This window comes from Nonomuraea phyllanthi (assembly GCF_006334985.2).
Taxonomy (GTDB): domain Bacteria; phylum Actinomycetota; class Actinomycetes; order Streptosporangiales; family Streptosporangiaceae; genus Nonomuraea; species Nonomuraea phyllanthi.
Map to the genome: position 1 here is coordinate 115,344 of NZ_VDLX02000024.1, position 45,860 is coordinate 161,203.

Here is a 45,860-nt window from a genome sequence, read left to right on the forward strand (position 1 = left end):
GCTGGAGGTGCTCAGGCGCCTGCGCGCCAAGGTGGGCGACCGCCTCACGCTGGTGTCGGTCGGCGGCGTGGAGGACGTGGACGACGTCTGGGAGCGCCTGCTGGCCGGGGCGACCCTGGTGCAGGGCTACACCGGCTGGATCTACGGCGGCCCGCTGTGGGCCTCGCACATCCACCGCTCGCTGTCGAGGAGGCTGCGCCGCCACGGCATGAAATCCATCACCGAGGCGATCGGCCGCACGGCCTAGTCTAGGACGAATGATCGAAGAAGCACCTCTCTCCGACGGCGTCGTCCTGCGCCCGGCCGCCGAGCAGGACGCCGAGGCCCTGCTGCAGGCCTACCTCCGCAACCGCGACCACCTGAGGCGCTGGGAGCCCCGCAGGCCGGAGGAGTTCTTCACCCTGCAGGGCCAGGCCCTGCGGCTGAAGGACCTGCTGGAGCAGCGGGCCCAGGGCCGCGCGATGCCGTGGCTGCTGGTCGAGGGCGAGAAGGTCGTGGGCCGCATGACGCTCACCGGCATCGTCCGCGGCCCCTGGCTGAGCGCCGACCTCGGCTACTGGGTGGACGGCGACTACACCGGGCGCGGCCTGGCCACCGGGGCCGTGCGCGAGGTGTGCCGCATCGCCGACCAGGTGCTGAAGCTGCACAGGATCGCCGCCGGCACCCTGATCGACAACGCGGCCTCCCAGAACGTCCTGCTCAAGACCGGGTTCGAGCCGTACGGAACGGCCGAGCGCTACCTCGAGATCGACGGCAGGTGGCAGGACCACCGCCTCTTCCAGCGCATACTCAACGACCGCCCGGCCTTCTGAGTCACACGCTGGGCCGGGTCGACTCGGCGTCGTGCGTCATGGCGTCGATGCGGGTCATCACGTCGGAGACGTCGACCACGGCAGGCCGGTGCGGTCGCCGCCGCTGCCACGGGTGCGGCCCCGCGAGGGGCCGGTACTCCACGCCGATCGCGTCCAGCCGCCCGAGGTGGCGCTCCAGCCGCTCGTCGAAGCCGCCGGCCGCCGAGCCCGCCCAGGCCACCTCCGCCAGTGCGCAGGACCTCGGCCACAGCCGGTAGTCGACCGTGCGCGCGTCGGGCACCCGCTCGGTCCACAGCTGCGCCTGCACCCCGATGACCCGGGCGCGCTCCTCCTCCGCCCACTCCTCGGGCGCCGGGCCGAACGCGGCCACGTCGGAGACGGTGATCGCGTCGCCGATGGCCATCGGCTCGTCGGGGGAGGACGCCTCGGCGTAGTCGAAGTACAGCGGGAACACGGGGGTCGCCACCACGTCGTGGCCCGCCGCCGCGGCCCTGCGGCCCACGCCCATGCCGCGCCACGGCATGACCACGGTGTCCGCGCGCAACCGGCCGCTGACGAACGCCTCGTCCCACACCACGGCCCGCGCGCCCCGCTCGGCCAGCGCGTCGGCCAGCCGCCGCAGGAACCACGCCTGCAGGTCGTTGGCGGAGGCCAGCCCCAGCGAGTCGCGGTACGCGGCGATCTCCGCCGACTCGGCCCAGCGGTCCAGCACGACCTCGTCACCGCCGATGTGCACGTAGGGCGTCTCGCCCAGCGCCCCGATCAGCTCGTCGAAGATCGTGGTGAGGAACTCGACGGTCGGCGGCAGCGGCGACAGGATCGCGCGGGAGATGCCCCAGCGGTCGAGCACGTCGTGCGGCTCCCCGGTCGCCCCGAGCGCCGGGTACGCCGCCAGGATCGCCGAGGCGTGCCCCGGCACGTCGATCTCGGGAACGATCGTGACACACCGGGCGCGGGCGTAGGCGCCGATCTCCGCCAGGTCGTCGAGCGTGTAGTAGCCGCCGTGCGGGACGTCGTCGTACGTCGCGGGCTCGCGCCCCGGGTTGGTCGCCGTGCGCGGCCGGTGCGAGGAGATCTCGTGCAGCAGCGGGTACGCCCTGCTCTCCACCCGCCACCCCTGGTCGTCGGCCAGGTGCAGGTGGAGCCGGTTGAGCTTGTGCATCGCCATCAGGTCGACCAGGCGCAGGATCTCGCGCTTGGGGAAGAAGTGGCGCGCCACGTCGAGGTGCAGGCCCCGCCAGGCGAACCGGGGCGCGTCCTCGATCCGCACCCCGGGCACGCTCCACGCGGACCCGGGGGAGAGGCGGTAGGACGCGTCGGGCAGCAACTGGTGCAGCGACTGCGCCGCGTAGAAGGCGCCGGCCCGCCCGCCGGCCACGATCTCCACGCCGCGCGAGCCGACCGTCATCCGGTACGCCTCCTCGCCGAGCCCGGGATCACGCCGTACGTCGATCTCGCCCGAGTCGCCGGGGCGCAGGTCGAGCACGGGGAGCGCGAGGCGTACGGCGTCGAGCAGGTCGCCGGACACGGTCGCGCCCGGCGACAGCTGGAACGAGGCGGAAAGGTCGGTGAGCAGCTCAGGACGAGGGATCATGCTTTCAGATAGTGCTGCAATCCGTTCGCCAGCGCCACCGCGACCTCCTGCCGGAACTTCGGGTTCTTGAACTTGGCGGCGTCACCGGCGTTGCGCATGTTGCCGCACTCGATGAAGATCTTCGGCACCGTCGAGAGGTTGAGCCCGCCCAGGTCGTTGCGGTAGTCGAGGGCCTTGCGGCCGATGTAGTTGGAGTACGGCATGCCGGTGCCCTCGGCGTACGCGTTGCGCACGGCGATGCCGAGGTCGCTGGACCTGCCCACGACGGGGTCCACCGGGCCGTGGATCTTCTTCGGCATGATGATGTGGAAGCCGTGGTTGTCCGGCCCCGCGCCGTCGCCGTGGATGGAGATCGCCGCGTCGGCGTCGGCCTTGTTGCCGATCGCCGCCCGCTCGGTGATGCAGGGGCCGACCCCGTTGTTGCCGTGCCTGGTCAGCTTGACCGTGGCGCCGCGGGATTCGAGGATCTTGGTCAGCCTCCGGGAGACGTCCCACGTGAAGGAGGCCTCGGTGTAGCCGCTGTCGGTCTCCGTGCCGGTCGTGTCGCAGGCCTTCCACTTGGTCAGCACGTTGACCTGGCGGTTGATGGCCGCCGGGGCGCGGTAGTTGCCGCCGTTGTGGCCCGGGTCGATTGCGATGACCTTGCCTTCGAGCGGCTTGGCCGCGCGCGTGCGCGACTCGGCGGGCGACGCCGTGGGCGTCAGCTCGGCGGTCGGCTGGTCGGCGGTCGGCTGGTCGGCCGGGGTCTGCTGCTCCCCGACGTTCACACGAGGGGCCTGATCCGCCGCGGCGTCACCGGAGCTGGTGCCGCCGCACGCGGTGGCGATCAGGCCGCATACGACGAGAACTGAGGCTGGCAGAGCACGCATGGCATCCAACTTACGGCAAACGTCGAGCTCAGGGCCCTGATACGCCGACCACGGCGAATGGAGAGGCCGGTGTGTCCCGTGGTTCGCGGGCTTTACCGGCCGCCGGTCGAGCGAGCCGCCGCCTCTTCACCGCCGGTCCTCACCCCCAGACGTGCTCGCCGACCTCCTGCCGCTCCAGCAGCGCGGCCAGCTCCCGCGCGTCCTCGGCGTCGAGTCCGAGGACCACGCGGGGCCGGCCCCACGGGTGGTCGAGGGAGTGGGCGACGTAGCTGGCGACCGACTCGGCGGCGCCGTCGTTGCCCCGACCCCTGCCGGCCCGCCAGTGCCCCCAGGCACGCTCGAGCTCGGCAGCCGCGCGCTGGGCGCAGGACACCAGTTCCGGATCACGCATGACTGTTCCCCCGGATCAGACCGTGACCGGAGTGAATCCGGCCACAATTAGCATGACCCTGACGAGTAAACAGCCGCGCGGCCACGTCTCCGCGCGGCTTGACCCAGCTTTGATGCTCTCTTAGGCGGGACCCGTGCTGCGCCGCACGATCAGCTCGGGGTGGATCTCGCGCAGGCGCGAGCCCTTGCCGGGATCCCCGATCCGGTCGCTGAGCAGCGCCGCCGCCGACCTGCCCATGGTGCGCCTGGCCTGGTCGATGGAGGTCAGCGAGACGTGATGGGAGGCCGCGAGGTGGGTGTTGTCGTAACCGACCACCGAGAGGTCCTCGGGGACGCGCAGGCCCAGTTCGCCGGCGGCCGCGAGCACGCCGAGCGCCACCACGTCATTGGCGGCGAAGATCGCCGTGGGCCTGGGGTCGCGGGTCAGCAGCGCGAGCGCCGCCTCCTTGCCGCCCTCCTCGGTGGAGTCCGCGGCCTCGACCATGATGTACGGCGCCAGCGAGTGCCTGCGCATCGCCACGAGGTAGCCCTCGCAGCGTGACGACCGGCGGCCCTCGATGTGCGCGATGCGCTTGTGCCCCAGCTCGACCAGGTGGTCGATGGCCAGGCGGGCGCCGAGCCGGTCGTCGTCGACCACGATGTCGACGACGTCGAGCTCGATGTCACGTTCCCCTACGACCACGGTCGGGGTGTAGGCGGTGGCCTCGATCAGCGTCTCGCTGGTCGGGGCGATGCCCAGCAGGACCAGCCCGTCGACCCTGAGCTCCAGGAAGGCCTCCACGGCCTCGTCCTCGAACGCGGGGTCCCACTGGCTGTTCCCGATGAGCATGCGCAGGCCGTCGCCGTGCAGGCTCTCCTGCAGGCCGTCGAGGAACTCGGCGTAGAACGGGTTGTGCAGGTCGGCGACGAGCGCGCCCACCAGATGCGTACGGCCCTCGACCAGGCTCCTCGCGACCGCGTTCGGCCGGTAACCCAGCTCGCGCGCCGCTTGGAGCACGGCCTGGCGCCGGTGCTCGCTCACGTGCGGGGAACCGCGTAGCACGAGAGACACCAGCGATTTCGAGACGCCGGCTCGCTCCGCGACGTTGCGGATGGTCGGTCTGGGCCGAGGCAGCGTGTCTACCTCCCTCAGCTCAGTGATGGTTGAAGTATTGACGGGCGGTCCTGACATGTGTCTCCCCCGCGATGCGGATATGGGCACCTGTCTGACCAAACGATCGAGTCAGCCGCAGGGTACGGCTTCGTCGCCGATTGACTCAGGGGGCGCCGGCATTGACTGGATAGCCACACGTCAGCGGTGGCGCGGCTTCGGCTACTGTGCAGGTGTGACACCCGGGAAGTCAGCCGAGCGGGCGCGGCCGGCCCGGCGCAGGCTCAGCGTCGACCGGCGTCGCGAGGAACTCATGGCGGCGGCGCTGGAGCTTTTCAGCACCCGAGACTCGGAAGACGTGTCGATCGACGACGTGGCGTCCGCGGCGGGCGCTTCGCGGGCCCTCGTCTATCACTACTTCGGCGGCAAGCAGGAACTCTATGTGGCCGCGCTCAGGAGCGCGGCGGAGCAGCTGGAGTCCCGGCTGCGGCCCGTGGGGGGCGGCAGGCCGCTCGAGGAGCTGGCCTCGGGGCTCAGACGTTATTTCGACTTCGTCGAGGAGCACGCGACGGGGTTCGCCGCGTTGCTGCGTGGGGGTCCCGCCAACCGTGCGGGCGAGGTCGGGGAGATCGTCGACGGGGTGCGCCGGCGACTTTACGTGTTCATCCAGAGGCAGATGCGCGTCGAGGAGCCGAGCCCTCTGATGCGCCTGACTCTCCGGTCGTGGATCGCCTCCGTGGAGACGGCCGGTCTCGACTGGCTGGAGCACCGCGACATCGAGCGGCCGACGCTGGAGAAACTGCTCGTCGACCACATGGTCGCGCTGCTGCGCGCGGCCGCCGCGCACGACGGCGAGGTGGCCGGCCTGCTGGAGCGGCTGGGGTAGCGCCGCCCTGTCCGGCGGGCCGGGAAGGGTGGCGCCGGAAGGATGGCGCCGGGCGGGCGGCGCCAACTCTCCCGTGCGACGTTGTCATCACAGTGGTGGACCAGGCCGCCGGCCTGGCTCACCAAACCCCCCTGAGGTTCGTGACGACCCCTCACTCACTCCGAGCGCTGCTGCGGAATGCCCGCGAGCAGTGCCCGGACCTCGGTCTCCCGGTAACGCCGATGACCGCCGAGGGTGCGAATCGACGTCAACTTGCCCGCCTTGGCCCACCGCGTAACGGTCTTGGGGTCGACCCTGAACATGGTCGCGACCTCAGCGGGCGTGAGCAGTGGCTCGGCCTCGGGTGTACGAGCTGACATTTGTGCGGCCTCTCCTCCGTGTGGACCGGCTTAGCGATCCTGTGACTGCCTTTGCGCGTGTCACGGATGTCCCCCTATGGCACAGAGCGTGCGGCTTTTCTGAGCCATATGCGGCATCACCCGATGTGACCATACCGCCACGCAGAGCGATTGGCGAGCCCTTCTTTGACCCAACTGCCCGCCCCCATGGGGATGTCACGCTCGGTGATTCTAGCGACACGGTTCGTGGTATCGCAGTGAAAACGGCAAACTACTCAGTTCGCAGAAGAGAGCAGCCGCGAGACGTGACCTACTCATGCAGGTCAGACGGTCGTATTGAGCCTCAGTTGGCAGATTCCAGCTGTTGCATTGACTTCCACCGGAGGATCACCCTCTGGTACATGGCGTAGGCAAGTTCTTCTTGACCCGTGTCCAGGCCCGTCAGGGCCGCGGAAAGCTCGGCCACCGACTGGTCGGCCTGCAGCGCGTCGTCGTCCATGAGGTGGACGAGACCGCCGTAGTCGAGCTCCACCAGCGAGTGCGGGTGGAACTCCTCCAGCCACCGCGCGATGTCCTCCACGTCGAAGTCGCCGGCCAGGTCGCCCAGGTGCCTGCGCAGCACGCCGAGCGCGCGGGCCGTCCGCCTCCTGGCCTGCGCCATGGAGGTGACGTAGATCAGGTTGCGTTGGGTCGTGGTCGTCACGTCCTGTCCGGGCGCCGTGGGGCCGAGCACCAGCCAGCGCTCGTTCCCATCAAACGGCACGAACCACGATGGCGGCACATGCCACGCCGTGGTGCGAATGTGGGTGCGCAACGCGGACGAACCGGCCTGCCGCTTGAACCGGTCGAAGTCGTCCGCCGTCTGGTCGGCGATGGCCTTGGGCACCAGGCGGTCCATCAGCTTGACCGGAGTGGTGCCACGCAGCCGTGAGAAGGCCAGCCACGAGCGCAGACGGGTCTGCCAGGGGCACACGTAGAGACGGTCCTCAACGCGCCTCAGATAGGCGTTGGGGCTCTCCTGGGCGGGAACGGGTTGAGGGGGCATGCCGAGCAGGCGCATCACCGACTCGCCGTGCTCCGCATTGAGCGCGTTCGCGCGTCGCGGGCGGTCCCGTGAGTCGGCGTAGTCGGCCCACACTTTGCGCTCGGACTCGGCGAACGCGGTCAGTGGCTCATAGACGCGGAGGTAGGCGGCATAGGGCAGCACGGAGGCATCGTGTCACGAAGCGCACCTGCGTGCACCGTCGCGGCTTACTACGCTGTGAGGTGATCTCCGCCGCGAAGGGGCGGCGGACCGGACAGGGAGTCACCACCGTGACCGACGTCTTCGGCACGTCTCACAAAGACGTCCACGAGCAGGTCGTGTTCTGCGCCGACGAGCAGAGCGGCCTGCGTGCCATCATCGCCATCCACAACACGGCGCTGGGCCCGGCCCTCGGGGGCACGCGGTTCTATCCGTACGAGAGCGAGAGCGCGGCCCTGGCCGACGTGCTCAACCTCGCCAAGGGCATGGCCTACAAGAACGCGCTGGCCGGGCTCGACCTGGGAGGGGGCAAGGCGGTCATCATCGGCGACCCGGCGCGCGACAAGAGCGAGGCCCTGCTGCGCGCGTACGGGAGATTCGTGCAGTCGCTCGGCGGCCGCTACATCACGGCCTGCGACGTGGGCACCTACAGCGAGGACATGGACATCATCGCCCGCGAGTCCCGGTTCGTGACCGGGCGCACCCGCGAGCACGGCGGGGCCGGCGACTCGTCCATCCTCACCGCCTTCGGCGTGTTCCAGGGCATGCGGGCCTCGGCCGAGCGCGTCTACGGCACGCCGTCGCTGCACGGCAGGCGGGTCGGCGTCGAGGGGGTCGGCAAGGTCGGCCACCGCCTGGTCGAGCTCCTCCGCGAGGACGGCGCCGAGGTCGTGATCTGCGACGTCGACCCCAAGGCGATCGACCGGGTGCGCCAGCGCAGGCCCGAGGTCGACGTGGTGGCCGGCGCGGCCGAGCTGATGGCGTCCGACATCGACGTGTTCGCGCCGTGCGCGCTGGGCGGCGTGCTCGACGACGACGCGGTCACCAGGCTGCGGGCCAAGATCGTCTGTGGCGCGGCCAACAACCAGCTCGCCCACCCCGGGGTCGAGAAGCAACTCGCCGAGCGGGGCATCCTGTACGCGCCCGACTACGTCGTCAACTCCGGCGGCGTGATCCAGGTGGCCGATGAGATCGAGGGTTTCGACATGGAACGAGCCAGGTCGAAGGCCACCCAGATCTACGACACGACTCTGAAGATCTTCCGAATCGCGGCCGATGAGGGCGTTCCTCCCGCCGTCGCAGCGGATAGGCTGGCCGAGCGCAGAATGTCGGAAGTCGGGCGTATTCGGGCCGTTTGGCTAGGCAGCTGACGCCCCGCGCCCATACGGCGTACCGAGCTGGGCACAAAACAGGTACGGTAATAGGCGAACGATAGGCTGACGCCCGGAGACAGCGGCGTCAGTGTGTGGTGCGTTAGCGACGAGGGGTCGGGATGCGACCCCACACGAGGGGGTCGAGCCAATGGGGCGCGGCCGAGCAAAGGCCAAGCAGGTCAAGGTTGCTCGCCAGCTGAAGTACAACAGCGGTGGCACGGATCTTGACCGTCTTCGGGACGAACTCGGGGTCGGAGACTCCAGCCGCAGTGACGACGCCGACGACCTCAACGATGAGCTGGCGGATCGCTATGCCGATTACGCCGATGACTATGGCGCCGGGGATGACGACGATGGCCGTTCCCCCGGTCGCCGGTAGCCGTTCTTCCGGTTGATGTGGCCGAGGGCCGGTGCCGGGCGCGCCGGATCCTCGGGTCACGCTCGTCGGGCCCCACGGGCAACCGTGGGGCCTTCGTCACGCGGTCACCGTCACGTGTCCGGATTACCGGTAGCGTGCCCTGCCCGCACCTGGGTCCTCGCCGGGGACGACCTCGCCGAGGACCCACGCGGGCAGGCCACGCGCCGCCAGCACCCGCAGTGCCTCGTCAGCGTCGTCGGCCGCCACCACGGCGGCCATGCCGACCCCGAGGTTGAACGTGCGGTCCATGTCCTCCTGCGCGATCCCGCCGTGCTGGGCCAGCACGCCGAAGACCGGCGGCGGCGTCCATGACGAGCGGTCGAGCACGGCGTCGAGGTGGCCCGGCAGCGAGCGCGACAGGTTGCTCTCCACGCCTCCGCCGGTGATGTGCGCGTAGGCGTGCACGTCGACAACCCTGGCCAGCTCCAGGCAGTCGAGCGAGTAGATGCGGGTCGGCTCCAGCAGCTCCTCGCCCAGCGGGCGGCCCAGCTCGGGCAGCACCGCGTCGAGCGAGAGCGAGGCCTCGCGCAGCACGTGGCGCACCAGCGAGTAGCCGTTGGAGTGCACGCCCGAGGAGGCCAGGCCCAGCACCGCGTCGCCGGCCCGCACCCGCGCGGGCCCGAGCATGGCATCGGCCTCCACCACGCCCGTCCCGGCCCCGGCCAGGTCGTATTCGTCGGGGCCCATCGCACCGGGGTGCTCGGCCGTCTCGCCGCCCACCAGCGCGGCGCCGGCCAGCCGGCAGCCCTCGGCCACCCCGCCGACGATCTCGGCGACGCGCTCGGGGACCACCTTCCCGCAGGCGATGTAGTCGGTCATGAACAGCGGCTCGGCCCCGCACACCACGAGGTCGTCGAGGACCATGCCGACCAGGTCGATGCCGATCGTGTCGTGCTTGCCGTACCGCTGGGCGATCATGACCTTGGTGCCCACGCCGTCGGTGGACGACGCCAGCAGCGGCCGCCGGTAGCCCCGCAGGGCCGAGGCGTCGAACAGCCCCGCGAAGCCGCTGGGGTCGTCGACCACCTCGGGCCGGCGCGAGCGCGCGACCTTGTCCTTCATCAGGTCGACGGCGCGCTCGCCGGCCTCGATGTCGACCCCGGCCGCCTCATAGCTGGTCACGCTGCCTCCTTCGGCGCCAGCGTGACCATGGTGCTGCGTCTACTGGTTCGCTCGCTCACGCTGCCTCCTTCGGCGGCAGCGTGAGCATGCTGCTGCGTCTACTGGTTCGCTCGCTTCGCTCGCTCACGCTTTGCTCTCCAACACGAACTTGCCGACGTTGTCCTGGTCGATGGGGATTGGGTAGTTGCCGTCGAAGCAGGCCATGCACAGGCGGTCGGCCGGGATGGTGGTGGCCCTGGTCAGGCCCTCCAGGGAGATGTAGCCGAGTGAGTCGGCGCCCAGCGAGGCCCGGATCTCCTCCACCGTCAGCGAGCCCGCGATCAGCTCCGCCCTCGTGGCGAAGTCGATGCCGTAGAAGCACGGCCATGCCACGGGCGGCGAGGAGATGCGTACGTGCACCTCACGGGCCCCGGCCTCGCGCAGCATGCGGACGATGGCCCGCTGCGTGTTGCCGCGCACGATCGAGTCGTCCACGACCACCAGCCGCTTGCCCTCGACCACCTCGCGCAGCGGGTTGAGCTTCAGCCGGATGCCGAGCTGGCGGATGGTCTGCGAGGGCTGGATGAAGGTGCGCCCCACGTAGGAGTTCTTCACGAGCCCCTGCCCGTACGGGATGCCGCTCTCCTGCGCGTAGCCGACGGCGGCCGGGGTGCCGGACTCGGGGGTGGGGATGACCAGGTCGGCCTCCACCGGGTGCTCGCGGGCCAGCACGCGGCCCACCTCGACCCGGGTGACCTGCACGCCGCGCCCGGCGATGGTGGTGTCGGGGCGGGCGAGGTAGACGTACTCGAACAGGCAGCCCTTCGGCTCGGCCAGGGCGAACCTGCGCGACCTGACGCCGCGCTCGTCGATGGTGAGCAGCTCGCCCGGCTCGATCTCGCGGACGAACGTGGCGCCCACGATGTCGAGCGCGGCCGTCTCGGAGGCCACCACCCAGCCCCGCTCCAGGCGGCCCAGCACCATGGGGCGCACCCCCTGCGGGTCGCGGGCGGCGTAGAGCGTCGTCTCGTCCATGAACACCAGCGAGTAGGCGCCTTTGACCTGCGGCAGCAGCTCGGCCGCCGCGTCCTCGACGGAGCGCGTGCGGTCCTGCGCGAGCAGCGTGGTCAGGACCTCGGTGTCGGTCGTCGCGCGGATGGAGCCGGGAGCCAGGCGCTGGGCCAGCTCCGGGGTGTTGATGAGGTTGCCGTTGTGCGCCAGCGCGAGCCCGCCGACGTCGGTGGAGCTCAGCGTGGGCTGCGCGTTCTCCCACACGCTGGAGCCCGTGGTGGAGTAGCGGCAGTGGCCGATGGCCAGGTGGCCGCGCAGGGTGCTGAGCACCGACTCGTCGAAGACCTGGGCCACCAGGCCCATGTCCTTGTAGACGAGAATGCGGCTGCCCTCGCTGACCGCGATGCCCGCGGACTCCTGGCCGCGGTGCTGCAACGCGTACAGCCCGTAGTAGGTGAGTTTGGAAACTTCCTCGCCCGGAGCCCAGACGCCGAAGACGCCACAGGCGTCTTTGGGAGCGCGGTCATCGGGGTCCAGGTCATGGCCGAGCCGGCCGTCGCCCTTCAGCACATGCCTCAGTCTAGGTCGGCGGCTTCCGTGCTCGCACACCTGGGGGCGATATCAGCGGACGTGAGGGTACGTGTCCGGGTTCGGAGGGGCTTGCGACCCGGCCCTGGAGGGCGGGGTGCTTGGGCGCATGGAGACCCAAATATCGGCGGCCTTTTACCGTGTCGTCGGGTTTAGCGGACGCCCTCCGCGAAAGGGTGAAGTATCCGGCATGCAGACCCGTCGGGAGACGCAGACGTGAGCACATCTGGGGACCCGAACGAGCCCCGCCCGGGGCAGGACCCGCGCGAAGGCCGTCGGGAAGAGGAAGAGCCCGGCCGGCCCCCGCCCGAGCGGGAGGGGGAGCGGCCAGAAGAGGGTGAGGAGCCGATCGCTCCCGCGCCGCCCGTGGTGCCGCCGCCCGACGTGCCGCCGACGCACGAGCCGCGGCCCGGCGGGGAGCCGAGGCACCCCGACCTGCCCACCTCGCCCGAGACCCCACCGCCCACGGGCGGGGAGTCCGGGGGTCCCGGCACGCCGGAGACGCCCTCCGGCGGAGGAGGGGAGCCGGAACGTCCGCCGGAGACGCCGCCCACGGGGCCTGACGCCGAGGAGACCCAGGCGTTCCCGATCCCCGGGGGCACCCCGGCGTACCCGGGGTGGGGAGCCACCCCGGGTGAGGAGGAACAGCCGCCCAGGCCGGCCCCGTCGCGTTACGAGCAGCCTCCGGCTCCGGGACAGGGCGCGCCGGGCCCCTACCAGGGCGGGCCCGGCGACCAGGAGCGCCCCGCCCCAGGCCCGTACCAGGGCCCGCCGGAGCGGCAGCCCGGCCCGTACCAGGGCGGGTACGGCGCGCCGCGCGACCAGGAGCCCACCATCCCGGGCACGACGCCCTCCAGCCCGTACGGCGGCCCGCCCGGCTACGGACCGCCACCCGCCGGCGGCCCCTACGTCGCCCCCTATCAGGCCAGGCCGGGCAGCGGCCTGGCCACCGCGTCGCTGGTGCTCGGCGTGGCCAGCCCGTTCCTGGTGTTCGTCTGCTTCACCGGCCTGATCACCGCGATCCTGTCGATCGTGTTCGGCTGCGTGGCGCTGGCCAAGCGCGTCGGCAAGGGCCGCGCCATCACGGGCATCGTGATCAGCGTGCTCTCGGTGATCCTCTTCGGGATCGTGGCCGCGTGGTTCTGGAACGTGGTCCAGGAGTGCGGCCACCTGCCCGGCCAGCTCGCCGACAGGTGCTTCGAGGAGAGGTTCCCCTGGATGAGCGGCAACCGCTGACGCGGGGCCGCCTGCTGGGCGGCCACCGGCTGGGTGGCCGCTAGAGCGACGCCCCCTGGAGTGGCAGGTGGGCTGACAGGTCGGCGCGCGCCCCGCTGGCGGAGACCAGCCCCTTCGCCATGGCTTCGGCCCAGGTCAGGCGGCCCAGGGCGAGCTCGATCCAGGTGCGCCCGTCCATCTCCACCACGTTCGGCGGGGTGCCGCGGGTGTGGCGGGGGCCTTCGACGGCCTGGACGGCGGCGTACGGCGGCACGCGCACCTCGACGGTCCTGCCGGGAGCGGCGGTGGCCAGCCGGTCGAGCAGGTGGCGCACCGCCAGCCTGGCCGCGTCGCGCTCGGGCCGCCGCCCGCGGTCGTAGGCGGCCAGCACGGCGGCCACGAGCGCGTCGGGCAGGGCGGACGCCGGGCCGTCGTAGGGGGGCTCGTCGAGGGCGACGAGCTGGCCGTCGAGCGCGGATCTCAGTTTTTCCTGGTCCAGTTTGCGTGGTGGCACGCCACCATTGTCTCCCTGGAAGCGTTCATCGAGCCGGAGGGCGTCGTTCACCTGAGGTTTCTACGGCGGCCGTAACCTCCCGGCGGTACAACCGCGCACAAAAATGGAGGATCTGTGGCGAACCCCACCGCGGGCGGGCGGCTACTGCCGTTGCTCTCGACCCCGCACAAAGGCGGTCGCTCTGCGCTGACCTGTCAGTTCCGCTGCGGCAACGCGTGCGCGCATGACGTGGCCAACACCACCGGCAACACCTACTTCGGCGACGTGGTGAAGGAGGCGCTGTCGCGGCGCGGCGTGCTCCGCGCCGGCGCGCTGGGCGCCCTCGTGGCGGGCGCGGGCATCGCGGGGGCCGCACCGGCCCTGGCCGACCAGCCGGCCGCGAAGTCCGCGGGGAAGGGGCACGGCGGCGGCGACCTCCGGTTCACCCCGGTGGCGCCGAACACCGACGACGCCCTGACCATACCCAAGGGCTACCGCTCGTCCGTGGTCGTGCGCTGGGGCGACCCGGTGCTGCCCGACGCGCCCGCCTTCGACTTCGAGGACCAGTCCGCCGAGGCGCAGGCCAAGCAGTTCGGCTACAACTGCGACTACGTCACGCTCCTTCCGATGGGCCGCGACCGCGCGCTGCTCTGGGTGAACCACGAGTACACCGACGAGAGCCTGATGTTCCGCGACTACACCGGCGGCGCGGAGGCCACCGAGGAGCAGATCCAGATCGCGCTGGCCGCGCACGGCGGCTCGGTCGTGGAGATCGAGCGGGCGGGCCACACGGGCGAGTGGAAGCTGGTCACCGAGGGACGCCGCCGCTACAACCGGCGCATCACCGCTCAGACCCCCATGGCCTTCTCGGGTCCGGCCGCGGGCAGCGACCTGCTCAGGACGGCGGCCGACCCCAAGGGCCGCAAGCCCGTCGGCATGCTGAACAACTGCTCGGGCGGCACGACCCCGTGGGGCACGGTGCTGACCGCCGAGGAGAACATCGACCAGTACTTCGTCAACGGCGACAAGGTGCCCGCGGCGCAGAAGCCGTACATCGACCGCTACACGATCACCACCGGCACCCCCGAGGACAACCGCAGGTTCGACCGCGTCGAGGAGCGCTTCGACCTGGCCAAGCACCCGAACGAGGCCAACAGGTTCGGCTGGGTCGTGGAGATCGACCCGTTCGACCCCGACTCCACGCCGGTCAAGCGCACCGCGCTCGGCCGCTTCAAGCACGAGGCCGCCAACACGACGCTGGCCCGCGACGGCCGCGTGGTCGTGTACATGGGGGACGACTCCCGCTTCGAGTACATCTACAAGTTCGTCTCCAAAGACCGCTACAGGCACGGGAACGACCGGCACAACCGCTCGCTGCTGGACGAGGGCACCCTGTACGTGGCCAAGTTCACCGGCGACAGCCCTGACTCCGAGCTCGACGGGAGCGGCAAGCTGCCTTCCGACGGCGAGTTCGACGGCTCGGGCGAGTGGATCCCGCTGGTCTCGGGCAACAGGTCGTACGTGGACGGCATGTCCGCCGACGAGGTCCTCGTCTACACCCGCGTGGCCGCCGACAAGGTGGGCGCGACCAAGATGGACCGCCCCGAGGACATCGAGCGCAACCCGGTCACCGGCGGCGTGTACGTGGCGCTGACCAACAACACCAACCGCACCCCGGCCCAGGTGAACGAGGCCAACCCGCGCCCGTCGAACAAGCACGGCCACGTCCTGGAGATCGTGGAGCGGCGCGACGACGCGGGCTCGAAGACCTTCGCCTGGTCCATCCCGCTGGTCTGCGGCGACCCCAAGGACGCCGCCACCTACTTCGCGGGCTTCGACAAGAGCAAGGTCTCGCCGATCTCGTGCCCGGACAACCTGACGTTCGACAAGGACGGCAACCTGTGGATCTCCACGGACGGCAACGAGCTGGGCAGCAACGACGGCCTGTTCGTGATGCCCGTCCGCGGTAAGGACCGCGGCCACCTGCGCCAGTTCCTCACCGTCCCGGTCGGCGCGGAGACCTGCGGGCCGCTGGTCACCTCCGACCAGCGCAGCGTGTTCGTGGCCGTGCAGCACCCGGGCGAGACCGACGGCGCGAGCCCGGACAAGCCCTCCAGCCACTGGCCCGACGGCGACCAGCCGCGCCCGTCGGTGGCCGTGGTCTGGCACGGCCAGGGCAGGAAGATCGGCGCTTGACCTCAACTTAACTTGAGGCTCTAGGGTTCCATGCCATGAGCATGGAGATGACCGCCCGGCATCAGCTGTATTCGATGAACAACCAGCGCGAGCGTCGCCCTGTCACCAGGGCGACGCTCCGCCGTATCGGGGGGTTCGCCCGGCCGCACCGGCGCAGGCTGGTGGCGTTCCTGCTGCTCAGCGTGGTGATGGCGGGCTTGGCGGTGGGCGCGCCGCTGCTCGCGGGCCGGGTGGTGGACGCGATCTTCAACGCGGAGCCGCTGAGCGTGGTCGTCGTGGTGGCGCTGGCGATCGCGGGCCTGGCGCTCGCGGAGGCGGGGCTCGGACTGCTGAACCGTTGGCTGTCGGCGAGCCTGGGCGAGGATCTGATCCTGGACCTGCGTACGGCCGTCTTCGACCACGTGCAGCGGATGCCGGTCGCGTTCTTCACGCGAACCCGTACGGGCGCGCTGGTCAGCCGCCTGAACAACGACGTGATCGGCGCGCAGCGGGCCTTCACCGACACCCTGTCCGGCGTGGCGGGGAACATCGTGACGCTCGTGCTGACGCTCGTCGCGATGATCGGCATCTCCTGGCAGATCACCCTGCTCGCCCTGCTGCTGCTCCCGGTCTTCCTGCTGCCCGCCCGGCGGATGGGCACGCGGATCGCCCGGCTGCGGCGCGAGGCGGCCGACCACAACGCGGCCATGGGCACGCAGATGACCGAGCGCTTCTCGGCGCCCGGCGCGACGCTGGTGAAGCTGTTCGGCCGGCCGGCGCGCGAGTCGGCCGAGTTCGCGAGCCGGGCCAGGCGGGTGCGTGACATCGGCGTGCGCTCGGCCATGACGCAGTCGGCGTTCGTGACCGCGCTGACGCTGGTCTCCGCGCTGGCCCTGGCCCTGGTGTACGGGCTCGGCGGCTTCTACGCCCTGCGCGACCAGCTCGCGCCCGGCGCGGTCGTGTCGATGGCCATGCTGCTCACCCGCCTCTACGCGCCCCTGACCGCGCTGGCCGGCGCCCGCGTGGACGTGATGAGCGCGGTCGTCAGCTTCGAGCGGGTCTTCGAGGTGCTCGACCTCAAGCCGCTCATCGAGGAGCGGCCCGGCGCCCGCCAGGTGCCCGACGGCCCGGTCTCGGTGGAGTTCGACGACGTGCGCTTCGCCTACCCCTCGGCCGACAAGGTCTCGCTCGCCTCGCTGGAGGAGGTCGCCACGCTCGACTCGCGCGGCGGCGTCGAGGTGCTGCACGGCGTCTCGTTCACGGCCGAGCCGGGCCAGATGGTGGCGCTGGTCGGCTCGTCCGGCGCGGGCAAGTCCACGATCGCGCAGCTCCTGCCGCGGCTCTACGACGTGGACGAGGGCGCGGTACGGCTCGGCGGCGTGGACGTCCGCGACCTGACCGCCGACTCCATCCGCGACACGCTCGGCATGGTCACCCAGGACGGCCACCTCTTCCACGACTCGATCAGGGACAACCTGCTGCTGGCCCGGCCGGAGGCGGGCGAGGACGAGCTGTGGGACGCCCTGACCAGGGCGAGGCTGGCCGACCTGATCGAGTCGCTGCCCGACGGCCTCGACACGGTCGTGGGCGAGCGCGGCTACCGCCTGTCGGGCGGGGAGCGCCAGCGGCTGACGATCGCCCGCCTGCTGCTGGCCAGGCCCAGGGTGGTGATCCTGGACGAGGCCACGGCGGCGCTCGACTCCACCTCCGAGGCCGCCGTGCAGGCGGCGCTCGGCGAGGCGCTGGAGGGCAGGACCGCCGTGGTGATCGCGCACCGGCTCTCCACGATCCGCGCCGCCGACCTCATCCTGGTGATCGAGGACGGGCGCGTGGTGGAGCGCGGCACGCACGCCGACCTCCTCGCCGCCGGCGGCCGCTACGAGGAGCTCTACCGCACTCAGTTCGACGAGCCCACGGTGGCGGTGGCCTGAGGCTCCACCGCCGCCTGCTCGGCCTCCTGGCGGGTGGTGCGCAGGGAGTAGAGCGCGACCGGGATCGCCGCCAGCACCACGACGCCCGCGACGATCAGCGTGAACTGGTACGCGTCCAGGAAGGCGAGCAGCGGCCCCTTGGCGCTGCCGCTCTGCCTGGCGCTCATGATCGCGCCCAGCGCGGTGATGCCGAGCAGCCCGAACACCTCGCGTGACACGTTCAGGACGCCCGAGGCGACGCCCGCCCTGCCGCGCGGCATGCCGCCGAGGACGGCGGCGGTCAGGGGCACCAGCAGGCCGCCGCCCAGCCCGTACAGCAGGAACCAGGGGAGCACGTCGGCGTAGCCGGCGTCGGCGCCGACGCCGGAGAGCAGGTAGATCGCCGTGCCCATGAGCGCCATGCCGACGGCCACCGTGCGGCCGATGCCGAACCTGGCGCTGATCCGCTGCGACAGGATCGCGACCACGCCCATGAGCAGGGCCATCGGCACGAACGCCGAGCCCGCTTCGGTGGGGGAGAAGCCGAGCACGTTCTGCAGCCACAGGGCGCTGAAGAAGTAGATCCCGAACACGCCGAACGACCAGACGCCCATGGTGAGCAGTCCGCCGGTGAACACCCTGGCGCCGAACAGCGACATCGCGATCATCGGCTCGGCGGCGCGCCGCTCGACCAGCACGAACGCCACGGCCGCCGCCGCGAACACGCCGAACGCGGCCAGGATCTCCGGCGAGGTCCAGCCGGCCGCCTCGCCCTCGATGAGCCCGTACGTCAGGGCGAACAGGGCCAGCGCGGACAGGGCCAGGCCCGGCACGTCGATGCGGTGGCGCACGCGGGTGAAGGCCGGCCGGACCGCCCACGTCGCCAGGCCGAACGTCACCACGCCGATGGGGACGTTGATCAGGTAGATCCAGCCCCAGTGCAGGTGCTCGCTGATGAAGCCGCCCGCGAGCGGGCCGAGCGCCATGGAGAGCGCCCCCGCGGCGCTCCAGACCCCCACCGCCCTGCCGCGCTCGGCCGGGTCGGGGAAGATCTGGGTGATCAGCGTCAGGGCGGTGGGCGTGAGCAGCGCCGCGCCGACGCCCTGCACGGCCCGCGCCGCGATCAGGGCCCCTCCCGATCCGGCCAGGCCGGCCGCCAGCGAGGCCAGCGTGAAGACGGTCAGGCCGGCGAGGAAGACCCGGCGGGCCCCGTAGAGGTCCGCGAGCCGGCCGCCGACCAGCATGAGCCCGGCGAAGACCAGGATGTACGAGCTCACGATCCATTCGAGGCCGGAGATCGTCAAACCGAGCTCGCGCTGGATGGTGGGCAACGCGACGTTGCCCACGTTGTTGTCCAGATAGGTCATGAATGTGCCGAGGGTCACCGCGACCAGCGCCCACCATCTCACGACATTTCCTCCTATACGCCGTACTTGTACGTCGTATAGTTGAACTTGTACGGCGTATAGTTGTCAACCGTGATGGGAAAACTGACCGCGCAGGCGATCGCGGAGCGGGCACTGGAGATCGGCGACAGCGAGGGGCTCGACGCCGTGACCATCCGGCGCCTGGCCACGGACCTGGGCGTGACCCCGATGGCCCTCTACTGGCACTACAAGAACAAGGAGCAGCTGCTCGTCGGCATGGCCGACCACCTCATCGGCGGGTTCGCGCCCAAGCCGGCCGACGCGCGCCCGTGGCAGCAGCAGCTGCGCGACCTGATCGAGGGGCTGATCAGGACGCTGCGCACGCACGCCTGCGCCAAGGACGTGATCGAGCAGATCGACCCGGTCGAGGTGCCGAACTTCCTGGCCGTCTGGGACCAGGCGCTCGGCCTGGCCCGCAGCGCGGGGTTCAGCATCGACGAGAGCTGCCTGATCAGCAAGTTCCTGCTGCAGAGCGCCATCGCCATCGCCGACGCCCCGGCGCACGTCAAGGCGGTCGACCCGGCCAAGCTCAGGGCCAAGACGGCGGGCCTGCAGGCGCTGCCGGCCGAGACGTACCCCTATCTGGTGGAGATGGCCTCACCGCTCGTCAGCGGGACCGAGCCGGGCCTGTACGACACGTTCGGCGTCGACCTCGTGCTCAATGGCATCGAGGCGCTGGCGGCCAGGCGTTAGAGTCTGGCGCATGGCCTTCGAGCTGATCTGCGAGATCGAACCTCCCACCAAGCCCGATCTGAAGCGCGTCAGGCACCAGATCGGCACGATGAGCACGATCGCGCACTCGTTCCTCATCCCCGACAACCACATCGGCCGCGCGACCGTCTCCAGCGTGGCGGTGGCCCACGAGGTCGAGGCCATGGGCGGGCGCGGCATCGCCTGCCTCAACTCGCGCGACCGCAACCTGCTCGGCTTCCGCCGCGACCTGCTGACGGCGGCGGCGTACGGCGTGGACCAGTTCCTGTTCGTCTACGGCGACAAGCCGGCGAGCGGCAACCGCACCAGCGACCTGACCGTGCGCTCCATGATCGAGGAGGCCCGGGAGTTCTCGCCCGGCCTGCGCCTGGGCGCCGCCGCCTCCGCGCGCTCGCTGCCCGCCTGGAAGCGCGCGGCCGACTTCCTGTTCCTCCAGGTCGGCTTCTCGGTGGAGGCGCAGCTGCGCTGGCGCGAGGCCCATCCGGTCGACGTGCCGGTCTACGCCGGTGTCATGGTGCTGGCCAGCGAGCGCCACGCCCGCTCCCTGGCGGCCGCGATCCCCGACATCGAGCTGCCGGAGCAGCTGGTCGCGAAGGTGGCCGCGGACCGCATGGCCGGGGTGGAGGCGGCCTGCGAGCAGGTGCTCGCCCTGCGCGACTCCGGCGCCTTCGACGGCGTGCACCTCATCCCGGTCTCCCGCTACCGCGACGTCGAGTCCCGGCTCGCCGGCGCCCTCTAGAGCGGCGCTCCCCGGGCCCGCCACGCGGGAGCTCCCACGCCGTCGGCCGGCGCTCCCGGGGTGTCAGCGGGCGCGCCTGCGCAGGCCGTCGAGGTCGTGGATCACCACGCGCCGCCGGCCCGTCTCGATCAGGCCCCGGTCGCGCAGCGAGCGCAGCGCCTTGCTGACGGCCTCGCGGGAGGAGCCCGTCCAGCCGGCCAGCTCGTCCTGCGACAGGGGCAGCGCCACGCGCACCCCGGCGCCGGTCTGCTCGCCGTACCGGTCGGCCAGCTCCAGCAGGCGCGTCGCGACCCGGCCCGTGGTGTCGTACGCGCCGTACTCGATCCGCTTCCTGTCCGCGTCGCGCAGCTTGCCGGTGACGAGCCGCATGAGCAGGACGGCGACGCGCCCGTGGGACTCCAGGAACGCCGGGAAGTCGCGCACCACGACGCCGGAGATCGGCTCCAGGGCGGTCACCGTGGCCGAGCGCGGCGAGCCGTCGATGGCCGACATCTCGCCGAGCAGCGCGCCGGGGCCGCGTACCGCCAGCACCACCTCGGTGCCGGCGCTCGTGTGCGACGACACCTTGACCCGGCCCTCCAGCAGCACCAGCACCCAGTCGGACGTGTCGCCCTCGTTGATGACGGTGGTGCCGCGGTCCCACCGCCGCGGCCGGCCGGCCGCGCGCAGGGCCGCGGCCTCCTCGTCGGTGAGCAGGGACAGGAACTCACCGGGTTCAAGCTGCATGTATGCGATTATGTCGGTCCGCGGCTCGCCGTTCTATTGCAATCCAGTCAGAACGTACGCGGGCACGAGCTCTTCCTTGCCCTTGAGGCTGAGCGGGCCGAGGGGGCTCACCGAGGCGCCCTGCCCCAGCTGGCGGAGCGTGGTCTCCCCGATGACGACCGTGCCCGGCTCGGCGACGCCCTGGAGCCTGGCCGCCACGTTCACGCAGTCGCCCATGGCGTTGAAGCCGCGCAGCTCGGGGCTGCCGATGTTGCCGACCAGGGCGGGCCCCGTGTTGACGCCCACCCGGAACGTCGGCCACTGCACGTCGTCCACCCGCTTCCACGCCATCTCCTCGGCCACCTCGGCGGCCGCCCGCTGCATCTCCAGCGCGGCCCGGCAGGCCGCCCTGGCGTGACCCTCCTGCGTGGCGGGGGCGTTGAACAGGGCCAGCAGCGCGTCGCCCACGAACTGCACGATCGTGCCGCCGTTACCGAGGATGCAGGGCACGGCGGCCGTGTGGTAGCGGTTGAGCATCTCGACGATCTCGCCGGGCGTGACCTTCTCGGAGAAGGTCGTGAAGCCCTTGAGGTCGGCGAAGAGCGCGGTCAGCTCCTTCAGCTCGCCCCCGAGCGCCGCCTGCGCCGGGTCGGCCAGCAGGGCGTTGGCCACGTCGGGCGACATGTACTGCCGGAAGAGCGTGTCGAGCTCCTGGTAGAGGCGGGCGTTCTCCAGGGAGAGCGACAGCTGCCCGGCCAGGGTGGCGGCCAGCGCCTCGTCCTGCGGGGTGCGCCCCACGGGCACCTCCAGCACGCCCGCCAGGTGCCCCTTGACCGTCAGGGGGAAGGCCAGCCGGTCGTCGCGCCTGACGGGCTGGCCGCCGTCGAACTCGTACGCGCGGGAGCCGATCTCCACCTTCCCCTCCGCGACCAGGCCGATCTTCACGTCGCCGTACGCCTGGCGCACCCGCTCCAGCGCCGTGGCCAGCAGCTGCCCCTCGGGGAGCCCCACCCTGGTCTGGGAGCTCACCGCCACCAGGGCGGCCAGCCGCCCGGACAGCTCGCGCTCGTTGGCCAGCGCCTCGCCCGCCCGGTCGAGCACCGCGGCCTGGCCCTCGCTCAGGCGGAACTTGCCCGACAGCCGGGCCGCGGCCAGCGGCTCGCCCCGGCGTACGTGCTCGACCATCTCCTCCAGCGCGCTGTCGTAGTCGCGCCGGATGCGGGCCACGGTCGCCGCCAGCGTCACCGAGTCGAACAGCCCCGAGCTGGATCCCTCGCGCCTGAACTGGACGTACGCGCTGTAGGCCACGAACAGGAAGGCCAGCGTGAGCAGCAGGTGCCACTCCCACCAGGACAGGTGCCAGTTGAGCTGGGACATCCCGGCGATCATGGCCTCGGCCAGCAGCGCGTACGCCGTGATCAGGCTGATCAGCATGGCCGAGGGGCGCCGCCGGTGCAGCAGGAACATCATCACGCTCGCCGCGCCGTACAGCAGCAGCCCGAGGACGGACGCCCAGGCCAGCCACGGGACCGGCGACACGGGCGGCGGCACGCTGAGTGACGTCAGCCCCGGGACCAGCGACACCAGCCCCCAGCCGATCATCACGGCGAGGAGGGCCGCCCGGATGGCGTGCTGGGCGCCCAGCACGGCCCTGGCCGCCCGCTCGCCCAGCGGCAGCGCGGAGGCGAACGCGAACCCCGCCGCGATCGTGAGCCCGGCCTGGTGGCCGATGTCGAAGCCCAGCGACCCGCCCGGCAGGATGATCACCGGGGTGGCCAGGCCGTGCAGGAAGAAGAAGCCGGCGCTGCTCAGGAAGACCATGGACACCAGGAACAGCCGGGCGTCCCGCCGCCGCCGCGCCGCCTCGCTGATCATGGCGCCGAGCACCACGTTCACGCCGGCCACTATGACGATCATCCAGAAGTGGCTGGCGTGGTGCTGCCACGGGATGTTGACGTCCGGGTTGGCCAGCAGCAACCACAGGCCCAGCAGCGGCACGACCAGGTGGATCGCCCAGACGACGCCACGCACGGGGTGGGTGGCCGGAGGCAGGTAGGGGGTTGGCACAGACCGATTATCCACGCGCCGTCGCCGCCGCCAATGCGTCGAAATACGCACATGAGCGGGGAGAGTGCCGCGGCCGGCGCTCTCCCCGTGACCTCGTCAGTTGAACAGCGCCGGCAGGGCCGCCGAGTGCGTCTCCCGCAGCTCCTCGACCGGCACCTCGAAGACGCCCTCGACCACCAGCGACGTGCCGCCGGTCGTGCCGAGCCCATAGCACGGCACCTCGTGGCGCGCGCACAGCGAGGCGAACTCCTCGTGGGCCTCCGGGCGCACCGTGACGAGCGCCCGCGCGGCCGACTCGCTGAACAGGTCGGTGAACGCCTCGCCGCTCAGCGCCACCGAGGCGCCGATGCCCCTGGCCAGGCAGGACTCGGCGAGGGCGACGGCCAGCCCGCCGTCGGACAGGTCGTGCGAGCCCTCCAGCAGCCCGCGCCTGGCCGCCTCCACCAGCACGGTGCCCAGCGCCTGCTCGGCCTCCAGGTCCGCCTGCGGCGGCAGGCCGCCGAGGTGCCGGTGGACGACGTGCGCCCACTCCGAGCCGCCGAACTCCTCGTGCGTCTCGCCGAGCAGCACGACCTTCAGCCCCTCGGCGGTGAAGCCGGTCGGCACCCGCCTGGCGACGTCCTCGATCACGCCGAGCACGCCCACGACCGGCGTGGGGTGGATGGCCGTCGAGCCGGTCTGGTTGTAGAAGGAGACGTTGCCGCCGGTCACCGGCACGCCGAGGGTCCGGCAGGCGTCGGCCAGGCCGCGTACGGCCTCGGCGAACTGCCACATGACCTCCGGGTCCTCGGGGGAGCCGAAGTTGAGGCAGTTGGTCACCGCGAGGGGCTTGGCGCCGGTCACGGCCACGTTCCGGTACGCCTCGGCCAGCGCGAGCTGCGCCCCCGCGTACGGGTCGAGCCGGGCGTAGCGGCCGTTGCCGTCGGTGGACAGCGCGATGCCCCTGGTGGTGGGCTCGGCTCCCTCGATCGCCTCGGAGATGCGCAGCATCCCCGCGTCGGCCGGCTGGGCCAGCACGGTGTTGGAGCGCACGTAGCGGTCGTACTGGGAGGTCACCCACTCCTTGGAGGCCAGGTTGGGCGAGCCGAGCAGCTGCAGCAGCGTGGCGCGCAGGTCGGCGGGCCGCTCCAGCCGGTCGGGGGTGTCGGCGTTGAGCGCGGCCTGCCCGGACGGCTCGTGGTAGGGGCGCTCGTAGACGGGCCCCTCGTCGGCCGCCGTGCCCGGCGGGATGTCCACGATGACCTCGCCGTCCCAGGTCATGACCAGGCGGCCGGTGTCGGTGACCTCGCCGATGACGGTGGCGGGCACGTCCCACTTCTGGCAGATCGCCATGAACGCCGGGATATCGTCGGGCCGGACCACGGCCATCATCCGCTCCTGCGACTCGCTCATGAGGATCTCCTCAGGCCTGAGCGAGGGGTCGCGGAGCGGGACGAGGTTGAGGTCGACGCGCATGCCGCCGGTGCCCTTGGCGGCCAGTTCGGTCGTGGCGCACGACACCCCGGCCGCGCCGAGGTCCTGGATGCCGACGACGACGTCGGCCGCGTACAGCTCCAGGCAGCACTCGATGAGCAGCTTCTCCATGAACGGGTCGCCCACCTGCACGGCGGGCCGCTTGGCGTGCGACTCGTCCTCGAACGTGGCCGACGCCAGCACGGAGGCCCCGCCGATGCCGTCGGGGCCGGTGGACGCGCCGAACAGCACGACCTTGTTGCCGGGACCCGGCGCGGTGGCCAGCTTGATCTGGTCCTTGCGGAGCAGGCCCACGCAGAGCGCGTTGACCAGCGGGTTGCCGAGGTAGCAGGGGTCGAAGGCGACCTCGCCGCCGATGTTGGGCAGGCCCAGGCAGTTGCCGTAGGAGGAGATGCCCTCGACGACGCCGGGCAGCACCCTGCGGGTGTCGACGGCGTCGGCGGCGCCGAAGCGCAGGGCGTCCATGACCGCGATCGGTCGGGCGCCCATCGACATGATGTCGCGGACGATCCCGCCGACGCCGGTGGCCGCGCCCTGGTGCGGCTCGACGTAGGACGGGTGGTTGTGCGACTCGATCTTGAACGTGGCCGCCCAGCCGTCGCCGATGTCCACGACGCCCGCGTTCTCGCCCATGCCGACCAGCAGCGCCTCCGACTTGGGGGCCTTGCTGGCGAACTGCTTGAGATGCACCTTGGACGACTTGTACGAGCAGTGCTCGGACCACATGACGCTGTAGATGGCCAGCTCGGAGCCGGTGGGACGGCGGCCGAGGATCTCCTTGACCCGGTCGTACTCGTCCTGCTTCATCCCCAGCTCGGCGAAGGGCATCGGCTCCTCAGGAGTCTCGGCCGCCCGCTTCACACTGTCCGTCATTCGCCCTCCTTCGCCGGTCGAATGACGGACCTGTCGACTGTGCCCATTGGTCGCTCGCTCCGCTCGCTCATGCATTCACCAGCTTCTTCAGGATGGAGGTGAAGAACCCGAGGCCGTCGGTGCTCGGGGCGCCCACCAGTTCCTCGACCGCGTGCTCGGGGTGCGGCATGAGGCCGACCACGTTGCCCGCCTCGTTGCGGATGCCGGCGATGTCGTTGAGCGAGCCGTTGGGGTTGCCGAGGTAGCGGACGACCACGTGGCCGCCCGCCTCCAGCGCGGCCAGCGTCTCGTCGGACGCCACGTAGCGGCCCTCGCCGTGCTTGATCGGCAGCACGATCTCCTGGCCCTGGCCGAACATGTTGGTCCAGGACGTCGCGGTCTGCTCGATCCTGACCCGCTGGTCACGGCAGACGTAGTGGAGCGAGGCGTTGCGGGTCAGCGCGCCGGGCAGCAGGTGGGCCTCGCAGAGGATCTGGAAGCCGTTGCAGGTGCCGAGCACCGGCAGCCCCGCCCTGGCGGCCGGGATGAGCTCCTCCATGAGCGGCGCGAACCGCGAGATGGCGCCGCAGCGCAGGTAGTCGCCGTAGGAGAAGCCGCCGGGCAGGAAGACCGCGTCGACCCCCTTCAGGTCATGGTCGGCGTGCCACAGCGGGACCGCCTCGGCGCCCGCGAGGCGGACGGCCCTCGCGGCGTCCTGGTCGTCGAGAGTTCCTGGAAACGTGACTACGCCCACACGGGCAGCGCTCATGACGTTCGTCCCCTCCGGAGGAATGCGCGCGCAGGCGCCACCGTCGGTCGGACGGCGGCGGTGTAATCAGGTTATCGGGTGCTGTCGCGTGGTCCGCATCGGCTCGTGTGTCCGGCGGACGTCCAGGTCAGACGGCTGCGAGCTCGCGGGGACGGGCGGCTGCCTCGTCGTCCCAGGCGAGGTGCTTGCGCAGGTGGACCGTGGTGCCGCGGCCGGGCGTGACACCGAAGGAGATCTCGTCGACCACGGAACGCATGATCAGCAGGCCGCGGCCGTTCTCCGTGTCAGGTGGGGGAAAGTGCGGCGGCATCGTCGGCACGCCCTCGCCGTTGTCCGCGACGCGCACGTCGCAGCGGCCGTAGCCGATCGCCGCGCTCACTTCGTAGCGGTTGGCCGGCCCCCCGTGCCGCACCGCGTTGGAGCACGCCTCGGACACGGCGAGCAGCATGTCGGCGATGCACGTCTCGCTCACGTTGAGTGAACGCATGGCATCGCCTAGCACTCGCCTGACCATCGGTATGCCGATCGCATCCCGAGGCAGTGCCAACGAGAACTCAATATCCACCGGACTCCTCCGGGCGCCAGAATGTCACCTGGAGTAGGTTTCCCTGTGAAAACGGGGCTAACCGCAAAATCACGCTGTTGTTATTTACTGTTGGCATGCCCGTGGCATTGTGGCATGTCCGAACCCCGCTTTAACCGACCACGGGGAAATCCTGTGACCTAATCTCCCTTACCCCTCAACCCGGACGCTGTAATCCTCGATCACCGTGTTGGCGAGCAGCGTCTCGGCCATCTTGCGGACCTCGCCGAGCGCCGCCTCGTCGGCCGGGCCGTCGAGCTCGACCTCGAAGCGCTTGCCCTGGCGCACGGCCGAGACGCCGGAGAAGCCGAGCCTGGGCAGCGCTCTGGCGATCGCCTGACCCTGGGGGTCGAGGATCTCGGGCTTCAACATGACGTCCACGATGACGCGGGCCACTGCGTTCCTCCTGGGAGCGGTGGGTGACTGGGAAGCACAGCCTACCGGCGCGTGTGGCAGGCGGCACAACGGGAACGGGGACTCCATGGGGCTTGCGCGCAGGGCTGTGATATCTGCCACCATGGCCCCAAAAGCGTACGAACCACCACCAGATGGTTCATCGCATGGACGGCTGGCCTAAGGTGGCAACCCCCCCGAGACCTGCCCTGACCAAACGCACAGGAGAGTGGCCCATGACCGAGCTTGCCGAGGTCATCAGGAGACGCAGCACATGTGTCACGAGGCCGCCGAAGGAGGACTCGTGACAGTCGACGCCTCTCACGGTGCAGACGCACCTCCGGAGCTCGTCCAACTGCTCACCCCCGAGGGCGAGCGAGTCGAGCACCCCGACTACGACATCGACCTGACCCCCGAGGACGTCCGGTCCCTCTACCGGGACCTCGTCCTCGTACGACGCGTCGACCTGGAGGCCGTGGCCCTGCAGCGCCACGGCGAGCTGGGCATCTGGGCCTCGCTGCTGGGCCAGGAGGCGGCCCAGATCGGCTCGGGCCGCGCGCTGACCGACGCCGACATGGCCTTCCCCACCTACCGCGAGCACGGCGTGGCGTGGTGCCGCGGCGTCGACCCGGTGAAGCTGCTCGGCCTGTTCAGAGGCGTCAACCACGGGGGCTGGGACCCGAAGGAGCACAACTTCCACCTCTACACGATCGTGATCGGCAGCCAGACCCTCCACGCGGTCGGCTACGCCATGGGCATCCAGCGCGACGACGCCAGCGCCGCCACCATCGTCTACTTCGGCGACGGGGCCACCTCGCAGGGCGACGTGAACGAGTCGTTCATCTGGGCCAGCGTGTTCAACGCGCCGATCGTGTTCTTCTGCCAGAACAACCAGTGGGCCATCTCCGAGCCCCTGGAGAAGCAGACCCGCATCCCCCTCTACCGCCGTGCCTCCGGCTTCGGCTTCCCCGGCATCAGGGTCGACGGCAACGACGTGTTCGCCTGCCTCGCGGTGACGCGCAAGGCGCTGGAGGCGGCCCGCACCGGCCAGGGGCCGACGCTCATCGAGGCGTTCACGTACCGGATGGGCGCCCACACCAGCGCCGACGACCCGACGCGCTACCGCGTGGCCAGCGAGCTGGAGGCGTGGAAGCTCAAGGACCCGATCGAGCGGGTCAAGTCCTACCTGTTCAAGAACGAGCAGGCCGACCAGGCGTTCTTCGATGCCGTCGACGCCGAGGCCGACCAGCTCGGAGCCGACCTGCGCAGGCGCTGCCTGGCCATGCCCGACCCGGAGCCGCTCGACATCTTCGACCACGTCTATCGCGAGCCCCACGCCCTGATGGACCAGGAGCGCGCCCAGTTCGCCGCCTACCTGGAGGGATTCGCCCAATGACGGTCCTCAGTCTGTCGAAGGCGCTGAACGAGGGCATGCGCAAGGCCATGGAGGACGACCCCAAGGTCCTCATCATGGGCGAGGACGTCGGCAAGCTGGGCGGCGTCTTCCGCGTCACCGACGGCCTGCAGAAGGACTTCGGCGAGGACCGCGTCATCGACACGCCCCTCGCCGAGTCGGGCATCGTCGGCACCGCGATCGGTCTGGCGCTGCGCGGTTACCGGCCGGTGTGCGAGATCCAGTTCGACGGCTTCATCTTCCCGGCCGCCGACCAGATCATCACGCAGCTCGCCAAGATGCCGATGCGCTCGCTGGGCGCGATCAAGCTGCCCGTGGTCGTACGCGTGCCGTGCGGCGGCGGCATCGGCGCGGTCGAGCACCACAGCGAGTCGCCCGAGGCGTACTTCACGCACACCGCCGGGCTGCGCGTCGTGTCCTGCTCCAACCCGGCCGACGCGTACACCATGATCCAGCAGGCCATCCGCAGCGACGACCCGGTCATCTTCTTCGAGCCGAAGCGCCGCTACTGGGAGAAGGCCGACATCGACACCTCGGCGACCGACTGGTGGCCGCCGCTGCACGCCGCCAAGGTCGTGCGCCCGGGGACGGACGTCACGTTGCTGGCCTACGGTCCCATGGTCAAGACCTGCCTGGAGGCGGCCACGGCCGCCGAGGAGGACGGCCGCTCGGTCGAGGTGGTCGACCTGCGCTCGCTCAACCCGCTGGACGAGGCGGTCGTGATGGACTCCGCGCGCCGTACGGGCCGGGTCGTCGTCGTCCACGAGGCCCCGGTCAACAGCGGGTTCGGGGCCGAGCTGGCGGCCAGGATCACCGAGCGCTGCTTCTACCACCTGGAGTCGCCGGTGCTGCGGGTCGGCGGCTTCTCCACCCCCTACCCGCCGTCACGGCTGGAGGAGCACTACCTGCCCGATCTGGACAGAGTGCTCGATGCCGTCGACCGGGCCTTCGGGTACTGAGGGGGTCTGTCATGCGACGCGAGTTCAAGCTGCCCGACGTCGGTGAGGGGCTGACGGAGGCCGAGATCGTCCGCTGGCACGTCAAGGCGGGCGACCCGGTCAAGGTCAACCAGATCGTCGTGGAGATCGAGACGGCCAAGTCGATCGTCGAGCTGCCGATCCCGTGGGAGGGGGCGGTCACGGAGCTGATGGCCGACGAGGGCCGTACGGTCGACGTCGGCGCCCCCATCATCGCGGTCGACACCTCCGAGCCGGGCGCCGCGGAACCCGCCGGCCCGGGCGGGCCCGAGGCGCTCGCCGAGGACCTGGTGCCCAGCCCGCCGGAGGAGGGCGCCGTCGAGCCGGGCGCGCACGGCAGCCCGGCGCCCAAGGAGAAGCGCCAGGCGGTCCTGGTGGGGTACGGCGTCAAGACCGGGCCCACCAAGCGACGTCCCCGCAAGCGGCAGGGCGAGGGCGCGGTGGCCAACCCGGCCCGCGTGGAGGTGGACGGCCACCAGGCGCCGCCCGCCCCCGCACCTCCTCAGGCCCCTGCCCCCGCTCCCGAGGAGAGGCCGGCGGCGCGGCCGGCCGTCCTCGCCAAGCCGCCGGTCAGGAAGCTGGCCAAGGACCTCGGCGTGGACCTGGCGGAGGTCACCGGCACCGGCCCCGAGGGCTCCATCACCCGGGAGGACGTCCACGCGGCGGCGGAGGCACCCCAGCCCGTGCGGGCCGAGCGGGCGGAGGCTCCCGAGCGGGCGGACGAGGAGCGCGTCCCGGTCAAGGGCGTACGCAAGATGACCGCCCAGGCCATGGTCGCCAGCGCCTTCACCGCCCCGCATGTCACCGAGTTCCTCCAGGTCGACATGACGAGCACGATGGAGGCGGTGCGGCGCCTGCGCGGCTTCCCCGACTTCGCCGAGGTCAAGGTGTCGCCGCTGCTGCTGGTGGCCAAGGCGGTGCTGACCGCCGTCAGGCGGTACCCGATGATCAACTCGGCGTGGGACGAGGCCGCTCAGGAGATCGTCATCAAGCGGTACGTCAACCTCGGGATCGCGGCCGCCACCCCCAGGGGCCTGGTGGTGCCCAACATCAAGGGCGCCCACGCGCTGCCGCTGCCCGACCTGGCCAAGGAGCTGGGCCGGCTCACCGAGACGGCCAGGGCGGGCCGCACCCAGCCGGCGGAGATGGCGGGCGGCACCTTCACGATCACCAACGTCGGCGTCTTCGGCGTCGACGCCGGCACCCCCATCCTCAATCCGGGCGAGGCGGCCATCCTCGCCTTCGGCCAGGTCAGGGACCTGCCATGGGTGGTCGACGGCGAGCTGGCGGTGCGCAAGGTGACGACGCTGGCCCTGTCGTTCGACCACCGCATCGTGGACGGCGAGCTGGGCTCGCTCTTCCTGCGTGACGTGGGCGCCATGCTGGAGGACCCGCTACGCCTGCTCGCCTGGAGCTGACGTTCCGGCCCGGAGCCGACAGGAGGAACCACGACGACCGCCGGGAGGACCCCTCTCCCGGCGATCGCCGTGGGCCGGGACACCCGCACCCACCACGTACGGAGTCACGCCGATCGGATTTGATACACCGATAGGCTGGTTTTCATGATTCGCCACATCGTGCTGTTCACCTGGACCGACGACGCCACCGCCGAGCGGGTGGAGGAGGTGACGGCCGGGCTGCGCAAGCTCCAGGACGTCATCCCGCAGCTGCGCTCCCTGACGGTCGGCTCCGACGCGGGCATCAACCAGGGCAACCACGACTACGCGGTGGTGGCGGACTTCGACGACGTCGACGGCTACGTGGTCTACCGTGACCACCCGGACCACCAGGCGGTGATCGCGCGGCACATCAAGCCGATCCTGGCCTCGCGCGCCGCCGTGCAGCTGAGCCTCTAATCCTTCAGCGAGCCTCTAGACCTCCGGCGGCCGGTTCTCGCGGCGCATCAGCCGGTCCTCGGAGGTCCGCCCCCGCCGGGGGGCCAGCACGATGCTCAGCACCACGCCCACGCCGCCGACGATCATGAAGATGATGCCGACGACGTCCATGTGGACGCTCTTGCCGAACACGTCGGGCTCGATCGCGAACCTCAGGATGGCGCCGAGCGTGAGGAAGAAGATGCTGACCCCGACACCCATGACGACCTCCAGGCAAACGGCTAGTACAGCCACGGTCATACCCGGGTATCGCTGATCACACCCGTGCCGTCTTCCCCCGGAATGTCGGGAAGGTGCGCGAAAAAGGCCGGGGCGCCCGCCTCGGAAACGGACACCCCGGCCCAGGGGGGCGGGAAGGGTCTAGAAGGCTTCCTCGGGCAGCTCCATGAGCTCCTGGCCGGTGGAGTCGACCACGCGCCGCTCGGCCGCCAGCCGGGGCAGCACGGTCCGCGCGAAGAACCCGGCCGCGGCCACCTTGCCCTGGTAGAACGGGTCCTCGCCGTCGGCCAGCCGGGCCAGCGCCACCTCCGCCTGGCGCAGCAGCAGCCAGCCGATCACCAGGTCGCCCAGCGCCAGCAGGAGCCTGGTCGTGTTCAGCCCGACCTTGTAGACCTCCGAGGGCGTCTCCAGCGAGGTCAGCGCCCAGCCCGCCATGGTGTCGCCCATGGCCTTGACCTCGGCGGCGGCCTCGGCCAGCAGCTTGCGCTCCTCCTTGAGCCGGCCGTTGCCCGCCTCGGACCCGGCGAACTCGCCGATCTCGGCCAGCAGCGAGCCCACCGCGGCGCCCTGGTTGCGCAGGATCTTCCTGAAGAACAGGTCGAGGCCCTGGATCGCGGTCGTGCCCTCGTACAGGGAGTCGATCCTGGCGTCCCGGATGTACTGCTCGATCGGGTAGTCCTGCAGGTAGCCGGAGCCGCCGAGGGTCTGCAGCGAGCGGGAGAGCAGCTCGTACGACCGCTCCGAGCCGACGCCCTTGACGAGGGGCAGCAGCAGGTCGTTCATCTCCTGGGCGTGCCGGTCGTCGGGGTCGACGAGCAGCGTGTCCTGGAACGTGGCGGTGTAGAGCACCAGGGCGCGCATGCCCTCGGCGTACGCCTTCTGCAGCATGAGCTCGCGCCGCACGTCGGGGTGGTGGGCGATGGTCACGCGCGGGGCGCCCTTGTCGGCCATCCGCGTCAGGTCGGCGCCCTGCACGCGGGACCTGGCGTACTCCAGCGCGTTCAGGTAGCCGGTGGACAGGGTGGCGATGGCCTTGGTGCCGACCATCATGCGGGCGTGCTCGATCACCATGAACATCTGCCTGATGCCCTGGTGCACGTCGCCCACGAGATAGCCGATCGCCGGGTGCTTGTCGCCGAACGTCAGCTCGCACGTCGTGGAGACCTTGAGCCCCATCTTCTTCTCGACGTTGGTGACGTAGACGCCGTTGCGCTCGCCGAGCTCGCCGGTCTCCAGGTCCACGAGGTACTTGGGCACCAGGAACATCGACAGGCCCTTGGTGCCGGGGCCGTGGCCCTCGGGGCGGGCCAGCACGAGGTGGAAGATGTTCTCGGACATGTCGTGCTCGGCGCTGGTGATGAAGCGCTTGACGCCCTCGATGTGCCAGCTGCCGTCCTCCTGCCGCACCGCCCTGGTACGGCCCGCGCCCACGTCGGAGCCCGCGTCCGGCTCCGTGAGCACCATCGTGGCGCCCCACTCGCGCTCGATGGCGAGCTCGGCGAAGCGCCGCTGCTCGGGTGTGCCGACCTTCCACAGGGTGTAGGCGAAGTTGGGGCCCGCGGCGTACATGTAGAGCGCCGGGTTGGAGCCGAGCACCAGCTCGGCCGTGGCCCAGGCCAGGCTTCTCGGGATGCCGGGGCCGCCCAGGTCGGCGGGCAGGTCGAGCTTCGGCCAGCCGCCCTCGACCAGCGCCCTGAACGACTTCTTGAAGCCTTCGGGGACGGTCACGGAGCTCGTCTCGGGGTCGAAGACGGGCGGGTGCCTGTCACCTTCCTCGAAGGAGTCGGCGAGGACTCCGGTGGCCAGCCTGTTGACCTCGTCCAGGATGCCGCGCGCGACATCCTCGTCCACATCGGCGAAGGGCCCCGTGCCGAGGATCTCCCGTCTCCCGAACACTTCGAAGAGGTTGAACTCCAAGTCGCGCACGTTGCTCTTGTAGTGGCCCATAGGTGTCGAATCTCCTTGAACCGAGGTTTGCTGTACTGGCGAGTAACCTTACTCTGAAATGCTACCCGCGGGTAACCCCGCCCATGCATGGCATGCTCGTCCCCATGGACGCCGAAGAACTCGCCGCCAGATGGCGAGAGCGACTGGAATCCTGGGCCATCCCCGAGGAGATCTTGGCCAAGGCTCCCGCCGATCCGTGGGGCTTCTCGCCCGAGCGGTTCGGCACCCGCACGGACAGGGCGCTGGCAGCGGCCGACGACGGGCCGACGATGACCCGGCTGTCCGAAGCGCTGCCCGACAAGGGCACGCTGCTCGACGTGGGCTCGGGCCCGGGCGCCGCCTCCCTGCCGCTGCACGGGCGCATCGGCCACCTCTACGCGGTCGACACCTCGGCCCCCATGCTTGAGGGGCTGACCGCCAGGGCCGACGAGCTGGAGGTGCCGGTCACGGCGGTCGAGGGCCGCTGGCCCGACGTGGCGGACCAGGTGCCGGTGGTCGACGCGGCCATCGCGGCGCACGTGGTCTACAACGTGCCCGACCTGGCGCAGTTCCTGCGCGCCCTCGACGAGCGCACGCAGGGGCGGGTCGTGCTGGAGCTGCCGCACCGCCATCCCATGAGCTGGCTGACGCCCCTGTGGGAGCACTTCCACGGGGTGGACCGCCCGGTGCGGCCCATCGCCGAGGACTGCGTGGCGCTGGCGGCGGCGCTCGGCTTCGCGGTGCAGGTGGAGGAGCGGGAGGCCCCGCTGGAACGTTTCACGTCGCTGGAGGAGCTGGCGGCCAGCGCCTGCCGCCGGACGTGCCTGGACCCGTCACGGGCGCAGGAGGTGGCCGACACCGTGATGGAGCTGGGCATGTGGCCGATGCCGCGCGACCGCTGGGTCACCATCTGGTGGGAATGAGGCCGCCGTACGCGGCGTTGTGAGGAGTGAGCCGCCGGCTCCCGGACGAGACGCGCCGTACCCGGAAACGCCAAGACGACGCACCTGACCACAGGCTCGTCTCAAGGGAGTTCCGATCATGGCCTGGATCGTCCTCGTGCTGGCCGGCCTCTTCGAGGTCGCGATGGCCCTCTCGCTCAAGCTCAGCAGCGGTTTCACGCATCTGTGGTGGACGCTGTCGTTCCTCGTCACGGCCGTGCTGAGCTTCGGGCTGCTCTCGTACGCGCTCAAGACCCTCGAGGTCGGCACCGCGTACGCCGTGTGGACCGGCGTCGGCGCGGCCGGCACGGCGGTGCTCGGCATGATCGCCATGGGGGACGAGATCTCCCTGCCGCGCGTCATCTCGATCGTGCTGATCCTGGCCGGGGTCATCGGGCTGCGGATACTCGCTTGACGTCGCGGTCCGTGAGCACCTTAGGGTGGCTGCGTGATCGAAATCCACGCAGTCACCATCGACGCCGCCGACCCCCACAAGATCGCCAGCTGGTGGAGCGAGGCGACCGGCCTGCCGCTCGGCGAGGGCGACCAGCCGGGCGACGACGAGGTGATGCTCCGCACCAAGCAGGACCCGTTCCTGCTGTTCATCCGCGTTCCCGAGGGCAAGTCGGTCAAGAACCGCGTGCACCTCGACGTCAACGGCACCGACGGCAGAACCCGTGACCAGGAGGTCGAGCGGCTGGTCGGGCTCGGCGCGACCATCGCCGACGACATGCGCAACCCCGACGGCACCGGCTGGGTGGTCATGCTCGACCCCGAGGGCAACGAGTTCTGCGTGTGCCGGAGCCCGGCGGAGCGCGAGGCCCAGAGCTGACCGGGCCGCCGACCTCACTGCCCGGATGACTGGGCGCGGCCCCGCATGGTGAGCGTCAGGATGCCGGCGATCAGATAGACCAGCGCGCCGTGCCACAGGGCGTCCACGGCCGAGCCGAAGACGCCCTCGCCGTCCAGCACGAGCTGCACCGGATAGTCCAGCACGGCCGTGATGCCCGCGGGCAGCAGCGAGAACTTCCACGGGTGCTTCAGCGACCAGAGCCGCGCCTGGCGGGTCACCCGGTCGCCCTCGTGCGGCTTGGCGACCGCGCCGATGGCGGCGATCAGGGCGAACAGGCTGATGCCCAGCCCCAGCGCCCACACCAGGTCGCCACCGCCCGTGAGCAGGCCCATGCCGAAACTGGCCGTGGCCACGACACCGCCGCCGACGGCGGCGGCCTTCCAAGGGGCGCCGCGGAGGGCGGCGCCCGACAGCGATACTTCGTCGCGTCGGCTGATTTCGTTCATGTCATGATGGTGCCTTTTGGGACACCCCGGGGGCATCGGGGACGGACCCTGAGCTGTCCCTGACATCATTCGGACATGCAGCAATCACCAAATGTGCTCTTCCGTCCGGCCCGTAAGGGCGACGTGCCCGCCATCGTGGCGATGCTCGCCGACGACCATCTCGGCGCCACGCGCGAGGGCGATCCCCATGACGAGCGCTACCTGGCGGCGTTCGAGCGAGTCGACGCCGACCCGTACGACGAGCTGATCGTGGCCGAGCGGGACGGCGAGGTCGTGGGCACCATGCAGCTGAGCTACCTGGCCGGGCTGTCGCGCCTCGGCGCCGAGCGGTGCCAGATCGAGGCCGTCAGGGTCGTCGCCGCCATGCGGGGGCAGGGCCTCGGCCGCCGGATGATCCAGTGGGCCGTGGACCGGGCGCGCGAGCGCGGCTGCGCCATCGTGCAGCTCACCTCCGACAAGTCACGTACGGACGCGCACCGCTTCTACGACGCCCTCGGTTTCAAGGCCTCCCACGTCGGCTACAAGCTCGCGCTGACCTGATCCCGCGACCACGGCGGCTCCTCAGCCCTCGCGGAGCTGAGCCGGCATCCCCATCAGCCCTCGCCGAGCTGAGCCAGCATCCAGCGGCACCACTCGGCGCGATGCCGCTCGTATCCCATGCCGCACCGCAATGTCGCGTAGTTGCCGAACCGGGGATCGCCGGGAGCGGGCGGGCCGCCGAATGACGCCTCGTGCCGCTCGTACTCGGCCAGCCGCGTCTCGTGCGCGGCGAGCTGGTCGGCGAACATCCGCCTGACCAGCTCCGGCTCGGCCAGCCACGACGCGTACGTCTTCAGCACCAGCTCGTCGCGCTCCGGTCGCTCGCGCGGCGGCTCGGTGACCCATTCCCGCAGCGCCCGCGTGCCCTCGGCCGTCAGGTGGTAGACCTTCCTGTCCCGCGGCCCCGGGCCGTGCTCGGCCTCGAAGCCGACCAGCCCGGCCCCGAGCAGTTTCTGCAGCTCCGCGTGGATCTGGCTGTGGCCGGCCGTCCAGAAGTAGCCGACCGGCCGCCGCATGGCCGCGGCCAGGTCGTATCCCGTGCGGTCGCCACGCGCGAGCACGGAGAGGATCGCGAATCCGAGCGTTGAGGTCATGGTGCGCCCAAGGATATTGTGCTTTCACAACTATGTCAGTTCTGACATAGTTGATGGAGGAAGGGGAGGGCCATGCGCGGATTGGCGGGTCTGCTGGGCGTCATGACGGTGGGGGTGCTGACGGCCTGCGGGGGCGCGGCCAGCACCGGCGCCTCGGCGTCGTCCCCGAGTTCGGCGTCGAGCCCTGCCACCGCCACCAGCCCTGCCGCGAGCCCCAGCGCGAGCAGGAGCCCGGCGCCCCTTCCGACAGGACCCAACGTGTCCGGATGCTTCACCGAGGACGACGGGAAGATCTTCAAGCACAGCGGCGACCTGCCAGGCGTGATCACCGGCGACGGCCCGGTGGGCGTGGTGATCAGCTACGAGCGCCGGGGGAGTGTGTGCGCGTGGCGCCCGCTGTCGGACCGGCTCGTGGCCGCCGGCTACCGCGTCCTGCTGTACGTCAGGGGCTCCTCCCAGTTCCCCGAGGACGCCACGGTCGCCATGGGCAAGCGCCTGGCCAAGGAGAAGGGCGTCAAGCGGCTCTTCCTGGTCGGCGGCTCGATCGGCGCCACCACCGCCGTCCCCGCCGCGCTGCGGCTCGAAGGGAAGGTGGCCGGCGTGGTGGCGCTCTCAGGCCAGATCAGCGAGGAGAACGCGGCCAGGCTGACCGTCCCGCTCCTGCAGATCGGCTCGGAGAACGACGGCTACGGCGGCGCCGCCGACCTGGCCAGGGCACACGACGCCGCCACGAAGGCCGCGGACAACCAGACCATGGTCATCCCCGGCGAGAGCCTGCACGCCTCGGCCCTGTTCAGCAGCCCTCACGGCGAGGACGTGCTCGACCGCGTCGTGGCGTTCATGGAGCGGCACAAGGGCTGATCTCCACCAGGTTGTCGTGGAAGCCGGGGCCCTTGCCCATGTCGCCGTCCCGGTCGGACACGACCGCGTTCGGGTTGGCGCCGCCGGGAGTGAGCTTCGGCCAGCGGCCCTTCGGTGAGGCCACCACCCCGGGCGACACGCGGTCGCTGATCTCCACGTCGGCCAGGAACTCCCCGCCGTCGTTGTGGACACGTACCCGCTGGCCGCCCACCAAGCCGCGGGCCGCCGCGTCGGCCGGGTTGACCAGCACCACCGGGTCCTTGGCGCGCCGCCGCAGCTCCGGGTTGTTGCCGAAGCTGGTGTTGAGGAACATGTGCGGGGCGGGCGTCACCAGCGCCAGCGGGTACGGCGAGCCATCCGCCGAGCGCACCGCGTGGGACGGCGTGTACGCCTTGCCGGGCGGCGGGAAGCGGAGCCTGCCGGACGGCGTCGGGAAGCCCTCGGCGAACGGCGCGAACGGCTGGGGATAGTTCATCCGCACCCAGCCCTCCTTGCGCAGCCGGTCGAGCGTGATGCCCTCCAGCGACGGGTGCCCGCTGGAGAGCAGCTGCTCGGCCAGCTCCAGGTCCGAGTCGAACAGCGACGGCTCGGTCATCCCCATGTGCGCCGCCAGCCGGCGGAACGTCTCGGTCGTCGACAGGCACTCGCCCGGCGGCGGCACGGCGGGCTCGTTCCACAGGAGGTAGAGGTGGCCGTAGCCGGCGTGCAGGTCGGGGTGCTCGGTCTGCATGGTGGCCGGCAGCACGATGTCGGCGTAGTCCACGGTGTCGGTCGGGAAGTGCTCCATGACCACCGTGAACAGGTCCTCGCGTTCGAGCTGCCGCCTGATCGCGTTCGCGTCGGGGCTGGAGCCCGCCGGGTTGGCCGCGTACACCCACAGGCACTTGACGTCCTCCAGCTGGGAGGCCGCCTTGCTCATCACCAGCGTGCGGACCGGCTTGGCCAGCAGGTCGTAGCGCATGTCGATGTCGAAGTGCACGTGCCCGGAGGTCGAGTACGAGACGCCGCCGCCCGGGTGGCGCCAGTCGCCCGTGACGCCCGGGATCGCCCCGATCGTGCGCAGCGCCGTGCCGCCGCCCGCGTGCCGCTGGAGGCCCTGTGTGGCGCGGATCGCGGTCGGCCGGGTGTGGGCCAGCCGCATCCCCAGGCTGTGGACGGCCTCGGCCGGGAGGCCGGTGATCTCGGCCACCCTGTCGACCGGGTACGCCAGGATCTCCTCCCGGAAGTCCTCCCAGCCCTCGGTGTGCTCGGCCAGGAACTCCTCGTCCTGCGCGTTCTCCGCCAGCACCACGTTGAGCAGGCCGAGCGCCAGCGCCGCGTCCGTGCCGGGCCTGATCGGCAGGTGCTCGTCGGCCTGGTCGGCCGTCCTGGTGCGGATCGGGTCGATGGCGACGACGTACGCGCCGTTCGCCCGCGCGTCCTGGATGAACTTCCACGCGTGGTGGCCGCTGGTCAGCGGGTTCGTGCCCCAGAGCACGATCAGCTTCGCCAGCGCGAAGTTCTCCGGGTCCATGCCGGCCGGGGTGCCGTTCGTGCGGTTCAGCCCGCTGCTGCCGGCCGCCGAGCAGATGTTGAGCCAGTGCTTGGAGGCGCCGAGCATGTTCCAGAACCGCCGACCGGCCACGCCCTCGCAGCCCTGCAGGTAGCCGAGCGTGCCCGTGCCCAGGTAGGGCCAGATGGCCTCGCCGCCGTGCTCCTCGACGATGCCGCGCAGCCGTACGGCGATCTCGTCGAGCGCCTCCTCCCAGCTGATGCGCTCGAACTGGCCCGAGCCCTTGGGCCCGGTGCGGCGCAGCGGGTGCAGGATGCGCTCCTTCGACCCGGTCTGCTCCAGGTAGCGGTTGACCTTCACGCAGAGCGCGCCCCTGGTGTAGGGATGGTCGGGGTTGCCGCGTAGCTTGACGGCCTCGCCGTTCTCCACCGTGACGATCCATGAGCAGCCGTCCGGGCAGTCCAGTGGACATGCTCCCAAAACCCTCAGTTCACCCGACATGGCTCACACACTACGTCCGGCACCTGGGCTGACAGGGAGAGAGGGGATAACGGGAGGGAGGGGATTACGTGTAGCCTGCCCCCTGCGACGACTGCGGGGACGATTGAGCACACTGGAAAAATAGAGATCGTACGGTCCAGCCGGGAAGGTGCAGAATCGCTGTCGGTGGCCGAAATCAGGGAACGAGATGACACGGAGGGCCTCGCGGAGGGGGATCCAGCCGTGGCTGAGTCACGCTCGGGGGAGCATGCGGGGGAGAGCCCCGAAGTAGGCCCCGAAGTGAGCGATGTCTACGTCGTGGAGCCGCTGCTGCCCCAGCGCCTTCGCCGCCCCTCCGACCTGCTGCGGTTCTTCGTCACGCTCATCGTGCTGGTCGCGGTGGGCCTGCTGGCGCTGGTCGCCAAGCAGACGCTGGTCGGCCTCGAGGCGGACGTCAAAGAGGGCGCGGAGCTGGTGCCGCTCCTCAGCAGGATCGCCGCCTTCCTCGGCGGCGCGGCGGTGCTCATCGTGCCCGCCGCGTTCGCGGTCGAGCGGGTCTTCCACCGCGACGGCCTGCGCGTGGCCGAGGGACTGATCGCCGCGATCGTCGGCATGGCCGGCTCGTTCCTGCTCGGGCAGTGGCTCGTCGCCGGCAACGCCGACGACCTGCGCCTGCTGCTGACCGGCGACAGGCGGATCGAGCCGCTCAACACGCTGCTCACCTCGGTCGTCGCGTACGCCACCGCCGTGCGCATCTCGCGCCGGCCCACGTGGCGCATGCTGATGTGGACCACGATCGCCCTCTACATCCTGGCGTTCTTCTCCGGCCGGCAGATCACGCTGCCGAGCGCCATCATCACCGTGCTGGTCGGCATGGCCATCGGCTACGCCACCCTGTACGGCGTCGGCAGCCCCAACACCAGGCCGCCCGGCAGCGCCGTGGTGGCCGCGCTCCGCAAGCTGTCGTTCCCGGTGGTCTCGGCGCGCCGCGTCGAGGACGACTACCAGGGCAGCCGCCGCTACGCCATCGGGCTCAAGGACGGCACCAGCCTCGACGTCACCGTGCTCGACCGGGACCGGCAGGTGGCCGGGCTGCCGTACCGGCTGTGGCGGCGCATCAGGCTCAACTCCGAGACGCGGCGCAAGGCCATCAGGTCGCTGCGGGCCGAGCTCGAACGCGAGGCGCTCATGGCCTACGCCGCCCAGGCGGCCGGCGCCAGCACGCCCCGCCTGCTCGGCACCAGCGAGATCGGCACCGAGGCGGCCCTGCTCGCGTACGAGCACATCGAGACCCGCCCGCTCGACGAGGTGCCGGACGAGCAGATCGACGACGCGCTGCTCGCCCAGATCTGGGAGCAGGTCGAGCTGCTGCGCATCCAGCGCCTGGCGCACCGGCGGCTCACCGGCGACAGCATCCACCTCGACCGGGCGGGCCGCGTCGTGCTGACCGACGCGCGCAGCGGCGAGATCGCCGCCGGAGACCTGCTGCTGCGGCTGGACATCGCCCAGCTCCTCACCTACCTGGCGCTGCGGGTCGGCGCCGAGCGGTCCGTGCGGGCCGCCGCGGCCGTCCTGGGACCCGAGGCGCTGGCCGCCGCCATGCCGCTGCTCCAGCGCATCGCGCTGACCAGGGAGACCCGGGCGGCGCTGGCGAAGAACAAGCACCTGCTGGCCGGGCTCCGCGAGCAGATCGTCGCGCTCAAGCCGCAGGTCAAGGTCGAGGAGGTGCGCCTCGAACGGTTCAGGCCGCGCACGCTCGTCACCATCATCGCCAGCACGCTCGCCGCCTACGTCGTGCTCTCCCAGCTCAGCCGGGTCGACATCTACCGGGTGGTCACCACCGCCAACTGGGCCTGGTCGGGGGTCGCGCTGCTGGCCTCGTTCGTCAGCTTCGTGGCCGCCGCCCTGATGCTGCGCGGCTTCGTGCCCGAGCCGCTGCCGCTGTGGCGTACGGTGCTCGTGCAGTTCGCGTCGTCGTTCGTCAAGCTGGTCGCGCCCGCGGCCGTCGGCGGCGTCGCCATCAACACGCGATACCTGCAGAAACGCGGCATCCCCCCGGCGAGCGCGATGGCCAGCGTGGGCGCCTCCCAGCTGATCATGCTGGTGTTCCACATCGCGCTGCTGCTGCTGTTCGCCTACATCACCGGATCCACGCAGACCACCACGTTCACCCCGTCACGCGGCCTGGTCGTCGTGCTGCTCCTCGTCGCGGTGCTGGTCGTGGTGGTGCTCGGCGTGCCGCCGCTGCGCAAGCTGGTGACGTCGCGGATGCGCAAGCTCTTCTCGAACGTGCTGCCCAGGCTGCTCGACGTGCTGCAGTCGCCGCGCAAGATGGTGGAGGCGTGCACCGGCACCCTCATGATCACCATCGCGTTCGTGCTCTGCCTGGACGCCTGCGTCGCCGCGTTCGGCGGCTCGATCAGCTTCACCGCCGTCGCGGTCGTCTACCTCACGGCCAACGCCATCGGCTCGGCCGCGCCCACCCCTGGCGGTCTGGGCGCGGTCGAGCTGGCGCTCGCGGGCGGCCTCACCGTGGCGGGCGTGCCCGCCGAGCTGGCCACCTCCGCCGTGCTGCTGCACCGGCTGCTCACGTTCTGGCTGCCGGTGCTGCCCGGCTGGGCCTCCTTCACCTACCTCCAGCGGCACGAGGCTTTGTGATCACGTCGATGGCCTGAAGCTCGTCCTCGGTGAAGGCGGGGCCGTCCACGCAGGCCACGTTGTCCTCCAGCTGCTTGACGCTGCTCGCGCCGATCAGCACGCTCGTGACCCGAGGATCCCTGAGCGTCCACGACAGCGCCATCTGGGCCAGCGTCTGGCCCCGCCCCGCCGCGATCTCGTTGAGGTCGCGTGCCAGGTCACGGTCGATCCGGTCGGCGCTGAGGAACCTGCTCGTCGCCGCCCGCGAGTCGGCCGGCACCCCGTCGAGGTAGCGGTCGGTCAGCAGGCCCTGTGCCAGCGGCGAGTACACGATGCAGCCCATGCCGGCCTCCTCCACCGCGTCCAGCAGGCCGTCCTCGATCCACCGGTTGATCATCGAGTAGGACGGCTGGTGGATGAGCAGGGGCGTGCCCAGCTCGCGCATGATCCGCGCGGCCTGGGTGGTCTGCTCGGCCGAGTAGTTGGAGATGCCGGCGTAGAGCGCCTTGCCCGAGCGCACCGCCCGGTCCAGCGCCCCCATGGTCTCCTCCAGCGGGGTGTCGGGGTCGGGGCGGTGGCTGTAGAAGATGTCGACGTACTCCAGGCCCATGCGCCGGAGCGACTGGTCGAGGCTGGCGAGGACGTATTTGCGCGAGCCCCACTCGCCGTACGGTCCCGGCCACATGTCGAAGCCGGCCTTGGTGGAGATGACCAGCTCATCCCGATATTTCGCGAAATCTTCGCGGAAAATGCGCCCGAAGTTCGTCTCCGCCGAGCCGTACGGCACCCCGTAGTTGTTGGCCAGGTCGAAGTGCGTCACCCCGAGGTCGAACGCGCGCCGCAGGATCGCCCGCGAGTTCTCGACCGGCCGGTTGTCGCCGAAGTTGTGCCAGAGACCCAGTGAGACCGCGGGCAGTCTCAGCCCGCTGCGCCCGCTCCGGTTGTACGGCTGCCGCTCGTAGCGGCGGTCGTCGGCCTGGTAGCTCATGCGGCGCCCCCTTCTGTGCCCTTGTCGCTGATCGTGCCGGCGCCTCTGCCGATGCCCCTGTCGATGATCCACGACAGGGCGAAGGCCTCCTCGCGCCAGGCGTCGTAGCGCCCGCTGCGCCCGCCGTGCCCGGCGCCCATCTCCGTCTTCAGCAGGAACGGCCCGCCGCTCGCCGTCGCCCGCAGCCTGGCGATCCACTTGGCCGGCTCGTGGTAGAGCACGCGGGTGTCGTTGAGGCTGGTGATCGCCAGGATCGGCGGGTACGGCCGGCCGTCCACGTTCTCGTACGGCGTGTAGCTCTTCATGTAGGCGTAGACGTCGGGGTTGTGCAGCGGGTCGCCCCACTCGTCCCATTCGATCACCGTGAGCGGGAGCGACGGGTCGAGGATGGTGTTCAGGGCGTCCACGAACGGCACCTCGGCCACCACGCCCGCGAACTCCTCCGGCGCCAGGTTCGCGACCGCGCCCATCAGCAGGCCGCCCGCCGAGCCGCCCCTGGCGATGATCCGCTCGCTCCAGCCGCTCGCCTTCAGGTGCCTGGCCACGGCCACGAAGTCGGTGAACGTGTTGCGCTTCCTGGTCAGCTTGCCCTCTTCGTACCAGCGGCGGCCCATCTCGCCGCCGCCCCTGACGTGCGCCACGGCGAAGACGAACCCGCGGTCGAGCAGCGAGAGCCTCGGGACCGAGAAACCGGGGTCGATGGAGGTCTCGTAGCTGCCGTACCCGTACAGCACGGTCGGAGCGGGCCTGGCGGCGTCCCTCCGCTTCACGATGGATACCGGGATGCGCGTGCCGTCCTCGGCCGTGGCCCACTCGCGGAACTGCTCGTAGTCGGCCGGGTCGTAGCCGCCGAGCACCGGGCGGCGCTTGAGCAGGATCAGCCGGTGCGAGTCCAGCTCGTAGTCGTACACGCTGGGCGGGGTCACCATGCTCGTGTACGCCAGCCTGAGACGCGTGGTGGTGAACTCCGGGTTGCCCGCGGGGCCGACGTCGTAGAGCGGCTCGGGAAAGTCGATCTCGTACGCGCTCCGCTCGGCCGCCTCCATGCGCTCGCGCCAGCCGGCCCGCGCACCGACTTGGGCCTGGGCCCCCGGATAGGGGAGGACCCGCAGGCCGGTCAGACCGTCGCGGCGGAAATGCACCACGGCGTGGTCGGAGAACGCGTCGATCTCCAGCAACCGGGTGTCGTCGCGGTGTGCGATCAGCGGCGTCCAGGCGCCGGGGTCGTCGAGCGGCGCGGTGGCCAGCTCGAAATTCTCGGCGTTCTCGTTGTGGAGCACGTAGAAGAAGTCGCCCGCGTGCTCGACGCCGTATTCGACGCCCGTCTTCCTGGGACGCACCACCCGGAACTCGCCCGTGGGATCGGCGGCGTCGAGGACGTGCACCTCACTGGTGATTTTGCTGCCCGCGCCGAGCACCAGATATTTCTCGCTGCGCGTAAGCCCGATGCCGACCCAGTAACGCTCGTCGGTCTCCTCGTAGACCAGCACGTCCTCCTGGGTGCCCAGGGTGTGCCGGTAGACCTGGTACGGGCGCCAGGCGTCGTCGACGCGCGTGTAGAAGAACGCCGAGCCGTCGGCCGACCAGGCGCCGCCGTAGAAGATGTCCTCGATCTCGTCGGGGAGCACCTCGCCGGTCCCGAGGTTCTTGAACTTGAGCGTGAACCGCTCCGAGCCCTTGTAGTCGGTCGAGAAGGCCAGCATCGTGCCGTCGGGCGTGACCGAGCTGGTGCCGATCGAGAAGAACTGGCTGTCGCCGGCGAGCTCGTTGCCGTCAAGGATGACCTCCTCGCGGTCGAGCCGGACACCCGGCGTGATCTCCGGGGGCGCGTCGCCGTCCGCAGGGACGCGGCAGGAGACGGCGTACTGCTTGCCCTCCTCCGTGCGCGAGAAGTACCACCACGCGCCCTTGCGGCTGGCCACGGACAGGTCCGTTTCCTGGGTGCGGCCCTTGATCTCCTGGAACACCTCCTCCTGGAGCTCGGAGAGGTGAGCGGTCTGCTGTTTGAGGAATTCGTTCTCCGCCTCCAGATAGGCGGTGGTATCGGGATCTTCCTTGTTGCTCAGCCAGGCGTACTCGTCGATCACGGTGTCACCGTGGTGGACGCGTTCGGTCGGGACCCTCTTCGCCACTGGCGGCGTGTTGCTGCTCACGTGGGGAGTCTATGTTCGGTCGTGATCGATCTGTGTCCGTGGAAGGTGAAGAACCGGCACGAGAGGCCGGGAGCGCTGCTAATCTTGATGAGCCGACGCAGTACGGCGCAACTCTTCTCCTCCTCCTTCACTCCGGTGGACGTGCGTGTGCACTCGGATGGGCTGGTAAGTTGGAGGGGTTGTCCCGGAAGCGGGGCGTGGCTTAATTCCTGCAGGTCGAGGAAGCCCGGTCAATTTGACAGGGGCCGGGGCGGCTGAAAAGATTAAGACACAACGGAAAAACGAAACAGAAGCACGAGAACGTAGCACTTCTCCGTTTCTTGAGAACTCAACAGTGTGTTAAAAGCCAGTGCATGAGATACATGCATGACCCCGTCATATTGATTGACGGTTAGCTCGGATTGATGTCCAAGCAAGTAAGCATTGTTTGGAGAGTTTG

The 45,860-nt window shown here is 70.7% G+C and carries 44 protein-coding genes and 1 riboswitch (1 of these 45 only partly in view); of the genes, 20 read left to right on the top strand and 24 right to left on the bottom strand.

Going from position 1 to position 45,860, the window contains the following annotated elements; translation table 11 throughout:
* Both FH608_RS43630 and FH608_RS43635 read left to right on the top strand, forming a co-directional pair.
* On the top strand, window positions 1–247 hold the final stretch of the coding sequence (locus tag FH608_RS43630; protein ID WP_139636925.1) for a quinone-dependent dihydroorotate dehydrogenase. The gene continues 806 nt to the left of window position 1, outside the view; 247 of the gene's 1,053 nt are visible here — the last part of the coding sequence; its start codon lies beyond the left edge, outside the window; it ends in the stop codon at window positions 245–247.
* A 10-nt stretch (window positions 248–257) separates the two neighbouring features.
* Complete coding sequence (locus FH608_RS43635) at window positions 258–812, top strand: GNAT family N-acetyltransferase (protein ID WP_139636926.1); 555 nt, start codon at window positions 258–260, stop codon at window positions 810–812.
* Between the two features lies 1 nt (window position 813).
* Here FH608_RS43635 and FH608_RS43640 read toward each other — a convergent pair whose 3' ends face one another.
* The 4 genes from FH608_RS43640 to FH608_RS43655 form a co-directional block, all read right to left on the bottom strand.
* The gene (locus FH608_RS43640) at window positions 814–2,406 is read right to left on the bottom strand and encodes a beta-N-acetylhexosaminidase (RefSeq protein WP_139636927.1); all 1,593 of its coding nucleotides are present in this window, start codon (window positions 2,404–2,406) and stop codon (window positions 814–816) included.
* A complete protein-coding gene (locus FH608_RS43645) occupies window positions 2,403–3,275 on the bottom strand; it encodes an N-acetylmuramoyl-L-alanine amidase (RefSeq protein ID WP_139636928.1) in 873 nt (290 codons plus the stop codon). Before FH608_RS43645 ends, FH608_RS43640 begins: the two co-directional genes overlap by 4 nt.
* Window positions 3,276–3,414: 139 nt before the next feature.
* Entirely contained in the window at window positions 3,415–3,666 is a 252-nt protein-coding gene (locus tag FH608_RS43650) for a hypothetical protein (RefSeq protein ID WP_139636929.1), read from the bottom strand.
* 120 nt (window positions 3,667–3,786) lie between these two features.
* A complete protein-coding gene (locus FH608_RS43655) occupies window positions 3,787–4,836 on the bottom strand; it encodes a LacI family DNA-binding transcriptional regulator (protein WP_226900437.1) in 1,050 nt (349 codons plus the stop codon).
* 154 nt (window positions 4,837–4,990) lie between these two features.
* Between FH608_RS43655 and FH608_RS43660 the strand changes: the two genes are divergently transcribed.
* Window positions 4,991–5,641 (top strand): TetR/AcrR family transcriptional regulator, encoded by a 651-nt coding sequence (locus tag FH608_RS43660; RefSeq protein WP_226900438.1) that lies wholly within the window; start codon window positions 4,991–4,993, stop codon window positions 5,639–5,641.
* A gap of 155 nt (window positions 5,642–5,796) precedes the next feature.
* Here the strand turns inward: FH608_RS43660 and bldC are convergent, their stop codons facing one another.
* Both bldC and FH608_RS43670 read right to left on the bottom strand, forming a co-directional pair.
* The gene (gene bldC / locus FH608_RS43665; RefSeq protein WP_013133571.1) at window positions 5,797–6,000 is read right to left on the bottom strand and encodes a developmental transcriptional regulator BldC; all 204 of its coding nucleotides are present in this window, start codon (window positions 5,998–6,000) and stop codon (window positions 5,797–5,799) included.
* Between the two features lie 322 nt (window positions 6,001–6,322).
* Entirely contained in the window at window positions 6,323–7,186 is an 864-nt protein-coding gene (locus FH608_RS43670; RefSeq protein WP_139636930.1) for a hypothetical protein, read from the bottom strand.
* Between the two features lie 107 nt (window positions 7,187–7,293).
* On the opposite strand from FH608_RS43670, the gene FH608_RS43675 reads away from it, so the two are divergent.
* The gene (locus FH608_RS43675) at window positions 7,294–8,373 is read left to right on the top strand and encodes a Glu/Leu/Phe/Val family dehydrogenase (protein WP_139636931.1); all 1,080 of its coding nucleotides are present in this window, start codon (window positions 7,294–7,296) and stop codon (window positions 8,371–8,373) included.
* Between the two features lie 151 nt (window positions 8,374–8,524).
* Window positions 8,525–8,755 carry a DUF3073 domain-containing protein gene (locus FH608_RS43680; protein ID WP_139636932.1) on the top strand — a complete coding sequence of 77 codons (231 nt, stop codon included), beginning with the start codon at window positions 8,525–8,527 and terminating at the stop codon, window positions 8,753–8,755.
* A gap of 123 nt (window positions 8,756–8,878) precedes the next feature.
* On the opposite strand, the gene purM is transcribed toward FH608_RS43680, so the two are convergent.
* A complete protein-coding gene (purM, locus tag FH608_RS43685) occupies window positions 8,879–9,916 on the bottom strand; it encodes a phosphoribosylformylglycinamidine cyclo-ligase (protein ID WP_139636933.1) in 1,038 nt (345 codons plus the stop codon).
* Window positions 9,917–10,039: 123 nt separating this feature from the next.
* Complete coding sequence (gene purF, locus FH608_RS43690) at window positions 10,040–11,476, bottom strand: amidophosphoribosyltransferase (RefSeq protein WP_139636934.1); 1,437 nt, start codon at window positions 11,474–11,476, stop codon at window positions 10,040–10,042.
* Window positions 11,477–11,710: 234 nt separating this feature from the next.
* Here purF and FH608_RS43695 point away from each other — a divergent pair, with 234 nt between their 5' ends.
* Window positions 11,711–12,730, top strand: a complete 1,020-nt coding sequence (locus FH608_RS43695) for a DUF4190 domain-containing protein (protein ID WP_139636935.1) — start codon at window positions 11,711–11,713, stop codon at window positions 12,728–12,730.
* Window positions 12,731–12,770: 40 nt separating this feature from the next.
* On the opposite strand, the gene FH608_RS43700 is transcribed toward FH608_RS43695, so the two are convergent.
* A complete protein-coding gene (locus FH608_RS43700; protein WP_139636936.1) occupies window positions 12,771–13,223 on the bottom strand; it encodes a sterol carrier family protein in 453 nt (150 codons plus the stop codon).
* Between the two features lie 114 nt (window positions 13,224–13,337).
* Here FH608_RS43700 and FH608_RS43705 point away from each other — a divergent pair, with 114 nt between their 5' ends.
* Together FH608_RS43705 and FH608_RS43710 are read left to right on the top strand one after the other, a co-directional pair.
* Window positions 13,338–15,398, top strand: a complete 2,061-nt coding sequence (locus FH608_RS43705; RefSeq protein WP_139636937.1) for a PhoX family protein — start codon at window positions 13,338–13,340, stop codon at window positions 15,396–15,398.
* Window positions 15,399–15,433: 35 nt separating this feature from the next.
* The gene (locus FH608_RS43710) at window positions 15,434–17,308 is read left to right on the top strand and encodes an ABC transporter ATP-binding protein (RefSeq protein ID WP_139636938.1); all 1,875 of its coding nucleotides are present in this window, start codon (window positions 15,434–15,436) and stop codon (window positions 17,306–17,308) included.
* Here the strand turns inward: FH608_RS43710 and FH608_RS43715 are convergent.
* Window positions 17,275–18,696 carry an MFS transporter gene (locus FH608_RS43715; RefSeq protein WP_226900439.1) on the bottom strand — a complete coding sequence of 474 codons (1,422 nt, stop codon included), beginning with the start codon at window positions 18,694–18,696 and terminating at the stop codon, window positions 17,275–17,277. The genes FH608_RS43710 and FH608_RS43715 overlap by 34 nt on opposite strands.
* A gap of 72 nt (window positions 18,697–18,768) precedes the next feature.
* Between FH608_RS43715 and FH608_RS43720 the strand changes: the two genes are divergently transcribed.
* Together FH608_RS43720 and FH608_RS43725 are read left to right on the top strand one after the other, a co-directional pair.
* A complete protein-coding gene (locus FH608_RS43720; protein WP_226900445.1) occupies window positions 18,769–19,407 on the top strand; it encodes a TetR/AcrR family transcriptional regulator in 639 nt (212 codons plus the stop codon).
* A gap of 10 nt (window positions 19,408–19,417) precedes the next feature.
* Complete coding sequence (locus FH608_RS43725) at window positions 19,418–20,164, top strand: methylenetetrahydrofolate reductase (protein WP_139636940.1); 747 nt, start codon at window positions 19,418–19,420, stop codon at window positions 20,162–20,164.
* Window positions 20,165–20,227: 63 nt separating this feature from the next.
* Here FH608_RS43725 and FH608_RS43730 read toward each other — a convergent pair whose 3' ends face one another.
* From FH608_RS43730 to purS, 6 genes are all read right to left on the bottom strand, one after another.
* Window positions 20,228–20,890: a Crp/Fnr family transcriptional regulator gene (locus tag FH608_RS43730; protein WP_139636941.1), complete on the bottom strand. Its 663-nt coding sequence runs from the start codon at window positions 20,888–20,890 to the stop codon at window positions 20,228–20,230.
* Between the two features lie 33 nt (window positions 20,891–20,923).
* Window positions 20,924–22,936, bottom strand: coding sequence for an adenylate/guanylate cyclase domain-containing protein (locus FH608_RS43735; protein WP_226900440.1), 2,013 nt, complete (start codon window positions 22,934–22,936; stop codon window positions 20,924–20,926).
* Between the two features lie 96 nt (window positions 22,937–23,032).
* Window positions 23,033–25,282 carry a phosphoribosylformylglycinamidine synthase subunit PurL gene (gene purL, locus FH608_RS43740; RefSeq protein WP_139636942.1) on the bottom strand — a complete coding sequence of 750 codons (2,250 nt, stop codon included), beginning with the start codon at window positions 25,280–25,282 and terminating at the stop codon, window positions 23,033–23,035.
* A 67-nt stretch (window positions 25,283–25,349) separates the two neighbouring features.
* Window positions 25,350–26,030: a phosphoribosylformylglycinamidine synthase subunit PurQ gene (purQ, locus tag FH608_RS43745; protein ID WP_139636943.1), complete on the bottom strand. Its 681-nt coding sequence runs from the start codon at window positions 26,028–26,030 to the stop codon at window positions 25,350–25,352.
* A gap of 127 nt (window positions 26,031–26,157) precedes the next feature.
* A complete protein-coding gene (locus tag FH608_RS43750; protein ID WP_139636944.1) occupies window positions 26,158–26,544 on the bottom strand; it encodes an ATP-binding protein in 387 nt (128 codons plus the stop codon).
* Window positions 26,545–26,763: 219 nt separating this feature from the next.
* Window positions 26,764–27,009 carry a phosphoribosylformylglycinamidine synthase subunit PurS gene (purS, locus tag FH608_RS43755; protein ID WP_139636945.1) on the bottom strand — a complete coding sequence of 82 codons (246 nt, stop codon included), beginning with the start codon at window positions 27,007–27,009 and terminating at the stop codon, window positions 26,764–26,766.
* Between the two features lie 301 nt (window positions 27,010–27,310).
* On the opposite strand from purS, the gene pdhA reads away from it, so the two are divergent.
* The 4 genes from pdhA (at window position 27,311) to FH608_RS43775 (ending at window position 31,253) form a co-directional block, all read left to right on the top strand.
* Complete coding sequence (gene pdhA / locus FH608_RS43760; protein ID WP_139636946.1) at window positions 27,311–28,402, top strand: pyruvate dehydrogenase (acetyl-transferring) E1 component subunit alpha; 1,092 nt, start codon at window positions 27,311–27,313, stop codon at window positions 28,400–28,402.
* Window positions 28,399–29,379, top strand: a complete 981-nt coding sequence (locus FH608_RS43765) for an alpha-ketoacid dehydrogenase subunit beta (protein WP_139636947.1) — start codon at window positions 28,399–28,401, stop codon at window positions 29,377–29,379. The genes pdhA and FH608_RS43765 overlap by 4 nt, the downstream gene beginning before the upstream one ends.
* Window positions 29,380–29,390: 11 nt before the next feature.
* Entirely contained in the window at window positions 29,391–30,815 is a 1,425-nt protein-coding gene (locus FH608_RS43770; RefSeq protein ID WP_139636948.1) for a dihydrolipoamide acetyltransferase family protein, read from the top strand.
* A gap of 144 nt (window positions 30,816–30,959) precedes the next feature.
* Window positions 30,960–31,253 carry a Dabb family protein gene (locus FH608_RS43775; protein ID WP_139636949.1) on the top strand — a complete coding sequence of 98 codons (294 nt, stop codon included), beginning with the start codon at window positions 30,960–30,962 and terminating at the stop codon, window positions 31,251–31,253.
* Window positions 31,254–31,268: 15 nt separating this feature from the next.
* Here FH608_RS43775 and FH608_RS43780 read toward each other — a convergent pair whose 3' ends face one another.
* The gene (locus FH608_RS43780) at window positions 31,269–31,493 is read right to left on the bottom strand and encodes a hypothetical protein (RefSeq protein WP_139636950.1); all 225 of its coding nucleotides are present in this window, start codon (window positions 31,491–31,493) and stop codon (window positions 31,269–31,271) included.
* Between the two features lie 159 nt (window positions 31,494–31,652).
* Window positions 31,653–33,458, bottom strand: coding sequence for an acyl-CoA dehydrogenase (locus tag FH608_RS43785; protein WP_139636951.1), 1,806 nt, complete (start codon window positions 33,456–33,458; stop codon window positions 31,653–31,655).
* 104 nt (window positions 33,459–33,562) lie between these two features.
* Here FH608_RS43785 and FH608_RS43790 point away from each other — a divergent pair, with 104 nt between their 5' ends.
* The 3 genes from FH608_RS43790 to FH608_RS43800 all read left to right on the top strand — a co-directional run bounded on the left by FH608_RS43790 (window position 33,563) and on the right by FH608_RS43800 (window position 35,210).
* Window positions 33,563–34,360 carry a class I SAM-dependent methyltransferase gene (locus tag FH608_RS43790; RefSeq protein WP_226900441.1) on the top strand — a complete coding sequence of 266 codons (798 nt, stop codon included), beginning with the start codon at window positions 33,563–33,565 and terminating at the stop codon, window positions 34,358–34,360.
* Window positions 34,361–34,385: 25 nt separating this feature from the next.
* Window positions 34,386–34,445, top strand: a riboswitch (guanidine-III (ykkC-III) riboswitch).
* A gap of 33 nt (window positions 34,446–34,478) precedes the next feature.
* On the top strand, window positions 34,479–34,793 hold the full coding sequence (locus tag FH608_RS43795; protein WP_139636953.1) for a DMT family transporter: 315 nt from the start codon (window positions 34,479–34,481) through the stop codon (window positions 34,791–34,793).
* Window positions 34,794–34,826: 33 nt separating this feature from the next.
* Window positions 34,827–35,210, top strand: a complete 384-nt coding sequence (locus FH608_RS43800; RefSeq protein WP_139636954.1) for a VOC family protein — start codon at window positions 34,827–34,829, stop codon at window positions 35,208–35,210.
* A gap of 14 nt (window positions 35,211–35,224) precedes the next feature.
* On the opposite strand, the gene FH608_RS43805 is transcribed toward FH608_RS43800, so the two are convergent.
* Window positions 35,225–35,677, bottom strand: coding sequence for a hypothetical protein (locus tag FH608_RS43805; RefSeq protein WP_193318956.1), 453 nt, complete (start codon window positions 35,675–35,677; stop codon window positions 35,225–35,227).
* A 75-nt stretch (window positions 35,678–35,752) separates the two neighbouring features.
* Here FH608_RS43805 and FH608_RS43810 point away from each other — a divergent pair, with 75 nt between their 5' ends.
* Complete coding sequence (locus FH608_RS43810; protein ID WP_139636955.1) at window positions 35,753–36,217, top strand: GNAT family N-acetyltransferase; 465 nt, start codon at window positions 35,753–35,755, stop codon at window positions 36,215–36,217.
* Between the two features lie 53 nt (window positions 36,218–36,270).
* Here FH608_RS43810 and FH608_RS43815 read toward each other — a convergent pair whose 3' ends face one another.
* Window positions 36,271–36,810, bottom strand: coding sequence for a PadR family transcriptional regulator (locus tag FH608_RS43815; protein WP_139636956.1), 540 nt, complete (start codon window positions 36,808–36,810; stop codon window positions 36,271–36,273).
* 35 nt (window positions 36,811–36,845) lie between these two features.
* A complete protein-coding gene (locus tag FH608_RS43820; protein ID WP_139636957.1) occupies window positions 36,846–37,067 on the bottom strand; it encodes a hypothetical protein in 222 nt (73 codons plus the stop codon).
* 1 nt (window position 37,068) lies between these two features.
* On the opposite strand from FH608_RS43820, the gene FH608_RS43825 reads away from it, so the two are divergent.
* Window positions 37,069–37,671: an alpha/beta hydrolase gene (locus FH608_RS43825; protein WP_139636958.1), complete on the top strand. Its 603-nt coding sequence runs from the start codon at window positions 37,069–37,071 to the stop codon at window positions 37,669–37,671.
* Here the strand turns inward: FH608_RS43825 and FH608_RS43830 are convergent.
* The gene (locus FH608_RS43830) at window positions 37,649–39,664 is read right to left on the bottom strand and encodes a molybdopterin-containing oxidoreductase family protein (RefSeq protein ID WP_139636959.1); all 2,016 of its coding nucleotides are present in this window, start codon (window positions 39,662–39,664) and stop codon (window positions 37,649–37,651) included. The genes FH608_RS43825 and FH608_RS43830 overlap by 23 nt on opposite strands.
* A gap of 279 nt (window positions 39,665–39,943) precedes the next feature.
* On the opposite strand from FH608_RS43830, the gene FH608_RS43835 reads away from it, so the two are divergent.
* Window positions 39,944–42,301 carry a lysylphosphatidylglycerol synthase transmembrane domain-containing protein gene (locus FH608_RS43835; RefSeq protein WP_139636960.1) on the top strand — a complete coding sequence of 786 codons (2,358 nt, stop codon included), beginning with the start codon at window positions 39,944–39,946 and terminating at the stop codon, window positions 42,299–42,301.
* Here the strand turns inward: FH608_RS43835 and mgrA are convergent.
* Window positions 42,270–43,268 carry an L-glyceraldehyde 3-phosphate reductase gene (gene mgrA / locus FH608_RS43840; protein WP_139636961.1) on the bottom strand — a complete coding sequence of 333 codons (999 nt, stop codon included), beginning with the start codon at window positions 43,266–43,268 and terminating at the stop codon, window positions 42,270–42,272. The genes FH608_RS43835 and mgrA overlap by 32 nt on opposite strands.
* A complete protein-coding gene (locus FH608_RS43845) occupies window positions 43,265–45,421 on the bottom strand; it encodes a S9 family peptidase (protein ID WP_139636962.1) in 2,157 nt (718 codons plus the stop codon). The genes mgrA and FH608_RS43845 overlap by 4 nt, the downstream gene beginning before the upstream one ends.
* Between the last annotated feature and the right edge of the window lie 439 nt (window positions 45,422–45,860).

Bases quoted from the DNA above. Each gene is read 5' to 3' on its own strand.
- bldC (WP_013133571.1), bottom strand. From the start codon at position 6,000: ATGTCAGCTCGTACACCCGAGGCCGAGCCACTGCTCACGCCCGCTGAG.
- FH608_RS43810 (WP_139636955.1), top strand. From the start codon at position 35,753: ATGCAGCAATCACCAAATGTGCTCTTCCGTCCGGCCCGTAAGGGCGAC.
- FH608_RS43655 (WP_226900437.1), bottom strand. From the start codon at position 4,836: ATGTCAGGACCGCCCGTCAATACTTCAACCATCACTGAGCTGAGGGAG.
- FH608_RS43640 (WP_139636927.1), bottom strand. From the start codon at position 2,406: ATGATCCCTCGTCCTGAGCTGCTCACCGACCTTTCCGCCTCGTTCCAG.
- FH608_RS43815 (WP_139636956.1), bottom strand. From the start codon at position 36,810: ATGACCTCAACGCTCGGATTCGCGATCCTCTCCGTGCTCGCGCGTGGC.
- FH608_RS43710 (WP_139636938.1), top strand. From the start codon at position 15,434: ATGAGCATGGAGATGACCGCCCGGCATCAGCTGTATTCGATGAACAAC.
- FH608_RS43830 (WP_139636959.1), bottom strand. From the start codon at position 39,664: ATGTCGGGTGAACTGAGGGTTTTGGGAGCATGTCCACTGGACTGCCCG.
- purL (WP_139636942.1), bottom strand. From the start codon at position 25,282: ATGACGGACAGTGTGAAGCGGGCGGCCGAGACTCCTGAGGAGCCGATG.
- FH608_RS43775 (WP_139636949.1), top strand. From the start codon at position 30,960: ATGATTCGCCACATCGTGCTGTTCACCTGGACCGACGACGCCACCGCC.
- FH608_RS43645 (WP_139636928.1), bottom strand. From the start codon at position 3,275: ATGCGTGCTCTGCCAGCCTCAGTTCTCGTCGTATGCGGCCTGATCGCC.
- FH608_RS43780 (WP_139636950.1), bottom strand. From the start codon at position 31,493: ATGGGTGTCGGGGTCAGCATCTTCTTCCTCACGCTCGGCGCCATCCTG.
- FH608_RS43805 (WP_193318956.1), bottom strand. From the start codon at position 35,677: ATGAACGAAATCAGCCGACGCGACGAAGTATCGCTGTCGGGCGCCGCC.
- purQ (WP_139636943.1), bottom strand. From the start codon at position 26,030: ATGAGCGCTGCCCGTGTGGGCGTAGTCACGTTTCCAGGAACTCTCGAC.
- mgrA (WP_139636961.1), bottom strand. From the start codon at position 43,268: ATGAGCTACCAGGCCGACGACCGCCGCTACGAGCGGCAGCCGTACAAC.
- FH608_RS43650 (WP_139636929.1), bottom strand. From the start codon at position 3,666: ATGCGTGATCCGGAACTGGTGTCCTGCGCCCAGCGCGCGGCTGCCGAG.
- FH608_RS43635 (WP_139636926.1), top strand. From the start codon at position 258: ATGATCGAAGAAGCACCTCTCTCCGACGGCGTCGTCCTGCGCCCGGCC.
- FH608_RS43750 (WP_139636944.1), bottom strand. From the start codon at position 26,544: ATGGTCAGGCGAGTGCTAGGCGATGCCATGCGTTCACTCAACGTGAGC.
- FH608_RS43785 (WP_139636951.1), bottom strand. From the start codon at position 33,458: ATGGGCCACTACAAGAGCAACGTGCGCGACTTGGAGTTCAACCTCTTC.
- FH608_RS43765 (WP_139636947.1), top strand. From the start codon at position 28,399: ATGACGGTCCTCAGTCTGTCGAAGGCGCTGAACGAGGGCATGCGCAAG.
- FH608_RS43730 (WP_139636941.1), bottom strand. From the start codon at position 20,890: ATGCAGCTTGAACCCGGTGAGTTCCTGTCCCTGCTCACCGACGAGGAG.
- FH608_RS43680 (WP_139636932.1), top strand. From the start codon at position 8,525: ATGGGGCGCGGCCGAGCAAAGGCCAAGCAGGTCAAGGTTGCTCGCCAG.
- FH608_RS43770 (WP_139636948.1), top strand. From the start codon at position 29,391: ATGCGACGCGAGTTCAAGCTGCCCGACGTCGGTGAGGGGCTGACGGAG.
- FH608_RS43790 (WP_226900441.1), top strand. From the start codon at position 33,563: ATGGACGCCGAAGAACTCGCCGCCAGATGGCGAGAGCGACTGGAATCC.
- FH608_RS43720 (WP_226900445.1), top strand. From the start codon at position 18,769: ATGGGAAAACTGACCGCGCAGGCGATCGCGGAGCGGGCACTGGAGATC.
- FH608_RS43725 (WP_139636940.1), top strand. From the start codon at position 19,418: ATGGCCTTCGAGCTGATCTGCGAGATCGAACCTCCCACCAAGCCCGAT.
- FH608_RS43795 (WP_139636953.1), top strand. From the start codon at position 34,479: ATGGCCTGGATCGTCCTCGTGCTGGCCGGCCTCTTCGAGGTCGCGATG.